Origin of the sequence: Pinibacter aurantiacus (assembly GCF_019130065.1) — a bacterium.
GTDB lineage: Bacteria > Bacteroidota > Bacteroidia > Chitinophagales > Chitinophagaceae > Pinibacter > Pinibacter aurantiacus.
This window is the reverse complement of the sequence record NZ_JAHSPG010000013.1, coordinates 403,701-461,371: the sequence shown is the minus strand read 5'-3', so window position 1 is coordinate 461,371 and position 57,671 is coordinate 403,701. Positions and strand designations below refer to the sequence as shown.

The window sequence follows — 57,671 nt, the reverse complement described above, 5'->3', positions numbered from 1 at the left end:
TGCTGCGTGCCAATGGCAGTATGCAGGCTTTCAAAGTGCCGAAGAGTGCCGTGGTTACTTCTACTGAACGCAAATATGTGCTGGTGCTGAAAAACGATATCATTTCCAAAGTAGACGTTACTACCGGAAATCAATCAGCCGATAGCGAAGAAGTGTTTGGGAACTTGCAAAAAGGTGATGTTGTCATCATCAACGCAAGCGATGAAATACCGGAGGGTGCAGTCGCAGGAAAGTAATGGCGCTGCTTAACGCTGAATGCCTAAACGCCTAACGCCTTTGTGTGCTGCACCTAAGCGTTAGGCGTTTTGCGTTGGGCGTTCAGCTTTTTGCATTTTATGGTCATTTATTTCCTCAATTAAAAAAAGTGCTCGACACATTAATTCACTCGTTTTACCGTTACTTCGGTGTGTGCCTTATTACTGGCACCATATTTGGCGCAAATATTATGATTGTTATAAAAGATAACAGTTATTTTAGTTTTTGAAACCTAATTTGATAGACGATTTATAGTCAAGTAAAACGAGACAAGCCCATGATAAATGTAAACCCCTCAACGAATGTTTTGATAGCCGAAGACGACGATGACGATTATCTGATTTTTTCCTTAGCAGTAGAAGAATTGTCTGTCCGGGTTATTTTAAGCAGGGCTGAAAACGGGGATGTCTTAATGAAAATGCTTAACGAAAAGCATCCGGATCTTTTGTTTCTTGATATATTAATGCCATGCAGAGACGGTCGTCAATGCATCAAGGAAATAAGAGCCGATTCGAAATTCGACTCTCTGCCGATTATCGTTTATTCCTCACTGAAAGACATGGAAACGATCGAATTTTGCTACCGCGCAGGTTCTAATTTGTATGCAGTGAAACCATCTTCCCTGAAAGATGTAAAGCAGGCACTTGAACGGATTTTTTCAGTTGACTGGAAAAAAATGCTCTATTATCCGCCTCTTTCGCAGTTTGTAATACGCGGGGAAGAGTAGCCAACCGCTACTGAAAATATTGAAGCACCAGTGATGGTGCTTTTTTAATAACTGAATGATTGAAGAATTGAATAGCTGAGCGGTTGATTTTCGATTTTGCTCTGCGACATTTGAACACTCAGTTACTCAGTTATTCAGTTATTATTTTTGAAATACCGAAAAAGTTGCTTTTTTTACAGATTAATTGGCGTCACCCCCTAACTTATATTTCATGAGAAAACTTGTTGCCTGCATAATCCTTTTTAGTTCTTTTGTTATGGTAGGATATAGCCAGGTTAAGGACGAAGACACGCTGCTAAACATTATGCAACAGCAGGCGATGAAAATGGCCCAGGCATTGCTGAAGGAAGACTACAGGGCATTTACAAAATTTACTTATCCGAAACTTGTTCAAATTTCCGGCGGGTACAACGAAATGGCAACATTGATAGAAAAGGAAATTTCGGGCATGAAAAAACAAGGATTTAAAATAGACGATATAAAAGTGGATTCTCCCTCGCATATTTTCCGCAACGGAAAAGAACTGCAATGCACGGTCCTCCAACACTTGTATATGACGGTTCAATCCAAAAAGGTTATGTCTACCTCCTCTCTCATTGCATTCTCATCTGACAACGGTTTGAACTGGACGTTTCTCGATGCCAACAACAAACCAATCGAAACGATCAAAAAAATAGCTCCCAACTTAAGTTCGCAAATTGTTATACCGAAACAAAGACCACCGGTGGAGTTGAATTAGTTGAGAATTGAGAATGGAGAGTTGAGAGTTGATCGTGCTTTCAACTCTCCATTCTCAATTCTCAACTAATGCAAATAAATAATGTTGCATTTCAAATTCCCCACTATATTTGCACCGCTATTTGGTTCTTTTATTCACAACAATGAATGAAGGATTAAAAGGGAATCCGGTGTAAATCCGGAGCTGTCCCGCAGCTGTAAGTTCTGTTACTGATGTCACTTCAAAGTCACTGTTACCAAGCGTTGTAACGGGAAGACCGACAAAAGGGAACGAGCCAGAAGACCTGCCTTTAGCATCATACTGATTCATTGCTTTCGGGGATAGAAGCGTGAATGATTAGCAAACAAAAATGCTTATTCATTAAGTTTTCCTTGCAGCTACATCTGTAATTAACCGTTGGGTTAGTTTAGTGTATTGCTATGTGTTTTGCGAAAAAAATGTTTCGCAAGATATGTAACAGTATAGATGTAAATCAGTGTGCCATCTTGTGTCAATTAAAATTTGAAACAAATAAAATGCACACTATGTACACCTTAAGGTCATTGGGCAAACGTATTGTCTTGCCTCTGTCGGTGATTATGTTTTCCATCGTTGCGTGTAACAAGAACAACGATTACAAACAGCCTTTGCCGCAGATCGTTGACAACAGTATCAAAGATGGTAAAGACACCATCACCATTGGTGGCAGTCTTTTGTTGTATCCAAAACTAAGCGACAGAACAACCACAAGTTATTCGTGGAAAGTAAATGGAACGCAAGCTGGCACTGATTCTACTTTGACCTTCAAGCCTGATGCCGCGGGTAAATACCTTATCAACTTTACGGCCAGCAATACCACCGGACAAGCGTCTGCAAACTATCAGATCTATGTTCTGGGTAAATATGAAAACGGTATTCTGATTGTGAATGAAGGTTGGTTCGGTCATGAAAACGGTGGTGTAAATTTTTACCGCTACGGCAGTGACACGATCGAACAGAATGTTTATGCGAAAGAAAATCCCGGAAAACAACTCGGCACTACCACTGAATTTGGCGCTGTTTTCAATGGCCGTTTCTATCTTGTTTCAAAGCAAGGACCATTCGTTGTTACCGACTCAAAGTCTTTGGTAGAAGTGGGTCGCATAGAATCATTGCCTGCCAATGGACGTGCATTTCTTGGCATCGACAGTACAACAGGATTGATTACTACACAAAGCGGCATCTATCCTTTGAACCTGCAAACATTGGCAATTGGTACAAAGCTTTCCAGTGTGAGCGGGCAGGTAGGCAACATCATCATGCAGGGCAACTATATTTTTGCACTTACGCAAACGGAAGGTGTTGTGGTACTCAACAAAAGCGATTACAGCGTTGCAAAGAAGATCGGTGGTTTGACTGAAGGCTTCACGACCGGCAGTGATGGAAGTGTGTGGGTTGCCGGAGGAACATCGCTTGTAAAAATCAATTCTTCAACACTTGATACCACAAAAGTTACATTGCCTTTCTCTGCTGCCAATACATGGGGTGCATGGACATCTGGCTCGCTTACTTTTTCGGCAACTGAGAATGCGATTTTCATAGCCAAAGAAAAATCATGGGGTTCAAGTGGCACAAGCTTTTACAAATATGTCATTGGAAACGCAGCTTCCCTGCAAAATCCATTTGCTACACTGCCAACCGGCAAAGAGTTATATGGATGCGCAACGCGCTACAATCCACTGACCAACCAGGTTGTGGTTACTGCAGTACAATCCGGTTACGGACAAAATTACAAATACAACAGCCTGTACTTCTACAATGCATCAACAGGGAATTTGGATAAGACAGTGTCTTATGAATATTTCTATTTCCCTGGTTTAATGTTATTCAACTAATAGTAATGTTCTTAATGAAAAACCATAAGGCTTTTGTGGCAAATGTGTTGTCAATGATATTGTTGTTCGCAACAAATCAGCGCAGCGCATTTGCGCAGAAGCAAAATGACTCCGCGCGACATTCGCAAGATTCGATAAAGATCCGTGTATTGGAAGAAGTAACGGTCAGGACCAAAATGCTGCTGCAAAACAAATCTGTTACACCCGTACAATCGTTGAAAGGAGAGGCCTTGCAGAACATGAACAGTCTTTCTGTTGCAGATGCGATCCGGTATTTTTCCGGTGTGCAGTTGAAGGATTATGGCGGTATTGGCGGGTTGAAAACTGTTGATACACGTAGCATGGGAAGCAACCACACGGGTGTTTTTTATGATGGTGTGCAATTGGGCAATGCGCAAAACGGACAGGTTGATCTTGGCAAATTTTCATTGGATAACATGGATGAAATTTCTTTGTACAATGCACAACGGAGCGAGATATTTCAACCGGCCAAAGCCTTTGCTTCAGCGGCTTCCATCTACTTGCAATCGCGCACGCCGGAATTTGGGAAAGAAAGATATCATTTAAAAACAGCGATTAAAACCGGGTCATTCGGGCTTTTCGATCCATCGGTATTGTGGGAGCAAAAGATCAGTAAGAATATTTCTTCTTCTTTTAGTGGAGAGTGGATCAACGCAGATGGTAAATATAAATTCCGCTACACCAACGGAACGTATGACACCACCGCGGTCCGCGAAAACGCCGACATCAACGCATGGCGAGCCGAAGCCGGATTATATGGAGTGCTTAAGGATAGCAGCAAGTGGCGCGTTAAAGCATATTTCTATGACGCTGCACGTGGCTTGCCTGGCGCAGTGGTTGCCAATAAGTTTTCACGCGGGCAAAGGCAATGGGACCGAAATTTTTTCCTGCAGGCGTCCTATGGCAACAACCTAAACAAGCGCTTCAACTACTTATTCAATGTTAAGTATGCCAATGATTACATGCGCTATCTCGATCCTGATTTTGTGACAACAACGGGCTATCTCGATAATCGCTACAAGCAACAGGAAATTTATTTTTCCTCTTCCAATCAGTACAAAATTGCTAAGTGGTGGAATGTAGCAGTGTCTGGCGATTTTCAGTGGAACAAATTAGATGCGAACCTGTATCGCTTTGCTTATCCGACGAGATTCCAGGGTTTGGTTTCCATGGCGAGTGACTTGCATTTTAGCAATGTTATTGTACAAGGTGGCGCTTTGCAAACAATGGTTTGGGATAAAGTGGAAGAATATGAGTCGGCCGGAAACAAGCAAAAACTGACGCCATTTTTATCAGCATCGTGGAAGCCTTTTGCAAAAAACAATTTGCGTGTTCGTGGATTTTACAAAAGCATATTCAGGCTTCCGACATTCAATGATCTGTATTACACTTTTATCGGCAACACATCGTTGCGGCCGGAGTATACAAAGCAGTACGATATGGGCTTTACATGGTCGAAGGCTGCGAACGCAAATCCTGTTTTTATACAGTTGCAGGTGGATGGCTATTACAACACGGTTACGGATAAAATTGTAGCGGTGCCCACCACTAATCTCTATCGCTGGATGATGTTGAATCTTGGCAAGGTAGAAGTGCATGGCATCGATGCAAGCCTCGAAACATCGTGGAAATGTTTTCAGCAACTGGTTGTTAACACTACCGTGAAATACACTTACCAGCATGCTGTTGACATAACACCAGGTGCGGACAATTATGATCAGCAAATTCCATACGTGCCTTTAAACAGTGGTTCTGCAATTGTAAGCATGCTATGGAAAACTTGGTGCTTCAATTACAGCTTTATCTATTCCGGTGAGCGCTATAGTCAGAAAATGAACATTCCTGTAAACTATGTACAGCCGTGGTATACGCATGATCTCTCACTTTCGAAAAAGGTTTCTTGTAAACATCTCAATGCCAAACTTCTTCTTGAAGTAAACAATGTATTCAATCAATACTATGATGTTGTGTTGAATTTTCCAATGCCGGGAAGGTACTGGAGGGTGGGCGCTGAATTAGGAATTAGGAATTAGGAGTTAGGAATTAGAGGGAATTGAAAATTGAAAGTTGAAAATTGAAAATGGTAGGGGCGAATCGCATTCGCCCTGATCGCTCAATTGAGTGGCGAATGGAGAGAGCGACCAATAGCCCCAGAGGGGCGACATGTTCGTAGACAAAAAAATGAAAAAAATGAAGAAAATATTGATCGTTTTATTGGTGGCAATTGGTTTTTCAAATTGCCGCAAAGATCCGTCGATTGTAAATCATGAGGAAGTAGAGGTGCAGCCGGATTCAATGTTGGGCAGCGGCTTTTATTTGTTGAATGAGGGCAATATGGGCATGAATAAGGCCTCGCTGGATTTTTATGATTTTAAGACAGGTGTTTACAAAAGAAATATCTACAACGAGATCAATCCTGCTGCTACAAAGGAATTGGGTGATGTGGGAAACGATATACAGATTTATGGCGCGAAGCTTTATGCAGTAATCAATATGTCCGACAAAGTGGAAGTATTGCAGGCATATACCGCAAAGAAAATCGGACAGATCAATATTCCCAATTGCCGTTACGTAACATTTGCCAACGGCAAAGCTTACGTTAGTTCTTATGCGGGAATTGTGGGTGATGCCAATGCTCCTGAAGGTTTTATTGCTGAGATTGATACAGCTTCATTGCAAATTATCCGCAAAGTAACAGTGGGCAGGCAGCCGGAAGAAATGGCTGTCGTAAACAATAAGTTGTATGTTGCCAACTCCGGCGGATATAGTCCACCCAATTACGAACGAACCGTTTCTGTTATTGATCTTGCTACGTTCAAAGAAGCAAAACGGATAGATGTGGCGATCAATTTGCATCACATTAAAAAGGATAACTACGGCAATTTGTTCGTTACATCACGCGGTGACTACTATGACATTCATTCCAATCTTTTTGTCATCGATACCAGAACAGATAAAGTAACGGACTCGTTTAACATAGCCGCTGAAAACATTTACATACAGGGAGATTCGGCCTATGTGTATAGTGTTGAGTGGAGCTATGTCACTAACGATAATGTCACGAGTTATGCATTGATCAATGTGCCTGAAAAACAGATCATTTCGAAAAATTTTATTGCAGATAGCCTACAAAAACAAATCAAAATTCCTTACGGCCTGGCCGTTAATGGAACCAATGGCGACATCTATGTGACGGATGCGAAAGATTACGTTACGCCGGGAACTGTTCATTGTTTCGACAGGGCGGGACGAAGAAGATGGAGTGTAACAGCGGGTGATATTCCCGCACACTTCGCGTTTTTACCATAACATTTTTAAACCTTAAAACACACATTCTGATGAATCAGAAACTCAATTGGCTTTTTGCCTTAGCCATTATTATTTTCTCAGTATACTCCTGTAAAAAAGATGACGCATCGCCCGTGCCGGTGATCTCATTGTCTGTTACAACGGACACACTCTCTGTTGCTTTTGGCGATAGCGTGATTATCAAAGCAACCGTTGGTAATAATGTGCAGGTAGAGCATTCTTGGAAATTGAATGATTCACTGTTTTCGAAAACTGCTGATTTTAGATACAAACCATCCAGGGCTGGAGACTACAAGCTTGTGTATGCCGGAGGTAATGCTGAAGGCCATTTCACGAAGAACATCGTGTTGCGCGTAGCAGCCCCGGTAAGACCAATTACCGCTGGCAGTGGCAGATACATCAGCGTCGTGTTTGATTATTTGCCTGCACCCGGACAGTTTGTAAACGAAGAAGGGTTGGGCGATAAGAATGCACCAAAGGGAATTATCGGTGGCACCGATGCCTTGTTGCATCTCGGTGCTTACGGTGGCTATGTTGTTTTTGGATTTGATCACTCCATTCTCAACAAGCCGGGGTATGACCTTGCTATTTACGGAAATCCTTTGCCGCCGCCAATGGAATGGTCAGAGCCGGGCATTGTAATGGTGAGCCAGGATAAAAACGGCAACGGTTTACCCGATGACGAATGGTACGAGCTGGCGGGAAGTGAATACAACGCCGCAACAACCAAAAAGAAATATACCATCACTTATTACAATCCCAAAGCGACTGCTGATGTTCAATGGAAAGATAATCTGGGCAACACTGGTGCCGTTGAGATCAATCCTTTTCACGACCACAGCTATTACCCATCGTTTGCGGCAAACCAGGATTCAATCTCATTTACAGGAACTCTATTGAAAAATACTTTCGGTTTAATGGACAATGGGTTTATTTATATCAACACCGGATTTTCATTTGGCTATGCTGACAACTATTCTTCCGGCGATGACTATGCAAAAAATCATTTCAATTCTTTCAATATCGATTCGGCAGTCGACGCCAACGGCCAGGCAATTCAATTGTCCTCCATTGATTTCGTAAAAGTGTACACCGGACAAAATGATAAAGGCAATACGTTGTTGGGAGAAATTTCGACGGAGATAAGTGGAGCGAAGGATCTGGGGTTTTAGACAATTAGGAATTAGGAATTAGGAATTAGAAATTAGGAGGGCGTCCAGTGAGCCCTTGTGTGCTTTATGTTTAACTATCTAAATACTAAACATAACAAACGATGACTGTTGTCGGGAATGTAACCCTTGAAGATTTCCTAATTTCTAATTCCTAATTCCTAGTTCCTCGGAATGCTCACCAAAAAAGTCGCTCCTTTCCCAATTCCTGCACTTTTCGCAGTTAACGTTCCCTTATGGCCATCGATGATTTTTCGGGAAAGGTATAGGCCAACTCCGGTGCTGGGTTCGCCGGCGGTACCGGTTTGACCTTTTGTAAGCCGTTCGAAAATTCTTTCGGAATGTGAAGGGTCAAAACCTACTCCGTCATCCGTAATAATTATGTCAATGCCATTTGTTTGCTGAATAATATTGACCTGTACAACAGATCCCGGGTACGAAAATTTGATTGAGTTTGTCAAAATGTTTTTTATCACCTGAGTAAAAAGAGCAGGAGATGCTTTGACTGAGTGCGATTTTGCCGAATTGAAAACGATATCGATGTTCTTTTTGCCCGCAGTGCTTTGCACACTATCGATCGAAGACTCAATCAAATGATTGATGTTGGTTATTTGCAAATGATCCGACAAAATATCCAAGCTGTCATAATCAAGAATTTCAATCACTTTCTCCAGCAGAACCTCCTGTTCATTGGCACATTTTGCGATCATCGAGGCTAGTTTTTTTGATTTCTCAGGGCTCATTGTTTCGCTGTCTGCCAGCTCGCTGCTGAATATTTTCAGATTCAAAAGGGGCAAACGCAAGTCATGGGAAATAAAACGGGTAAGGTCTTTTTTCTCTTCTATTCGCCTTTCCAATTCAGTTAGCGCCAAATAGATATTTTGCATTAAAATGCCCGCTTCATCTGTGTAATTAAGGGGAAGGGCAGGTAATGTTCTGTTATTCAAAAAATCTTCCAGCGTTTTTTTACTTTGCTTAAGCGGGTACAAAAGGCTGTTCAGAATATATAAAGTAACAGCTGTTGCCAGCAAGGTAAAAATGAGCGCAGTAACAAAAACATAGAGCGGAGGAATATTCTGTGAATGAAGGATGATTAAACCTATCAATCCCAAAAGCGGAATATGAATGCCCAGAAATGCGATAAACAAAAACTTAGAAGTGTAGCTGTTTCTGAGGAATTTAATGTTTGACAACGCAGAGTAAATACGGTTCATCGGTTTTATTTGGTCTACTTTAAATATAATCTTCTTTTTCCATGAAGTTAGCCTTAGCAGGTTCTATGACCCAGATTAACGTTGATATTGCAAACATGGGGCCGCGACAATAATTTTGTTGATCCGGAAATAAAATTGCTATTTCAATTTCATTAGGTAAAGGAAATTCGGCAACAGGTTAATGCCCTAAGGACAATAATATGCGGTTGTACGGCTTTCTATTGATATTGTTTCCCTACGGGAAAAGTCTTATTGCCCGTATGGCATTTATGTCAGTAGAACATGTCATAGAGAGACCTTCTTGTCCGTAGGACATTAACGTGACAATCAGTGGCATTGTTTAATTACATTGAACCCTTTAACGGCTGATTCTCAGAAGAAATTCTTAATTCTTAATTTCTAATTCTTAATTATCCCTGCTTTCTTATATTTGCTCCCGCTTGTAGCAAGCGTTTATTAAAACAATTGCATAGCAACAGGTTACAAGGAATTTTAAAAGCAAAATTTATGTCAGCACTACTCGACAAATTAAAAGAAACAGTTGCCTACATTCAAGGTCAATATTCAGCTAAACCATTGGCTGGTATTGTGTTAGGTAGCGGCCTTGGTAACCTGGTAAAAGAAATTGTGGTTGAAAAAGAAATCCCTTACGATAAAATTCCGCATTTCCCGGTATCAACAGTAGAAGGGCACCAGGGAAAACTAATTTTCGGTCAGCTTGCCGGAAAGCCCATTGTTGCTATGGCCGGACGTTTCCATTTTTACGAGGGTTACTCTGCACTGGATGTGACATTTCCAATCCGTGTAATGAGGCTTTTGGGCATCGAAACACTTTTCCTGAGCAATGCGGCGGGGGGCATGAACCTCGATTTTAAAGTGGGCGACCTGATGATCATCACAGATCATATCAGTATGTTCCAGGTGAATCCGCTGATCGGTAAAAACGAAGAGTCTTTGGGAACCCGTTTTCCGGACATGAGCGAACCATACAGCAAACAATTGATCGCTTCTGCAAAATCAATTGCTGCGGGTGCGGGCATAGACATAAAAAGCGGTGTGTACGTTGGCGTTACCGGTCCAACCTTTGAAACAAGGGCAGAGTATAAAATGCTGCACATCATAGGCGCAGATGCGGTGGGCATGAGCACTGTACAGGAAGTGATCGTGGCACAACACATGAAACTACCTGTATTTGCCATTAGCGTAATCACAGATCTTGGCATACGTGAGGAGGAAAATGTGATCACACATGAAGAGGTGCTGGAAGCAGCCCATGCGGCCGAGCCGAAATTAACAACTATTTTTAAAGGATTGATCGCCGGCCTGTAACATCTTTACATATTAAATGACATTTCCCGTTTTGGTGCAACAAAAGCTCTTGAAGCATTTCAGATATAGTATGACCATCATTGCAATGATCCTTATTGCAATGCAAGTTTCAGCGCAGAACCCTGTCCAAAACATGGGAAACCGCTTCAAGGGAATGGGCGGTGGTGGTACCGGCGGTGGCAATGACAGTCTTCGCCATAGAACAGGTTTGGAAGATTCTCTGACTATTTCATATCGTTTTCTGGATACAACACGTCAAAGCAAAATGGATTCTTCCATTAATGATTTTACAAAGCGTTTTCCTATACCCGCCCATTACATGACGCTGGGTAATAATGGGGCCGCTGCCAAGTCTTTGCTCTTTGCTCCAAATATGAAGGATGGCTGGGACCCGGGCTTTCATGCTTATGATATATACAGGTTTACAATAGAAGATACCCGTTTCTACACCACAACAAAACCATATTCTGAACTTGGGTATTTGCTTGGAAGTAAAAAAGAGCAGATCATCGGATTTACCCATACACAAAACATGACGCCCAACTGGAATGCAGGGTTTCAGTTCAGACTGATCAACTCTCCGGGCTGGTTTAAAAATCAGAATACCAACCACAGCAGTATTCGCTTCAACACAGCCTATCAGTCAAAGAATAAAAGATACCACCTGCAGTTTATAGCATTGTCAAACAAACTACAGGGTTCCGAAAATGGCGGTATACAGAATGAAGCAGATCTGCAGAACACCGTTACTTACAAAGACAGGGTGACCATACCCGTACAGCTGGGAAACTATATTGCGCCCGGTTTTGCCGTGTTCAATAGTAAAATTTCAACCGGTACAAAGGATAAGAATTCGGCTATCTTGCTGAGACAGCAATATGACTTCGGACAAAAGGATTCTACTGTAACGGACTCCACTGTAATACATTTATTTTATCCTCGCCTGAGAGTTGAATACACTATCCAGTACAACAAGTTTGATTACGCGTTTGTCGATCAGTCGCCAGATTCCTTTTACGTCAATAAATATGATTTCTTTGCGCCTCCGCCGACGAATTTCATAGTAGAAGAAAAATGGACACAGCTTATTAACGACTTTTCATTTTATACATTCCCCGATTCTCATAACTCGCAGCAGTACCTGAAGTTGGGTGCTTCCATTGAAAACCTCAAAGGTACATTTACTTCCAATGGAAGGCAGTTGTACAACACGATCCTGCACGGAGAATACCGTAATAAGACACGTAATAAAAAATGGGATTTTGAAGCAGCCGGTAATTTGTATCCAACCGGATATAATGCGGGAGACTTCAGTGTTTACGGCCATCTTCAGCGTTATTTGGGAAGAAGATTTGGTACGCTCCAGGTGGGAACGCAAATTACCAACAGAACGCCTTCTTACATTTTTACAGGAGAGGGTAGTTTCGGGTTTACTAAGAACTCATTTAATAAAGAAAATATCTTAAAGTTCTTTGGCAACGTTGATGTGCCGTATTTAAAATTGAGGCTATCCGGCGCATACTTCCTTGCAACCAACTTTACTTATTTCAACGGCTACTATCATCCCGAACAGGCCACTTCGCCATTTAACCTGTTACAGGTAAATGCAGACAAGGATTTCAAACTGACAAGGCACCTGATCTGGCATGCTCAGGTTGCATTACAGCAAAGAGTTGGCGACGGTCCTGTAAATGTGCCATTGTTCTATACCAGAAACAGGATTGGTTACGAAGGAAGTCTTGGCTTTAAAAACCTGGTATTGAATACAGGGTTAGAAATAAAATACAATTCTCCATACAAGGCTGATGGTTATTCTCCGATGTTCGGACAGTTTTATTTTCAAGACGATCGTGTAGTTAATTTAAAGGCTCCTGAAGTTGACGCGTATTTACACTTCCGTATTCGTTCCTTCGTGTCGTATGTGCGTCTCGAAAATCTAAACTCCATCAGTTTCAAAAACGGGTTCTCTTTTACCAACAACAATCTTGCAACAGCAAATTATCCGTATCCCGGCGTGCAGCTGAGGGTGGGGATTTACTGGACTTTCGTGAACTAAGAGGGCTCAACGCTAAATGCCCAACGCTGAACGCCGCTGCGAAATACTTTGCGACTTTTCGTCGCGTTAAGCGTTAAGCATTAAGCTTTTAGCTTCGTGCATTTTGTTAATTTTTCGCCTATCCCTCCAAAATCATTCTGAAGTAGCCTCTTCTCGCTTATTTTTGTATGACTTCATGAAGAAATTATTCACCATAGCATTGGCGTTTCTTTACCTGGCGATCACTAGTGGCCTGGTGCTTGAAATGCATTATTGCATGGGGAAACTGGCTTTCTCTGAGTTTGCCATTGCAAAACATGAACACGCCAAAACCTGCAGCAAATGTGGTATGGAGAATGGCAAGAACAAATGCTGTAAGGATGAAGTGAAGGTGATAAAGCTTCAAGATGCTCACAAACAAGTTTCCCTTAATTTTGAAATAAACGTTCCGGTTGCAATTTTGCCGTATCATACGTGGCAGTTTGATTATTACGCACCGGCGATCAGCGACAAAAATTATGCATACAAATCACATGCGCCACCTCTAATATGTGGCGTTTCTAAATGTGTGCTCAACAGCGTTTTCAGAATTTAATACTTGCTCCCCGTTACGTTTCGTAACCTGATGGCACTTATGCCGTCGTTTCAATTTAATCATTATTTTTAGTGTGAATAAAAGATGCACGGCAAATTTGTAAGCCGAAACATCGCCATCAAAAAATCAACAATGCCGCACCGCGGTACAAAAAATATTATCATGAAAACGCTTCAATTATTTTCATTTATCGCATTCTTATTTATTTCGGTTACTTCATTTGCGCAAACACAAAAGCAAACAGTAAAAGTGTGGGGTGAATGTGGAATGTGTAAAAAAACAATCGAAAAGGCAGCTAAACAAGCAGGTGCCGCTTCCGCAGATTGGAATGTGGAATCCAAGATTTTGACAGTTTCCTACGACGCGAAACAAACCGATCTCAAAGGCATTGAGAAATCAATCGCTGCAGCTGGTTACGATACGAAGAATTTCACAGCCAGTGATGAAGCCTATAAAAAATTGCACACCTGCTGCCAGTACGAAAGAAAGACGATGACAACGACTACTGAAAATGCAGCTAAATGTTGCAGCGACGCAAACTGCTGCAAAGACATGAAGGATTGCACAGACAAAGACTGCTGCAAAGGAAAAGACGGCGCGAAAGGCTGCACAGACAGTACTACTTGCTGCAAACACTAATTTGTTTTAACAATAAACAGGCGGGAGGCTCTTGCAACATGAAAAATGCGGCAATAGTTTCCCGCTTTTTACGTTACCTTCTTGGCGCCGTGGCGCTCAAATCGATACTATGAAAAGTAAGTTCCTGTTCATTATTATATTAATACTTGCCGGCGTTGTCTCCCATGCGCAGCCCAGGCAGGGGAAACCGGCACCGGAAATCTCTTTGCCGGATGTAAACGGCAACAATGTTTCCTTGTCCTCATTAAAAGGAAAAATAGTGCTGATAGACTTCTGGGCATCCTGGTGCGGCCCTTGTCGCCAGTCGAATAAACATCTGGTAAAGCTGTATGAAAAGTACAAAGACAAAGGGTTTGAAATATACGGCATTAGTGTAGACGATAGTAAAGATGCCTGGAAAAAAGCCATTAAATACGACAAAATAAACTGGGTACAGGTAAACGAAAGCAACAGCAACGACGGCAAAGTGGCAAACGCGTGGTATATCCAAAGAATTCCGACTTCCTTTTTAATGAACAAAGAAGGAGTGCTGATTGAAATGAATCCGGATGATAAGCAGCTGGAGAAGTATTTGAAGGAAAACCTTTAGGGAATTGAAAATTGAAAGTTGAAAATGGAACGCAGTTTTTGACCTTCTAATTTTCAACTTTCAACTTTCAATTTTCAATTATTCGCCAGTTCATCCACCTTGCTCTCCACTCCATAAAACCCCGCCAGTCTTCTAATCACTTTTTCTACAAGGGCGTCCGGGCAGGATGCACCACTGGTAACTAAAACCTTCAATGGTTCTTTTGCGGGTAAATAATCGTGAGAAAGAAGTTCTTGTTTTGTATGAAAATTGTAGTGCAATATTTCTTTCGGTGAAAGAATTTTCTCATCGCTGTTTACAAAATAGGTGGGTAGTTTTTCTTCGCATAACTCAACGAGGTGCGTTGTGTTGGAAGAGTTGTAGCCGCCTACTACCACTGCAATATCCGCGGGTGTTGAAAGCATACCTGTGACAGCCGTTTGATTGTCGTTGGTAGCATAGCAAAGTGTATCTCTCGTATCGGCAAAACGCTCACCGATGTTTGTATCATTTAACTGATAATGTTCCTGCATTACCTTTTTCAAATACTCGGCGATGGCTTGTGTATCAGTTGCCAGTTGGGTGGTTTGGTTAACCACACCAAACCGCTGCAGGTCCTTTGTAATGTCAAACCCCTCACTGTACCTGCCTTTAAAAGCCTGGTAAAATTCATCAGCCGATTTTTCTCCTGTAATGTATTTCGCAAGATCAATTGTTTCCTGCATGTCGTTCACGATCACTGTTGGTGTGTATGAAGCTGCATGTGAAAAAGTAGCCCTTGTTTCTTCGTGTTTTGGTTTTCCGTGCACAACGATCGAGTAGCTTTTTTTAGCGATCTGCTCGCTGCGGTTCCAAACCTTCTCCACGAACGGACAAGTGGTATTATATTTTTCGGTGTGGATACCGATCTTATTCAATTTTTCTTCAATGTCCAGCGTCGTTCCAAACGCGGGAATCAAAACGATGTCATCTGCCGTCAAGTCTTCAAAAGGAATGATCTGTTTACCGTAGGTGTCCTGCAAAAACTTAATTCCGCGTTCCTGCAAATCCGCGTTTACCTGCGGATTGTGGATCATTTCACTCAATAGAAAAATTCTCTTTCCGGGATTTTCATCAACCGTTGTAAAAGCAATTTCAATGGCATTTTCCACACCATAACAAAACCCGAAATGTCGCGCAAGATAAATGTGTAGAGAGCCGAGATCCAGCAGTGTAGGCGTGAAATCCTTTTTCAATTTGTCATCCTGCTTACGCCTGTTTTTGATAGCGGTAATGAGCGGGCTACGGTATATGTTTGGAACGTTGAACTGCTTCATGGGGCAAAAGTAAGAAATAGTGGAGAGTTGAGAGTGGAGAGTGGAGAATTGAAAATCGAAAATTGAAAGTTGGGGCGACAATTCGACATAGGCAAATGTTTGATATTGAGCTGAAATTTGAATTTCAAATCTCAAATTTCAAATTAACTCTCAACTCTCCATTCTCCACTCTCAACTCTGAAAAATTCCTATTTTTATTGCATGGATAGAATCTTTCAGCCCGTTTCATGGATACATTCGACGAATATATACGAGGTGAATTTCCGGCAATATACTCCCGAAGGCACTTTCAATGCTTTTAAGGCGCATTTGCCGCGTTTAAGGAGCATGGGCGTGGAATTGCTATACTTTATGCCGGTTACGCCCATAAGTTTCGCCAAAAGAAAAGGATCGCTGGGCAGTTACTATGCCTGTAGCGATTACACTTCCATTAATCCGGAATTTGGTACAATGGAAGACTTTAAAGCATTGGTCAAAGAAGTGCAGGGGCTGGGTATGAAAGTGATGATCGATATCGTGGCCAACCACACGGGCTGGGATCACCGCTGGACCCGCGAGCATCCCGAATACTATCGCAAAAATCTGGATGGTGAATTCTTCGATGCACATGGATGGGATGATGTCATTGACCTGAACTACGACAATCCGGATCTTCGAAAGGCCATGATCGATATGATGCTTTTCTGGGTCAGGGAATGTGATATAGACGCCTTTCGCTGCGACATGGCCATGCTGGTGCCGGTTGATTTCTGGAAAGAAGCCAGAACCGCCTGCGATGGTCAGAAAAAACTGTTCTGGTTCGCCGAATGCGAGGATATTGCATATCATGAAGTTTTTGATGCCACGTACACCTGGAAATTTCTTCACTCGATGGAGGCTTTCTGGAGAAAATCAATTGACATAAATGGACTGCAAGGCGTTCTTAAAACATACAACGAAATGTTTCCGCCGCATGCTTTCAGGGCGTATTTCACCAGCAATCACGATGAAAATTCTCACAGCGGAAGCGAGTATGATCGCATGGGAGAAGCTGCCAAAGCCTTTGCCGTTCTTTGTTTTACGTGGAATGGCATTCCGTTTATTTATTCCGGGCAGGAAATACCCAGTCGCAAAACGATTGCATTCTTTGAACGTGATCCGATTGAGTGGACGGGTACATTTGAATTGAACGATTTCTACAAAACCTTACTGGAACTGAAGAAACGAAGCGCAGCTTTACGTGCAGTCGATTCTTCCTCGTTCATGATCCAGACAAATGCCGCCAGTTATGTATTCTCCTACCTCCGGAAAAATGGTGATGAAGAAGTGCTGGTATTTTTGAATCTTTCGGAACATCCGGTAACTGTTTCCACCTCACATCCTTACATCCGCGGAAGTTTTAAAGATATTTTCACCAATACTACATACGATTTCTATCAAACAAAATCCATTGTGATAGAGCAGTGGGGATATGTGGTGCTGGAGAAATCAATTTGAAAATTTGAGGATTTGAAAATTTGAAAATGCATTGTGTGCGAATGTCTTTTGGATTTCCGGACGCTTTGTTGTTCACCAATTGATCATTCGTTATTTGCTACAAAAAAGCCTGTTACACATAAACCATTTTCAAATTTTCAAATTTTCAAATTCTCAAATTGTCTCCCTATCTTCGGGCATTATGGCGAAAATCAGGTTAAGAAAAATCGTTCCGGATGCATTAGTATTGGCTGCAAAAAAAGGCGCATACAGGCTTTACAATTTTACCGATAAATTTTTTACCGGTCCTTTTGATGTTTACGATTTTCAAACCACGAAAGTCATTAATAAGGTATTGAGCCGAAACTCAAATTTTATCGATATCGGTGCCCATAAGGGGCATATACTTCGCGAATTGATCAAAGCGGCGCCGGATGGAAAAGGATTCGCTTTTGAACCCATTCCGCCACTGTTTGAAAAAATCAAAAAACAATACGGTAAAAAGGTAGCGATGTACAATCTTGCTTTATCTGACGCAAAAGGCGAAGCTGAGTTCTCCTACGTTGTAGACAGACCTGCCATCAGTGGCTTGAAAGAGCGCACTGTTCAGGGTGAAGATTACCATACAAAGCAGATCAAGGTGACAATTGAAATGCTGGATAATATTATTCCTGCCGATATTCATATAGATCTGATAAAAATTGATGTGGAAGGAGCTGAGCTTGGTGTTTTGAAAGGTGGCATTAAAACGATCAAACGTTGCAAGCCATACATTCTTTTCGAATTTGGATTGGGTTCTGCTGATCTGTACAACACCACTCCCGAAATGATGTATGATCTGTTTGAAGAGTGTGGCTTGTCCGTTTCCACGCTTGATCACTTCCTGAAAGGCAGAGCGCCATTTGACAGAAATGAATTCATAGGTCAGTACAACAAAGCATATAATTACTTCTTCATCGCGTATGATGTAAAGCGTGAATCGTGAATCGTCAATCGTGAGTGGCGCACTGTCTGGGACCTTCATTCACGTTTCACTATTCACGTAAAATTTTATTCTCATGAAAGTTCGATCCACACAGCTTAATAGCAAATTCGTTCATCCCTTTACCATTTCGAAAGGAACAAAAACGCATCAGCCTTCGCTTGTTGTCGAGCTGAACTTCAATGGCATCAAAGGTTATGGCGAAGCACCGGCAATTGCATACTACAATATTCCGGTCGAAAAAATGTCCGCGGATCTCGAACAAAAGAAAATGTTCGTAGAGAAATTTTCGTTCACAGAGCCTGGAAGATACTGGCACTACTTACATCATTTACTGCCGCAAAATAATTTTCTCGTATGCGCATTGGATATTGCAACCTGGGATATTTATGGAAAATGGAGAGGTGCGCCGCTGTATAAAATGTGGGAAGGAGATGTTGCCAAAGCGCCTGTAACCGACTACACCATTGGTATTGATGATATTGACAAGATGGTGCAGAAGATGAAAGACAAGCCATGGCCGGTATATAAAATAAAATTGGGCACAGATAACGATATCGCGATAGTTGAGGCTTTGAGAAAACATACAGATGCCCTTTTTCGCATTGACGCAAATGCTGCGTGGACAAAGGAAGATGCATTGGAAAAAATAAATGCTTTCAAAGATTTGAATGTGGAGTTTATTGAGCAACCGTTGGCGAAAGATGATTGGGAAGGAATGAAATGGTTGTATGATAAATCTGCCTTGCCATTGATCGCCGATGAAAGCTGCGTTTCAGAACATGATGTGCAAAAATGTGCCGGACATTTCCACGGCATCAACATAAAACTTACAAAATGCTCCGGCATTACGCCTGCACTGCGCATGATTGAAAATGCGCGTAAGCTCGATATGAAAGTAATGATTGGCAGCATGAATGAAACAAGTATTGGAAGCGCCGCCATTGCGCATCTTGCGCCACTGGCGGATTACATTGACATGGATGGTCCGCTGCTGCTGGAAGAAGATACGGCAACAGGCGTAGCGTTTGACAATGGAAAAATCTTGTACAACGAAAATCCGGGATTGGGGATAGTCGTAAAGGGAGAGGTATTGGAGATGTTGAGGTGACACTAAAATCCCCTGATTTGAAAATTTGAAGATTTGAAAATTTGAAAATGCTTTGAGCGCATGTTTCGTTATGAATTCTTTTCCGATCGCATGGAAAGATGAATAAATTTGAATGGAGAGATGCACATGGAGCATTTTCAAATTACCACACTTTCAAATTTTCAAATTTGCCTTACAGCCTCACAATATTCATAATCATCACTGGTGGTTCAAACGAAGTGTTATCTTCTTTGCTGTTGTAAACTTTTCTCACTACATCCATTCCTTTTACTACTTTCCCAAATGCTGAATAGCCCTGGCCATCGGCATTGTTAGCTCCTCCATAATCAAAGCCCGGTTGATCGCCGATGCAAATAAAGAACTCCGAAGTAGCAGTTCCCGGCTCATTCCTGGCCATAGAAATGGTACCATCTTTATGCAGAATATGTGTTTGCTGCGTAGTTTCATGCGGAACAAAAGCAGGATGAAATTTTGCCGAAGGCGTTTTATAAATACCTCCCTGGATAAGTTCTGCCTTGGGCGCATCAGAAGACTGGTTGTCGGTGTTTAACACGCGATAAAAAGAACATCTTTTATAGTAGCCGGAGTCAATATGTGATAAAAATGAAGCCACTGTCTTAGGTGCCTGTTCCGGGTACAACTCCAGTTCAATATCGCCCAGTTCGGTTTGAATTTCCACGTGTGGATTTTTGTATTTGTGTGAGCAGGAAAAAACAAAAAAGGAGATCAAAAGCAAATAGAGGTAACGCATAATTAAGATGTAATTATGCAAATATAGACGAAAGGAAAAAGAGGGATTCCCATTAAAAGAATAAGGTTTAATGGTTAATGGTATATCCCTCAAGGTTTAACGTTAATGTACCCAACCAGGGTTAAGGGGTGAAAGAAGAAGCTCAAAAGGATAGGTTAATGGTCAACAGGTACAAAAAAAGATCAGGTTTAACGATCAATGATACTCGAGTAACGGGTTGTTTAGTTAATGACACTTGATTGCTTTTAAGGAAATAAGGTTAACGATCAATGGTATAAGACCAGTACGCGGAATTAGTCGCAGGAAAAACAAGAAGGGTAACAGGAAATTCGAACTTTTTTTAAAAAAATTAAAACAGTGACGTTCAATTTGAAAATTTGAGGATTTGAAAATGCTTTGGGTGTGTCTTTTTGAATTTTTTATTTGCTCACCGAATATTGGAGCGTAATGGAACCTGCCGGGAAAGAATTTTCAAATTCTCAAATAAGTAAGGCAGACTTTGAATCCCAGACAATTCCTAATTCCTAATTCTTAATTCCTAATTGTTTGTCTACTTTTGCCCAATGGTTAATATTGGCGAATACAACACATTGAAAGTTATTAGAATGGTGGATTTTGGCGTTTACCTGGACGATGGTAATGAAGGCATTTTACTACCGAAAAGATTTGTTCCCGAGAATACACAGATCGGCGACGATCTAAAGGTGTTCGTTTACCACGATTCTGAAAACCGTGTGATCGCTACAACCCAGCACCCTAAAGGCGTGGTGGGCGACATTGTGCTCCTGAAGGCTGTTACGGTAACCCGCCAGGGCGCTTTTCTTGATTGGGGGCTGATGAAAGATATTTTTGTGCCCACCTCAAAGCAATTATCCGGCATGCGCACCGAGGGTGAGTACCTCGTGAAAATATATATTGACGAACAAACAGGACGGGTAGCCGCCACTGAAAAAATTGAATACTTCCTGAGTAATGACGACCTCACAGTAAAGGAAAAAGAGGAAGTCAGGCTGATCGTTTATCGTCGCACTGACATCGGTTATGTGGTGATTATCAATAACAAACACACCGGAGTATTGCATTTCAACGAGATATATCGCAACATTCGCGTGGGGGATAGTTTTAAGGGTTTTATCAAAGCGATTCGCGAGGACAACAAAATAGACGTAGCAGCCGGCACTTCCGGTTATAAAAGAGTAGAAGACGAGGGCGATAAAATACTTCGCCTGTTGCAGGAAAACAACGGTTATCTCCCTTACCACGACAAATCCGATCCCGAAGAAATCTACAGCTTCTTTGGCATGAGCAAAAAGACCTTCAAAATGACTACGGGCACTCTTTATAAACAGAGGAAAATTGAGTTTACGAAGACAGGAATTAAGTCAGTTGAGAGTTGAGAGTTGAGGAAATTTACACCTTCTAAGATAGGTGTTTCTTGCAAAAAATAGGAGCACTGTCTGTTTAGAACGAACTCTCAATTCTCCATTCTCAACTCTCAACTTAGCACTGGCACAGCTTTTTTGCCATTTTCAAAAAAAAGCTATGAGTCTGGCCAAATACAAACAGAAGCGATCGTTCAATCAAACGCCGGAGCCGGAAGGTGGGAGGGCGAAAAAAGGTGAATTGCGTTTTGTAATTCAGAAGCATGACGCGTCCCATCTGCATTATGATTTCAGGTTGGAAATGGATGGAGTTTTAAAAAGTTGGGCCGTACCGAAAGGGCCATCAACCGATCCCGAGGTGAAGCGACTGGCGATGATGGTGGAAGATCACCCTTACGATTACCGCAATTTTGAAGGTATTATACCGAAAGGAAACTATGGAGCAGGAACAGTCATCGTTTGGGATCAGGGAACTTATTTACCAGACGAGGATGTTCCTGCCGATAAAAAGTCCCAGGAGAAAAGCTTACTCAAACAACTGAATGCCGGTACAATTAAATTCACTTTAAAAGGAAAAAAACTAAAGGGTAGTTATGCATTGGTAAAAATGTATGGCAAAGGAGAGAATACCTGGTTATTGATAAAACATAAAGACAAATACGCTTCTACAGCCGACATTACAGAGAAAGACAAATCTGTTATCTCCAATAAAACAATAGAAAAGATAGCCGCTACCAGCGAAAATATCTGGCACTCAAACAAGACGGCAGCAACCAAAAAAACAGCCACAAAAAAATCATCGGATAAGAAGTCTGCCCCAACAAAAACAGCTGCTAAAAAAAATGTTGAAGAAGATGTAGAAGTGATCGGCGATGCTTCGGTAAATGAAATGCTTGAAAAAGGGAAAAAGCAGGCATTTCCAAAAGATATTAAACCGATGCTGGCAACAAGGGTAGAAGAAGCATTTGATAACAAAGACTGGTTGTATGAAATAAAGTGGGATGGCTATCGGGCGCTGGCTTACATGAATAAAGGAAAAGTGGAATTGCGATCACGCAACAATCTTTCATTTACTCAAAAGTTTGCCACAATTGCTGATGCGCTGAAGGACGAATGGCAAGGTGATGCCGTAATTGATGGCGAGATCGTCGCTTTGAATGATGAAGGCTTGCCCGATTTTCAAAACCTGCAGAGCTTTGTAAAGAATGGCAAAACGGCGAGACTTGCCTTTTACGTGTTTGATATTTTGTGGTACAGCGGAAAGCTGCTTACAGCATTGCCTCTTATCGAACGCAAGACAATTCTGCAAAATCTTGTTCCGCAAAGCGATGTGATTATTTTCAGTGACCATATCATTGGCGACGGGAAAGCATTTTTCAAACTAGCTTTAAAGAAAGGTCTGGAAGGCGTGATGGCAAAGGACATGCAAAGCGAGTATTACGTTGATCACCGAAGCAAGAGTTGGCTGAAGATAAAGAACACACAAAAACTCGAAGCGATCATTTGTGGCTTTACAGAGCCGCGCAAGAGCCGAAAACATTTTGGTGCAATTATCCTGGGAAAATACAATGGGAACAAACTTGAATATATTGGCCACAGTGGTTCCGGATTCACAGAAAAAACATTAAAGGATCTTCACCAAAAACTGCAGCCCCTGGTGGCAAAGAAGCCACCATTTGATACCGTTCCAAAAACAAACATGCCCGTAACATGGGTAAAGCCTCAACTAGTGTGTGAAGTAACCTACACCGAATGGACACAGGATCGTGTTCTGCGACATCCAATTTTTCTTGGACTAAGAGAAGACAAGAAAGCTGCGACGGAAAAGAATGAAAAAGTAGTGGCTGCACCGAAGAAAAAGCCGCGAAAAATTGTTGCTAATTAAGTGATTTTCATGATTTATCTGCGGATTTAACATCTATAAACGGTTTATAAAAAAGACATTTTATTTATGAAATAAGCCGGAGTCGTTGCTTCAGTGATTCATTTAATGAGATACGACTGTTTTCGACGATTACTTGACATAATATTAAAATATGTCTTTTAACACCGTGATACTTTTGCATAGTCTTTTAATCCCATAATCTATGAAAAGTATGCAAAGAGAAGAAAGTCGTTATAGTGACCAGGACTGCATTCTTAAGCTGCCGTATGTTGCATTCTTTAAGAGGCTGAAAACGCTAGGCCGCAAGAAAATAGTGCTACTGCAAATCTTCGCATTTACGCTATTATGCCCCTCTTTTCTTTTTGCACAAACTGCTGGGGACTACCGGTCGGTAACAAGCGGTAACTGGTTGGACCCTGCAAGTTGGGAACTGCTGGAAGAAGCTCCTGGTATTTGGTCACCTGCTACTGAACCTCCAAATCTGGAAACTCCATCAATCACTATTCGTTCAGGACATACCATTACCGCAGATTTGCCGGCTAATGGTAATAATATAATGGTAGAACAGAATGGCCGTCTCATAATAGCTGTCGCTCCCAATACTAATTTATTTCAGTTTAGTGGAAACAATATAAACTACGGGGATATTACATGGATTGATGGGGTTATTGGTTTTACATCAGCGGCAGTAAGCATTACCAATCATGGTTATTTTAATGTTGATGATATGCAGGGAAATGCCAACATGATTAGTCATGGTACGTTTACCAACGCATCTGATGGAACTTTTTCTGTTACTACTTCTTCCGATTTAATTGTTAATTCAGACTTTTTTAATCACGGAACTTTTATTGGTACAGGCTCTGTTACATTTAACAACAAATTTCAAAATGGTGGGGTCATTTCTCCGGCTGGGCCTGATAAAGTTGGCACGCTTCGAATTGAAAGTTCTTCAACTTTGCTGGCGGCTGGTAGCATCATAAACCTGGATATTATAGATAATAGCGGTGAAGGTGTTGGAAATGATTTGTTGTTTCTCAACACTGCGTCCTCGTTTAATTTGGGGAACACGGTCCTGCATGTAAATGACCACTCGACGGCACCTGTGATGAGATATACACTGATTCGTACCAACGACTATAGCAACAATTTTTTTGGACAGTTTAGTTCTTATGATATTCCACAGGCATATTCTGCACCACATATTGATCCGACAAATGTGTGGATTGATAAGTTGATGACAACACTTCCCATAAAGTGGGGCGATTTTTCTGTAGTGCCCAATAATAATCAGGTGAGGCTTTACTGGACAACCTTGCAGGAGACTAACACAGCATATTTCGAAGTTGAGCGCTCATCCGATGGTAGCAATTTCGTTCCAATTGGACGTGTAGTGGCCAACGGCAACTCGTCTGCTACCAGCTACTATAATTTTTATGACAACAATAAATTGTCTTTACCAATCTATTATTATCGGTTAAAACAAGTAGATGTGGATGGGCTTTACACTTATTCTAAAATCCGTTCGTTCAAGAAATCTCAGGTGGACGAGCAAGTAAGAATTTTGAACAATGCGGTCGTCGATAACCTGAAGATTGTAGCAGAAAAAAACATCAAAGCTGTTATTGTAGACATGAACGGAAGAGTTGTGATGTCATTGAATCTGACCCCGGGACTTCATCAGATAAATCTGTCAAACCTTCCCTCCGGGGTTTACAATGCAGGGTTTAGCAATCAGGAGGGACATCTAATTGTAAAACGATTTGTGAAAATGTAATACGGTTAGCATAGGGAAGAACACAGATTTTCATGATTTTTAATGATTTTTTGATTTGAAATTTCAAATGTCAAATCCTTCAAATCATGACAATCATGAAAATCTGCGTTCTTTCTCTTATCACAAACTCAGGCCAAATTCCTTCAATACTTCCCTGGTGGTGTTATGGTCCTCGTGCACAATTCCTTTGATATCCAGTCCTTCTGCCACTGAAACGAACATAGGTCTGTCTTCGATATAAAGTACTTCCTCAGGAGCCACCTGTGCAATGTTTAGCGCCAGTTTAAAAATATCAGCATCGGGTTTGCGCATGTGCACATAGCAAGACGAGATAAAGAAATCGACAAAAGAATTCAATTTGAATTTACTTATTCTAAACTCGTTAAATTCTTTGCCCTCATTATTTACAACGGCGATCTTTAGATTGTATTTCTTTTTGAGCTGACAGATCATGTCGATCATCTCGTTATAAGGCTGCGATTGCGATTGTATAAAATTGATAAAAGCTTCCCTTGTAAATGATCTTGGTTCGTAGAAAACAATTCTTGTAAGATATTCTTCCAGCGAAAGTTTTCCTTCCTCGTATGTATCAAAGGTCAGGTGATGCCTTTCTTCAAGCTCAGGCAGATCAAGGTTGAATTGTTGAGAAGCCTGTTTGCGTGCATTGCGGTCCCAGCCGTTGGTAAGCAACACACCGCCGATATCGAGGAACAATGTTGTAGGAGTGGTGTTCATGGTAGTTGATTATGACACAATTTAACAATAATAGCTTAACGCTAAACGCCTAATGCTAAACGCAAGGCTAACCGCCTTAAGCGTTAGGCGTTTAGCGTTAAGCATTAGTTATTCCACTCCAGCGGTACATTGATTTTAAGCGAAAAATTCCTTCCCATGTTTCGTATCCCGTGGTTTGGATTCGTGTCTGTATCTGAGTACAGGAAGTATTTCAGCCTGTTCAAGTGGTCCCAATAGGCAACGTCAAAAATGTTGTTCGCCATCAGGTATACATTGAACATTGTTTTACCTTTTTTGCTGGTGAAACCCGCACCAACACCGGCATTAACCAAGGCATAGCCAGGTGTAGCGCTTTCTGTATTGTCGGTGAGATAAACGCGGTCCTGTTTTGCATAGTAAGCCAATTGTACTTTCGCGAAACCGTCAACAATGTGATGGGCCTTCGCATCAAAGTCATAACGCAATTCAGAAATGCCATGTAACGGTGGGATGAACGGAAGATATCTGTTGCTGTCAGTCTTCACGGCACCACTTACATCTTTATTATCGCCATACACAACAGACACACTATTCTCGAAGTGCAATGGTTTTATCGGATGGAAGTCAACACTCAATTCACCGCCATATAAATTCGCTTTTCCCTGCTGAAATTTATAAACAGTGTTGCCGTTGAGAAGAGAGTCTCCGCCACCAGTAGCACCAAGTTTCTGATTAAAAATGTAATTGGAAATAGTGTTGTTAAACACACTGAAATTAATGATAACATATTTTGAAGTATAGGAGAGACCAAGATCTTCCTGCAAAGAGAATTCCGGTTTAAACTCATCGTTGCCCACTTGATAAATATTCGTTCCGGGGTGAACGCCATTGGCAGAAATTTCAGAAATGTTTGGTGCACGATAACCGCGTGAAATATTTCCTTTCAATGCAAATTTTTCCGAAACATTATAGGTGGCACCTACGCTTCCTGAGAAGCCGGAGTACGTATGTTTGTAATCGTGAAACGGATTTTCTGCGCCCACCGTATCTGCGCCAAACACAGGTTTCTCAAAACCAGAAACAGGATCGATGCCGGTGTACAATGCACTGTTGTTAAAAGATCTGCTGTCGTAGCGCACGCCGCCTGCAATGTCCAGCCTACCGAATGTTTTCTTTATCAAAGCAAAAGGTCCCACATCAAACTGATGATAAGAAGGAATCACAAACTCTGTTCCTTTTGTTACATTATTTTCCTGGTACATTCCATTCACTCCTGTAGTAAAGTTCCAACCATTTATTTCGGGCAGGTAATATTTTACATCGTACGAATAAGTATTCATCTGTAAGTACAACCCAGCAACGTCCTGGTAAGGCGCTTCAGGATGGCTGAACTCTCTTCTTACACTGCGCTGAAAGCCAAGGTTAACGCCCAATCTGCCATTGTTGCCCAAAATGAAATTGTTGTTAAGATAGCCCCTGTAATGTTGCACATGTTGATGTAATGGAGTGATAGCATACGACTTTAATTCATCATCACTTACGATCGGCCTGTACACATCATCTTCGGTAATTTGTTTCGTGAATTTTCCTGTTGTTGAGTCTCTGCTGCCGTCTGGAATTTCCTGCAGGTCATCAAACATAGAAAGGTTCAAATGCGTGTAGCCCCAGTTGCCATGCAGACCCATTGCAACGGTCGCATCTGTTTCTTTAAATCCTGTATTAAAAACCCTTCCGTCAATCTTATTTCTGTAGTTGGTGGCTTCTTTGTGCGAAACACGTCCCATCCATTCGAAACCGTTTTTATTGCCAGAAAGCATTGCCGTTCCTCCAAACATTCCATTGTTGGTTTGATATTCTGCCTGCACTTCACCTTTTATTTTGCCATCCTGTGGTTGAGGAGTAGGAATGAGGTTTACGACGCCTGCCAATGCATCGGAGCCATAACTCAAGCTGGCCGGGCCTTTGATTACTTCAATCCTGTCAACTCCATATTGGTCCACTTCAATGCCGTGCTCATCGCCCCATTGCTGGCCTTCCTGCCGAACACCATCGAACAAGGTTAGAATTCTATTGTAACCCAACCCGCGAATAAAAGGCTTGGAAACATTAGGTCCTGTTGTAAGCGCAGTTACACCGGGCACTTTCGCAATGGCATCTATAATATTTGAACTCAGGTTTGTGGTAAGGTATGTGTGGTTGACCGCCACGATGGGAACGGGACTACGTTTGATTTGCGTGGCTTTCGACGTACCGGTGATCACCACCGTTCCTTCTTCCACCACTTCGTCAGTTAAGGCAAAGTCCTGTTTGCGAATAGCGCCGTTTACAGTTATGTTTCTTGTTTGGGCTTTATATCCTATATAGTGTACCTCAACGAGATACGTGCCTTGCGGAAGTGTTTTAAAGGAGTAATGTCCGCTATCATCTGCCACAGTTCCCATTTGAAGATCAGGAATATAGATTGTTGCCTTAGGCAAAGGACTGCTGGTTTTCTTCTCAAAAATATTGCCGGATAACGATCCCGGCGATTTGCTGGTCTTATTCTGCGCAGAAATTAACTGGTAAGTATGTATAGAAACAAAGAGTATAATAAGTCGTATAAAAATTGATTTCATGCCAAATGGATATTTAGTGAAATGCACCAATGCGTGTGAAGCATGAGAGCGTTTTCACAAGGGAGTTATGAATGAAGGATGATGAATTAGGAAAGGGACAGACTGTGTCATTTCTAATTCATAATTTCTAATTCCTGATTTCTATACCATTGGCGGGCCTTTCAGCGAGCAGAATAGCTTTTCTGCAGATGAAAAGGGAGGATTATAAACAGAGAAGATTGTTGTGAATTTCTGTGTGGGAACATGCAGGGAAAAGACAGGCGCTTCATCAAGCGGCATTAAAAAGTCGTCGATACAATCGCACTTGAAAGATTTGTCTTCGTTGGAAGAAAGAGGGTCCTTCTTTTCATTTGCCAGCTCAGTGTGATACCAGTTGTGTAGCCACAAACGCAATCCCATCTTTTGGGTAAACACCAAAAGCATTAAAATCGTAATGAATCTTATGAAGGATTTGCGCATCTGGGCACAAAGCTAGAAAAATGCAACAGTATTTCAAAAATTGAATAGTGTTAATTTATTATGAAGGCAAAAGTGAAAATTCAAAATTCAAAAGGTAAAAGTCAAAAGTGCATTTCTCTCATTTACCACTATGGCACTAAGGGCACTAAGTTGCACTAAGGGTTTTCTTAGTGAGGCTTAGTGCCCTTAGTGTCTTAGTGGTAAGCATTCGAGACCACAAATTGGACGGCTGTTAGCTTTTAGTAAGATAAATGACCGAATCCATAACAGTTAGTTTGGAACGGCTGCTACATTTACATTTCTGAAAAACAATTATGAAATGTTTATTTTTATTATTGCCCGTGCATGGTGCGGAACAGCGAAAGCTGCCGAACGCTTTACATAATTGTGTGCGTCAGACACCTAAACACGGGTTTTTTCTTTCATCTGAAAAACACTTTTATGGTCAAATTTTTTGACAACAAACTCGTCATTGAGATTACAACCCCTTCGCCAAATGAAACCTTGCATGATCTTCAACACAGTCTTTTGCACCTGCTCTTGTTGAAAGACTCTCAACAAGTCACCGACGGTGTCGCGGAGTGGAATGCTATTCACTTATTGACAGAACTGCTGTTGCCATTAAAAGCTTATCCGGACGTATTGCATTAAGAAAAAGAAGGCTCGAGTTCAACACCCTCATTTACCACTAAGGCACTAAGGACACTAAGCCTCACTAAGAAAACCCTTAGTGCAACTTAGTGTCCTTAGTGTCTTAGTGGTAAGTATTCGTGACTATAAATTATAAACATTGCCCCAAAAAAAAGCGTCCCGAGAAACCGGAGACGCTTTTTGACTTTTTATTTTTGAATTTTTACTTTTTAAAATCCTTTCTTCTTCTCAGCAGCCTGCATTGGGTTGCCGCCGGTTGATTGACCGCGGGCTTGCTCAGCAGCTTTGAAAACCTGGAAGCGGCTAGGAGTAGATACATTCGGCCAGCTGTTGTTGCTTTCATCTATATCTGCAGTTTCACGCATTGGGTCAAGTTTAATGCTTGCCACCTCTTTGTTCTTTACAAATATTTTAGAAAGTTTGGTTTCGCTTTTGCGCCAAACCTGGGCCGGAATTCTTTCAACTTCTTTAGTGCCGTCTTTGTACGTCCACTCAATAATAATTGGCATTACAAGACCGCCTTTGTTGGTGAAGTATAATTGATAGAAATTTTGATCGGCGATTGCTTTTTTCTCTTCATCTGTTAAAGTAGCCGCAGTTGTATTGTTCGGAATGGCAACACTTGTAGAGTCGTACGGCTCAATACCGCGATCATATTTCCAGTAGAAATCGCGAAGCGTGGTATCCGCATCCGTTAAGAACTGAATGTTTTTATCATCACGGTTGCGCACTTTAGAAATGTCTTCAAATGCATTCACCTGTGGACCTGCCAATTTTTTATAAACAACTGCAGGGCCATTAGATTTAGTGATGAACTCTGGTTTAAATCCTTTCACGCTATCCAAAGCGATGTCGCAAGGATCTGTGCCAAAGAACCAACCTCTCCAGAACCAGTCAAGATCTTCTGCACTAGCATCTTCCATGGTGCGGAAGAAATCCGCAGGCGTTGGATGCTTGAATGCCCAGCGTCTTGCATATTCTTTAAAAGCGTAATCAAACAATTCGCGACCCATGATGGTTTCGCGCAAAATGTTTAAACCTGTTGCTGGCTTAGAATACGCATTTGGTCCAAACTGCACGATGTTTTCAGAGTTCGTCATGATCGGTTCCAGCTGATCTTTCGGCAATTTCATGTAATCAGTAATGGTGAAAGCCGGTCCGCGACGAGAAGGAAATTTGTTGTCGTACAATTCTTCTGTCAGGTATTCTACAAACGTGTTCAAACCTTCATCCATCCATGTCCATTGACGCTCATCGCTGTTAACGATCATAGGGAAGAAGTTGTGTCCCACTTCGTGAATTACTACGCCAAGCATGCCATATTTAGTAGCCTCGCTGTATGTGCCGTCTTTTTCTGTACGGCCGTAGTTGAAGCATATCATTGGATATTCCATACCGTTCGAAGCCTCTACGCTTTGAGCAACAGGGTATGGATAAGGAATGGTAAATTTAGAATATGTTTTAATGGTATGAGCAACCGCTTTTGTAGAGAACTTACGGTAAAGGTTATACGCTTCTTTGCCGTAGAAGCTCATGCACATTACTTTTTTACCTTCAACATAGGCAGGCATTGCATCCCACACAAACTTAGGGCTGCTTCCCCATGCAAAGTCCCGAACGTTGTCTGCTTTGAAGATCCAAGTTTTGGTCTTTGCAGTTTTATCCAGCTCAGATTTTTTTGCTTCATCAAGCGTAACTACTTCGACTGGCTCTTTGGTAGTTTGCGCTTTTTGCCAGCGTGCAAACTGTGCCGGAGACAGTACTTGCTGATAGTTTTGACATTCGCCGGTTCCGCCCACCACGTGATCAGCAGGAACGGTCATTTGCACTTTGAAATTTCCGAAGGTCAAAGCGAATTCGCCACGACCAGTGAACTGGTGGTTTTGCCAGCCCTGGAAATCGCTGTAGACGCAAAGACGAGGGTACCACTGAGTGATCGTGAAAAGATAGTTTCCGTCTTCAGGGAAAAATTCGTAACCACCACGACCGCCTTCTTTCATACGGTTGCTGATAAAATAGTTCCAATCAACCTTCAAAACGATCTGTTTGCCCGGTTTCAATGGAGTAGGCAATTCAACACGCATCATTGTTTTATTGATCGTGTATTTCATTGCAGCGCCAAGGCCGTCTGTTAATTTGGTGATGTTTACACCGCCATTGTTGGGTGCGTTTTGAGCGGCATAGCGGCTTACCTGCTGACTACTTGTAGTGTCAGGCATAGAGCTTCCATCCTGATAGTTTGCATTATTTTTAGAACTGTGCTCATTTTCGTCGAGTTGTAGCCACAGATAAGTGAGTACGTCGGGAGAGTTGTTCCAGTAAGTGATGGTTTCACTACCCGTGAGCTTCAACTTGCTTTCGTCCAGGTCACATTTAATGTCGTAATCGGCGCGCTGCTGCCAATATTTGGGGCCTGGCGCTCCACTTGCGGTACGGTACTCATTTGGCGTAGGCAGAATGCCACCCAATTGCTCAAACTTGTTTCCGTGGTTGGAACCCGGATTGTTTTGAGTGTTTTGAGCGTTCGATTTTCCTACAACAAAAAGTAGAAATCCAAAAGGAATCAAGAACTTTTTCATCATGTTTATTTAGTTTCAGTCTGAAAAAAGGTTAAACGTTTTATGCAGTTTTCAAATATAATTCAGGCAACCGTTCAAATGCCATTTTACAGGAAAAAATCAATATTATTATAGAAATTACCTGCAGCCATCGTTGAGCGGGCAGCTTAGCGATGTTCACTACTACATGCGAAAGTGCCAAAACAATTGCTACTACCAGTAATTGAGCAACTTCTATTCCAAGATTAAAAGCAAACAAATGCGCCACAAGCCCTTCCGTACCTTCCAATGAAAGCAATGTGGTAGCGTAAGCCATACCGTGTATCATACCAAAGAATAGTGCAAAAAAATAAATGAGCGGCAGCTTTTTATTGGCAGTACCGGGTTTTTGAAGCAGATTATTGATTGCTGTGCAAATGATGGTTATTGGAATCAAAAATTCGATCCATTTTGTGTTGATGGTGAGAATGCCTAAAGTGCTCAGTGCCAAAGTGATGGAGTGCCCGATGGTAAAGGCTGTAACCAAAACCGCCACTTTTCGCCAATCTTTCCATGTGTAGCGGAGGCATAATGCGGCAACAAACAAAATATGATCCATCGCCTCCCATGTAAGAATATGGTCAATGCCTAATTTGAAGTAAAGATTAAAATCCAGCATAAGATTTGAAAATAATCAAGACTTTTGTTACCCTGTAAATTAGTTTTTAAATGGCGAATAGATTTTATAAATGGCAGCTCTTATTGTGTTTATTTGTTATTTGTTCGGTGACGGGCAATGACTTGCTTGCTGCTGGCCACAAGAACAAAGAGGTTCTAGAAAGCTCCGGAAAGCCAGCAACAAACCATCCGTTTTATATAAGCGTTACAGAAATCAACCACAACGCAAAGGACAAAACACTTGAAATTAGTTGTAAAATGTTCCTGGATGATTTCGAAAAAACATTACGGGATGTGACCAAAACACAAGTAGATCTTAACAATGTAAAAGATAAGGCAAAAGTAGATAAGCTGATCAGCGATTACCTGAACAGTCACCTTCAATTAAAGGTGGATGGCAAACCGGTGTCACTACAATTTGTAGGTTTTGAAAAAGAGAGTGAAGCGGCGTGGTGCTATTTGCAGGTAAACAACGTGCCTTCTGTAAAACAATTGGAAATAAAAAATACGTTGCTGTTTGAAGAATTCGATTCCCAAATCAGCCTTATGCACGTAACAGTGAATGGTGCGAGAAAAAGCACCAGGTTGAATAAACCGGAGAGTGTGGCGAAGTTTGAGTTTTAGGGACTGAGTAACTGAATAACTGAGTAACTGAATAATTGATCGTTGCATTTCTGAATAATTGAATTACGGAGGAAAGTTGCGCAAAGGACCTTCAGTTATTCAGTTACTCAGTTATTCAATTATTATTTAGTAAGTTTAAACATCACAAAAGCCTTTTTATGAAATACATACTGATTGCTGCGAGCCTGATGGCTGCATTTTCTGTACATGCACAACATTCCCTTTCAAAATTATGGCAAACAGATAGCGTACTTCCCATACCAGAGTCCGTGAAGCTTGATCCGGTTAGCCAGATACTTTACGTTTCCCTTATTGATGGCGATGGTAGTAAAAAAGATGGAAAAGGTGGCGTGGCCAAATTGGGGACTGGCGGAACTGTCATCAATGAGAACTGGATCACCGGTTTGAATGCGCCTAAAGGCATTGGTCAATACGGCGATCTCCTGTATGTGGCGGATGTGGATGAGGTAGTTGTGATCAGGATTTCGGAGAATAAGGTGATTAATAAAATACCCATTGAAGGTGCACAATTTTTAAATGATGTTACAGTAGATAAAAATGGAGTAGTGTATGTTTCTGATTCAAGGAAGAATACCGTGCACCAGATAATCAGGGACAAGCCAACTTTATTTGCTGATAATCTGCCAAATGCAAATGGCGTGCTTGCTGTAGGCAGTAGCCTGTATGTACTTGCCTCAGGTGATTTGTGGAGGATTGACAGTAAAAAGGAGAAAACAAAAATTGCCGGTGACATGGAAAAAAGCACCGACGGCCTTGAAATGGTGGCACCAGATGAATTCATAGTAAGCTGCTGGTCCGGTGTAATCTACTACGTGAAAGACGGAAAAGCGGAACAAATGCTTGACACAAGGCCAGAAAAAAGCAACACTGCCGACATTGGTTATGACAGCAAAAATCGTATCGTTTACGTACCAACTTTTTTTAAGAAAAGTGTAGTGGCGTATCAACTGAAGTAGTTGAGAGTTGAGAGTTGAGAGTTGAGAGTTGAGAGTTGAGAGTTGAGAGTTGAGAGTTGAAAAACTTAAGTCCAACAAAATACAAATTGTTTCGAAGTTATAGAAAGTCTGCAGGCTATGCCTTGCAGGCTTTTTGCGTAAAGCGCAACAACTCTGAACTCTCCATTCTCAACTCTCAACTAATAAACCCAAGGTATCAACCTATAAGTCTTCTTCGCATACTTCGTATATTCCTCTCCGAATTGATTTTGAAGAACAGTTTCCTCAACGCGGATGCGCTTCATGAAAGCGGTAAAAACGGCAATGGTGACTACAAAGAGGCTGATCCAGTTGTTTAGCGAGATGCCAAATCCAACAAAAGATAAAATAGAACCGGCATAAGACGGGTGACGAACGATTTTGTAAAAACCGTCTTTCTTAAGTTGATGATCCTTCCGGATAGTAACTTCTACCGTAAAGAATTTGCCTAAAGAATTCACTGCAATGAATCTGACGACAATGCCAATTCCGATTACAATCAATCCGAGATATTCGTAACTCTCATTTCGAAAAATAGGCGCACGGAAATAAGTGGCGATGAAAACGCTCAGCGGAATGACCATAAAAATGGTGATCCAAATAGTGGCGAGGGAACTTTTGTCTTCGCTCTTTTTGTCGGAAGGCGCCGATTGTCGCAGCCTGTTCAATACGATTTCCGAGACAAACCAGATAAGGTAAGTAAGTGTGAAAATATTTGACATAGTAAGGTTGTTTGCCTGCCAATGCACATAGCAATGACCATCAATAATGTTGTTTAAAACGGCAGGCAATGTAGGGGCGAATCGCATTCGCCCTCCTTCACAAATAGCGAATCGCCAATTGTGAAGGTTGGGCGATTGGAAATCGCGTGGCCCGAAGATAAAAATTTATTCAGGTAAGAAAAAGGTGTGGAGCAATTTGCTTTTTTCTTTTCGCTGATACCAGTCATTGCAAACCAGCTCTATTTCGCTGATGCGGCATTTGCCGAAATCCATGTTTCGAAAAGTTTTCAATTTATTAATAAGCGCATGGTGATCGGCAATTTTTTTTCTAAAGCGAACGACCGTTGAATGAGCAGTAATAATAGAATATCTTTTGTCGATCGATTCCTGCAAACCAGCGTTATTAAACAGTTCGCGCAAACGGCAGCGGATTATATGAAGTTCATCGTTTTGTGGAAATCCTTGTAATAAGATACATGAAGGAGAGGCTGTGATACCGTGAAAATGAACGTCGAATGCTTTTCTATTGTGCAAGCCCGCCTCAACTACATTAATATAATCTTGTGGATTGATGTTCTTTAATGAAAAGCCATCATAAGCCGAAATGATGGACAGCACTGTAATGTGGATTTCGGAAGAAGGATAAAAATATTGGTCCGGCTCAAGTTTGCGCAACTCTTCAAACATATGTTGCACTTTTCTTTTTACTTCCTCCGACGGCCTTGCAATAAGCGAAATGCCGAATCTTTTATCACTGTCGGAGTCAATCAGATGGTCATATTCAAAAGCGCCCTGTTTAAATTTTCCAAGTGCTTTGTACCACAGGTTTTCATAATGTTTCTTCAAATCCATATTTACAAAACAGAGGGTTGGTTGATCAAAAAAACTCTCTGCAAATCTAATCAACTTTCAAGGGAGTTGTTGCTGTTTGCTTAAACAAAGGCTTCGACAAGCTCGGTCCCGATAATACGATCGGGACTGAGCTTGTCGAAGCCTCTCCGCCATAATGACTGCTATATTAAAATAAAAAAGACCCCGTTTTTAGCGGGGTCCTTTTGTCCTAGAACCTTCTGTCATCACGTTTGTCATTACCTCTTCGACCATTGTCATGCCCCTGGTTTCCATTGCCTCTCTGGTCATTATCACGATCCCATTTTCCATTGCCTCTGCGGCCGTTATCGCGCCAGTTTTCGTTTCCCCTGTTGTGATCTGCATTTCCATAAACATCTCTGCGTACAGGGTATGGATTATTGTATTTGCCATAATCCGCTCTGCCTGGGTAATCGCGCCACATTGGCTGAGGTTGGTTCCAGTTTCTATAGTTAGCATACCTGGTACGATAGTATGTGTTGTTCATGTAAGGTCTTGGTTCATTCACCACAACCTTGTATGAGTGGTAAAGGTCAAAGTTCCTGCATGCATAAGGAAGACTGCTGTTGAATACCCATTGATTGTTTTGGAAGTAAACAAACTGTTGGGTTGGTACGTAGTAGTACATGTCCACATCTGGCAGGTAGTAATAATCTACGTGGTCGTAACCGGAAGGTCCCCACATAGGTTGGTTGCCGATGTTTATGCTTGCGCTTATTGTTACTTGTGCATTTGCTTTAAATATGATGGCAGTACTGATTAAAATGGCTGTAAGTAGAATCTTTTTCATAATGGTAAATTTTCTATAAATAGGATTCCACATTTGTTTGCAGGTTTAAAAAATAGGGTAGTGGTAATTGTTAAACTATAGCCAAAGAGAAATAACTGAATAACTGAATGACTGAATAACTGATGGCGCGTAATTGACTTTCATCATTTACTGAATAATTCAATGATTCAATCATTCAATTATTCAGTTATTCAGATTACTTTGCAGCCTCTGCGGAACAGGCGAGCGACGGATGAAAATGCGAAATGACTCTACCTAGGAAATTTTCAAATTTTCCCCGCCTGAATGACCGGTCGGGCAGGAATTTTTCAAATTTTCAAATTGAATAAATGAGCTTATTAAACAGGTTTTCGAAGATTACAACATTTGTGCTGGATGTAGACGGTGTTTTAACGGATGGAAGTATTCTGCTGCTTGAAGATGGACAAATGGCACGAGCCATGAACACAAAGGATGGTTATGCGATGCAACTTGCAATTAAGAAAGGATACAAAATTGTGATCATTTCCGGTGGCGCCTCGGAGGCGGTGACCATTCGCCTGACAAAGCTTGGTATAAAAGATGTTTTTCTTAAAGTGGAAAACAAAATTGAAATTTTGCATGATTACATGAATCGCAACGGTATCAAGAAAGAAGAAATTTTATACATGGGGGATGATATTCCAGACTATGAGGTAATGAAAGAGTCCGGAATAGCGTGCGCGCCTTCAGATGCCGTTGGGGAAATAAAACATATTGCCGCATATATATCACCGTTGGCAGGCGGTCGTGGCTGCGTTCGTGATGTAATTGAAAAAGTAATGAAATTGCGCGGCGATTGGCATATTGATGTGTCATTACAAAGCCGGTAGGGGCGAATCGCATTCGCCCTGCTTCATAAACGGTGAGTCGCTATTTATCGGCCAGTTTAATTTAAAAACATTACACGCAGTCTTATAGCTGGTTGACTGAGGGTCGACCAGGAGCGAATGCAATTCGCCCGTACGATTCGCGAATGTATAATATCCAAAAAAGAAATTAAATTTACCCTAAACAAATACTATCCTTGAAGCTAATTGGAGCCTTTTTTCGACTCATTCGCTGGCCAAACCTGGTTTTTATCGTTGTCACTCAAGTGTTGTTTTATTATTGCATTGTCTTGCCCATATTTAAAAGTCCTGCCGATGTTGATCTTAATAAAATTTCAACATTCCTATTCTGGCTGATTGTTGCATCTTCCGTTACCATTGCAGCGGCGGGATATATCATTAACGATTATTTCGATCTTAACATAGACCAGGTTAACAAGCCGAACGCCATCGTTATTCAAAAAGTTATAAAAAGACGATGGGCCATCGTGTGGCATTTATTGTTATCTGCCATCGGTGTCATCATTGCATTTTATGTAGGATTTAAAATTGGCAACATTCTATTGGGCTTTGCAAATCTTGCCTGTGTGTTGTTGTTGCTGACTTATTCCACCACCTTCAAAAAAAAGCTGCTCATAGGCAATGTCATCATATCTGTGCTAACGGCATGGGTGGTACTTGTTTTATATTTCGGAGAAGTGAGAGTGATGTACTGGAACTGGTCGCCGGAATTTAAAATATTGTACCAGACAAAAATTACCCGTTTATTTAAGTTTGCTACCATTTACGCAGGATTTGCTTTTATCATTTCATTAATAAGGGAAGTTGTGAAGGACATGGAAGACATGGAAGGAGATGAAAAATATGGTTGCAAAACCATGCCGATAGTTTGGGGCATTCCTGCATCAAAAGTCTTCGTGGCGGTCTGGCTTATTGTTTTAACTTTTTCTACCGGCATCGTGCAAGTATATGGATTGATGAAAGGCTGGTGGCTTGGCGCGGTATATTGTTTTATATTTATAGTATTGCCTTTGTTATACCTGTTTAAACATTTATATAGAGCAGTAAATTCAAAAGATTATCACAAAGTGAGCAGCTACATCAAATTGGTGATGCTCACCGGCATTTTGTCCATTTTATTTTTTAAACTGTATATGTAATGGAAAGAATTGTTTTGGCCTCACAATCTCCGCGCAGAAAGCAATTGCTCGAATGGGCAGAAATTCCTTTTGACGTGATTGTAAAAGATACCGACGAATCTTATCCGGATGGTTTACACACGGAAGATATACCTGTGTTCATTGCAAGAAACAAAGCACTGGCTGTTAAAAACGAACTAAGTCACGATCGCGTCATTCTTGCTGCAGATACAGTAGTTGTACTCGATGATGAAATTATTGGCAAGCCGGAAGACCGCGAAGATGCCATTGAAATTCTTACCCGCCTTGAAGGAAGAGTACACCAGGTTATTACCGGTGTAGTTATTTTAAAAGACGACAAAGAAATTGTCTTTTCCAACACAACTGAAGTAACATTTAATCCGCTTTCATACGACGACATCAGATATTACATTGACAAATATCAACCTTACGACAAAGCGGGCGCTTATGCTATCCAGGAGTGGATCGGCGTGGTAGGAATCGGTTCCATTCACGGTGATTTTTACAACGTCATGGGATTGCCGGTGAGCAGGGTTGTGCAGGAGCTGCACAAACTAATTTGAAAATGTAATGATTTGAAAATTTGAAAATTCATTCTGTGCCTCATTGGCCATTTTAAACTATTATTGCTTTAAGGTTAGTTCAACTTAATAAGGAAAGGTGCGCTGAAACAATTTTCAAATTTTCAAATCGGCACATTTTCAAATTGAAGTAATCTTTCCCAAAATTTCAACCGGACTGAATATCTACCGCCATAATCAAAATTTTTATGACGGAAAGATTACTTCAATTCATCTGGCAGTTTCAGTATTTTAATAGAAGTCAATTGCAGATAGAGCAGGGTGAAACCCTCACTGTTATTGGACCGGGTATTTATAATACAAACCAGGGTGCAGATTTTTTGCAGGCAAAACTTAAGATTGGCAATGTGCTTTGGGCTGGCAATATAGAGTTGCATATTAAAGCCTCTGACTGGAACAAGCATGCTCACAACAACGATCCCAATTATAAAAATGTTATTCTTCATGTTGTTTGGGAAAACGATCTCGAAGCTTCAGATATGCCTGTGTTGGTCCTGCAGCATCGCGTTTCTTCCATATTGTTAAACAGGTATGAGCATTTAATGCAGCAGCAGGACTTTGTTCCCTGTGCGAATAATCTTCAGCACGTAAAAGATATCATTTGGCTCACGTGGAAAGACAGACTTTTTGTGGAACGAATGAAACGAAAAACGGATCACATTCTCAAATTGTTGGAGGAATCAAATAATCATTGGGAAGAAGTTTGTTGGTGGCTCATTGCCCGCAATTTTGGAATTAAGGTAAATGCAGAAGCTTTTGAAATTGTCGCCAGGTCGGTATCCATTAATATTTTGGCGAAGCAAAAGAACAGCATTCAACAACTTGAAGCACTTTTGTTGGGGCAGGCCGGCTTCCTCGAAAATGATTTTGATGAAGCTTATCCCCAAATGCTTAAAAAAGAGTACCGGTATTTAAGTAAAAAATACACCCTGCAGAGGCCACAGGTTCAGATTCACTTCCTTCGCATGAGGCCACCTTCATTTCCTACGGTACGACTGGCACAACTGGCTGCATTTATACAAAGTTCAAATCATTTGTTCTCCCAACTGCTTGATGCCGAAACAATTGAGGACCTTTTAATGTTATTTAATGTAACGGCGAATGATTATTGGCACTATCACTACAAGTTAGATGAACTTGCTAGGTACCAACCGAAAAAGCTTGGCAAGGGCACAATTATTAATATTATTATCAATACAGTGGGGCCTCTACTGTTTGCGTATGATAATTTTCATTCGCTGGAAATACATAAAGAAAGAGTGTTGAAATGGATGCAGGAATTACCTGCTGAAAACAATGCAATTATGGAAAAATTTGAAGAACGTGGTGTGAAAAATAGTTGTGCATTTGACAGTCAAAGCTTACTTGAGCTTAAAATGCAGTACTGTGAAAGCAGGCGCTGCCTGAGCTGTTCAATTGGGAATGTTTTGTTAAAATTCACTGAATGTTAACATCTGTGCGATTTTAAAATGATCTAAAAGCGTTATTTTCTAGGAACATAAATTTTTGCATCGTACCTTTGCAAATAGTGCCTGATTGTACAGTTAATTTTTAACCTTTCTTAACGCAACTTTTGGCAAACATATGCTGTCATACATATGTTATAACAATATAATAATACAATAGATAGATATGAGGCAACTTAAAATTGCTACGCAGATTACAAACCGGGATTCTCAGGCGGTCGAAAAATATCTCCAGGAAATTTCTAAGATCTCAATGATTACTCCCGAAGAGGAAACTGTGCTGGCGCAGAGAATTAAAATGGGCGATCAGAGGGCTTTGGACAAATTGGTGCAAGCTAACCTTCGTTTCGTGGTTTCTGTGGCTAAACAATATCAACACCAGGGTCTTTCTTTAAGTGATCTTATCAATGAAGGTAACCTGGGTCTTATTAAGGCTGCTCAGCGTTTTGATGAAACAAAGGGTTTCAAATTCATTTCTTACGCAGTTTGGTGGATCCGTCAATCTATTTTGCAGGCTTTGGCAGAACAGGGTCGTTTGGTTCGCTTACCGCAAAATAAAATTGGTACATATAATAAAGCAAATAAAGCTTACATGGCGTTCGAACAGGAGCACGAGCGTGAGCCTTCTACAGAAGAGCTTGCCGAGATCCTGGAAATGAGCGAAACCGAGATCAACAACATTTTCCAAAGCAATACCCGTCACACTTCATTGGACGCTCCGGTTCACGAAGCAGAAGATGTAGCTATGGGTGATTTGCTTGAAGGTAGCGATGACACTGATGATGACGTAATGCAGGATTCATTGAGAAATGAAATCCGCCGCATTTTGAAATCATTGAGCCCACGCGAAGCTGAAATAGTAAACGCATACTTTGGCCTTGATGGCGAAAATGGTGTTACTATCGAGCAGATCGGTCAAAAATATGATCTTACAAAAGAGCGTATCCGTCAGATTAAAGAAAGAGCTATCAAGCGCTTGCAAAAAGCACGCTATAGCAATGCTTTAAAAGCTTATCTGGGATAAGAAATCTTTTAAAAATAATGAACCCGGCAAGCTTTGCCGGGTTTTTTGTATAACGAAAACTGCGTTTTGCACAGTCTATTCACGTGATTGCAAACTAATTGCGCAAGTTCATCTTTCACTCTTACCTTTGCCTGCCTAATTGAAGTAAAAAGTAAAAAAAATATAAAGTCAAAAAAGGGTTGACTTGAGTAATCTCAGCGATTTTTGAATTTTTACTTTTGAAATTTATTTTTTTAAAACCCGAAGATTAATGGAAAAAGTACATTGTTTAATTATAGGCTCAGGCCCGGCAGGCTATACTGCAGCTATTTATGCATCAAGAGCAAATTTGAAACCTGTTTTGTACCAGGGAATTCAGCCGGGTGGTCAGTTGACCATTACTACAGAAGTAGAAAACTATCCCGGTTATCCTGAAGGTATTCAGGGTCCGGAAATGATGGTTGATTTTGAAAAACAGGCAGCAAGAATGGGCGCCGATATCCGCTACGGTTTGGCGACTAAAGTTGATTTTTCAAAACAACCTTATAAAGTTTGGATCGACGAAGAAAAAGAGATCGAAGCTGATTCAATCATCATCGCAACCGGAGCCTCTGCGAAATGGCTTGGTTTGCCAAGTGAAGAGCGCCTGAACGGTTTCGGTGTGAGTGCTTGTGCAGTTTGTGACGGATTTTTCTTCAGAACGAAAGAAGTTGCGATTGTTGGCGCAGGCGATACCGCTTGTGAAGAGGCGATTTATTTGTCAAAACTTTGTTCAACAGTTCACATGATCGTTCGTAAGGACGAAAATGGCATGAAAGCTTCCAAAGTAATGCAAGACAGAGTAAAAGCAACTCCAAATATTAAGATCTACTGGAACTCTGTAACAGAAGAGATTGTTGGTGAAAATAAAGTGGAGGCAATGCGCATTAAAAACATAGTAACCAATGAGATACAGGAAGTTCCTGTACAAGGTTTCTTTGTTGCGATCGGTCACCAGCCAAATTCGGATATCTTCAAAGGTTGGTTAACAATGGATGAAGCAGGCTATATCCAAACGATCCCCGGCACTTCCAAAACAAATGTTGAAGGCGTTTTTGCTGCAGGTGATGTTCAGGATAAAATCTACCGCCAGGCTGTTACTGCCGCAGGAAGTGGTTGTATGGCGGCGCTGGATGCGGAGAGATATTTGTCAGCAAAGGAGCATGTTTAATCAATTAAGAATTAGGAATTAGGAATTAAGAGGTGTTGCATGGTGTGTTTTTTATGACACCCCTTACATTCAGAATATTGAAACCCGGCGATTGCCGGGTTTTTTATTTGGGTGCATGCTCTCCGAAGCTTCCGGCTTCGAAGGTTTACTCTATCGCCTCTGGCGATGATAATTAAGTTGCCGAAGGCAACAGAGTACAGTTCCGAAGCTGGAAGCTTCGGAGAGCTGCTTGGTTCAACAACTCTCCACTCTCAACTCTCCACTCTCCACTCTCCACTCTCAATTATCCACTTCCTTCACTCTTTCTTCTCAAACTCGTAATGATCTTTAATCATTTTATTAGCAAACGTTCCTTTGGATTCCGCTTGCATCAGTTCGTTGAATATATGTTCGGGAACGTCGAAATAATCATACACGTCGCCGGAGAAGTATTCAATCTCGAGTACTTTCTTTTCGGCGTTGTAACCGATGGAAGAGATCGCAGAAGATTTTACCGGTGACCGTTTTATGAACATTTGCTTTGTTTTTTATGAATGTTCTTTGTGTTGAATCTGAAGCGGCGGGGTTGCACGTCTCGGTGTTGCACCCAACTTATGACCGAAAGACTTTAAGTCATCGAATAAGATGCTCAATATACATACCACTGTTGAAGTGTGCGACGCAACGATGTTAGATAGTAGTACAACGGCTGGGTCAATAATTATGAGCATCACATTTAGCTATGCTTACATTTTTATTTCGCATTGTAATTTGTTGCCAGAGGCAACAGCATAATCCTCCGAAGCTGGAAGCTTTGGAGAGCATGCCGCAAAGGCTTCAACTAACAATTACCCTCAGAAATAATATTCCCGTTCCAACATTAATGGCTAATTTGCGCCCATTCTATTACGAATTGATTAGTAGTTATGTTGACAGTACATCTTGAAGATTTGGTTTTTCATGCGCATCATGGCGTTTATAGCGGCGAATCTGCCGTAGGCAATAGTTTCCAGGTGAGTTTAAGTGTTTCTTACGACGAAGAGAATATCAAATTGAACGACCTTCAAAACGTGATCAATTACGAGGAACTGTATAACATTGTAAAAAAGAGAATGGCGATCCCCATGCCATTGCTGGAAGAAGTAGCGGAAAGCATCATCCGTAAAATAAGACACGAATACGCCAAGATCAAAAAGGTTTCTATTACCATTTTAAAATTGAATGCACCGATTGAAGGCATTCACGGAAAGGTTGGCATTACTCTTACCAAGAAGTTTGATTAATCATTTAGAAGGGAAGAAACTATTCTTATATTGCAGATAGAGAGCAATTAATAATTAATAATTAGTAATTAATAGTTGATCTCTTTGTGATGTTAAGATTCATTTGAATTCCTTAGAACTAAGCCGCGTTTTTTAACGACTGTACCCCTATTAATTATTAATTCTTAATTATTAATTGGAACTGCATGATTGCCATTGGATTAATCAAAGAAGGGAAAATTCCCGAAGACAATAGGGTGGCGTTGACGCCCGAGCAATGCAAATGGGTGCAGGATAATTACAAAAATGTAAAGATCGTTGTGCAAAGCAGCAAGACACGTTGTTTTAGCGACAACGAATACAAGAGAGCCGGCATTGAGATCGCTGAAAGCGTGAGCAATTGCGACATCCTGCTTGGTATCAAGGAAGTGCCGGTAAATGACCTGATTGAAAACAAGACCTATCTTTTCTTCTCTCACACGCGAAAGAAACAGCCGCATAATCAAAAATTGTTGCATGCTATTCTTGAAAAAAAAATAACGCTGGTTGACTACGAATGTCTCGAGCACGAGGATGGGCAGCGCATCATCGGTTTTGGTTTTTTTGCAGGCGTTGTTGGTGCGCACAATGGCATTATGGCTTACGGAAATAAAACGGGTTTGTTTAAGCTACAGCGCGTTTACAAACAATCGAATCTTCGCGAACTCATTCATACTTATTTTGGTTTAAAACTGCCGAACATAAAAGTGGCTGTAACCGGCTCCGGACGCGTGTCCAGCGGGGTGCTTGAGGTGATGAACCTGCTGGGCATTATTGAGGTAGAGCCTTATGAATTTTTAGAGAAAAAATTTTCCTACCCGGTGTATGTGCATTTGAAAGGGCAGGACCTTTACAAACATCACAAGACTGGTTTGTATAATCGTGATCACTTTCATGCTTATCCGCAAGAGTATGTCTGCAATTTTTTGCCTTATACCAAAACAGCGGATGTATTGCTGAACGGTATTTACTGGGAAGAACATATCCCCCGGTTGTTTAGTAAAAGTGATGTGCAGGCAAATGATTTCTCCATCAAGGTGATTGCTGATATTACTGATGATCAAAATGGTTCCGTTCCCATTAATCTCGGCGATCAAACCATTGAAGATCCTGTGTATGGCGTAGATAAAACAACGCTTCAAAAGACGATAGCGTACCACCCCAATACTGTCGACATTATGGCTGTTGGCAACTTGCCGAACGAATTGCCAAAGGATGCTTCAAGATATTTTGGCGAGCAGCTGATCAAATATATTTTGGACGATCTGTTGAAAGACGGTTCTGATATAATAACAAGAGCCACGATTGTAGAGAAGGGAAAATTGACGAAGCATTTTGAGTATTTAGGCGAGTATGCAGCACGATGATGCTGCGGTAGAGACAAGGCATTGCCTTGTCTGTACTGCACTATGCGTTTGTTAAAGTAACTTCCTGCAATTTCTTTTCGATGAAATTCTTTTCTGCCACTGTTTTCGAAAGATTCAAGGCCTTCTTAAGATGCGTTACCGTTTTACCGTTGTCAATGCCAGTATAAAGATTTGCGAGTAGTAGATGGTACCAGTGATTGTCGTCAAGGCCCAGTTTTTCTGCTTCAACGATCGCTTCTGCTTTGCCATTGGCTTTTGAAAGCGCGTATGTTCTGTTGAGCGCAGCAATAGGGGAATATTCGATTTGCAATAAGCGATTGTACAATTGTAAAATGCTTTCCCACTTATCGTGCGTATCGGCCTGGTTGGTATGGTAGAAAGCAATCGCGGCTTCGATGTGATACTTACTCACTTTGTTTTTGTCGCAATGTGAAGATTGCTCGAGGTAATATTTTCCTTTGTTGATTAATTCTTCACTCCAAAGTGATGCATCCTGATCTTCATACAGAATAATTTCGCCGTTGCTATCTATGCGTGCTTCGAAACGTGAGGCATGAAAACACATGATAGACATTAATGCATTTACAGCGGGCGTATTGGTACTTTCGTTTTCGATTAATGAGTAGGTGAGCCGCATTGCTTCGAGGCAAAGTTCCTTACGCAGTGTGACATTTTGCGAAGCTGAATAATACCCTTCGTTAAAGAGCAGGTACATCGTTCTTAAAACAACATCAAGTCTGTTATCAATTTCTGTTTGAGATGGCAATTCGAGTGGAACGTTGTTCTCTTTCAGTTTTTCCTTTGCCCTTGCCAGGCGCTTGTAAATTGTTTCTTTGTTAGACAAGAATGCATCTGCAATTTCTTCGGCACCAAATCCGCACAAAATATTCAACGCAAGACCGATCTGCGCCTCGGCTGAAATAGACGGGTGGCATATGGCAAATATCATTTGCAACTGGCTATCCGTAATGTTTTTCTCAGAAAGATCAATGTGTAGTTCGCTGTTGTCAACCTCTTCTTTTGGAAGTGCTAGTTTTACTTTTTTGTCGAAAATATTTTGGCGACGCAGAATATCCCTGCTTTTATTTTTCGCAACAATGTAGAGCCATGCAACCGGATTTTTTGGTAAGCCTTTTTGTCCCCACGTTTCTACTGCCAGCAGAAATGTATCACTCACAACATCCTCTGCAATGCTGATGTGTTCAATACCAAACGCTTTACACAGTACAGCAACCATCTTGCTGTACTCGGTTCGAAATAAGTGTGGTATGAGTTCGTTGTTTTCCATATAAAAAATCAAAAGTAAAAAATCAAAAGTCAAAAACCGTTAGGTCCGGGACTTTGATATGTGATCTTACAGTCACTGTTTTGAATTTTGAATTTTTACTTTTGAATTATTGTTAGTCCATGCCTACAAGACCGCGCACTTCCACATTGCCTCCGATATTCAATACAGGGCATCCTTTCGCCAGTTCTGCCGCTTCATCAAGATCATTTGCTTTGACAACAATATAGCCGCCAACTGCTTCTTTAATTTCAACGTAAGGCCCATCGGTTACTATTTTATCGGATTTTACAACTCGTCCGTCTGAAGCAAGCCTATTGCCTGAACTTGCTAATTTGTTTTGTGCAGCAAGGCTACCCATCCAGTCCTGCCAGGGCTTCATCATGTTTTGTATTTGCTCCGGAGAAGGTTGTTCTTCTTTTGTGATGAAATCTCTTCTGAAAATTAAAAGGAACTCTTTCATAAAAATATTTTTTAAGTGTGATTATACTATTGAAACGAATGAGTTTTTGAAAATGGACATGTTAGAGTTAGAAATTAGGAATTAGGAATTAGAAATTAGAAATAGAAATTCGCCAATCAATTTCCGCGTTTAAAGGTCAAGAAAATATTGATAATGAACAGATAAAAATATTTTCAAAACAATATTGATTACGGTTTGTATTTTATAGTTATGAAAGATGTATCCGTTTTTATACAAAATCTATATCAACTTTTCAATGATAGAAAAATTGAAGAGATAGTTGCCCACATGGACGAAGACGTTAAATGGGCCAATGCCATGGATGGCAACTTTGTGTACGGACCCGAAGCTGTTCGAGAATATTGGACAAAACAGTTTGAGGTGATTTCATCGAAAGTTAAACCTTTAACAATAGAAGTAGAAAACGGCGTGGTCAAAGTACATGTTCACCAGGTGGTGCATGACGTAAATGGTGCGTTGCTGGCCGATCAGGTAAGGGATCATTACTTCCGGTTAAAGAATGATAAAATAATTGAGTTTGGTATTCGCGAGAATGAGATCGATGATGCCGGCTGGACATTTTAAATTGTTCAGGTGGGTTTTGGTGGCTTGCGCCCACTATTCATGCTTCGTATTGCATGCATCACTCATACAATTCTTAATTCCTAATTCTTAATTGGCGGTTGAACGTTTTAACAAAGTAAATTGAACTTTTTAGCAAACTATGAAGGCCCTCTGTTGACTGAACTTTGTGTGACAATTTTAAATCATTGTTCACAAAATTAGTTGAAAATGAAAACGATAGACAAAATCTACATCAACGGAGCCTTTGTTACTCCCCACGGAACTGAACTTTTTGACCTTGTAAATCCCACCACAAATGAGCCTCTTGGTAAAGTAGTACTGGGCGATGAAGAAGATACGCGAAAGGCAATTGCGAGTGCCAAAGCCGCCTTTGTACATTTGTCCAAAACAACAAAAGAAGAACGCATTGCCTACCTGCAAAAAATGTATGAGGCTGTTGCCAAAAGAAAAGACGAGCTAACAGCGATCATGGTGCAGGAATATGGCGGCACATTGCAATTTTCCAGAGCAAGCACACAGCATGCATTGAATGGTATACAAAGCACCATCGAGACGCTTACAAACTTTGATTTCGTACGAAGCATTGGAAAGTCAAAAGTAAGATTAGAGTCTCTTGGCGTTGTGGGCATTATTACTCCCTGGAACGCAAGCAACAGTTTTATCTGCAACAAACTCGCGACTGCAATCGCAGCTGGTTGTACGGCAGTTATCAAGCCAAGCGAAATGAGTGCATTGCAAACACAGGTGTTGCTGGAATGCTTGCACGAAGTGGGTTTGCCTGCGGGTGTTTTCAATGTAGTGAATGGTTTGGGCAATGTTGTAGGCGCAGAAATTACACGTCACCCTGATATTGCTAAAATATCATTTACCGGTTCTACCGTAGTTGGCAAAACAATCGCACGCGGTGCAGTGGATACCATGAAAAGAGTTACGCTTGAACTTGGTGGCAAATCCCCTAACATTATTTTAGATGATGCTGATCTGCAAAAAGCAATACCAACAGCGGTTGCAGCGGCTTTCATGAATAGCGGGCAAGCATGTATTGCAGGCACACGTTTGCTGGTTCCGGAAAATCGGTTGGATGAAATTAGAATACTTGTAAAGGAAACTGTTGAAAAAGTGAAAGTCGGTGATCCGAAAAATGAAGACACTGCAGTGGGACCAATGGTGAGCAGAAAACAGTTTGCACGTGTTCAACAATACATTGATCTCGGTGTGCAGGAAGGTGCCGAAATCCTTACCGGTGGGGCAGGACAGCCCGATGGACTGGAGGCGGGAAACTTTGTAAAGCCAACTGTATTTGTTAACGTCAACAACAACATGCGCATCGCAAGAGAAGAAATTTTTGGACCAGTGTTATCGATTATCACCTATAAGAACGAAGAAGATGCCATTCGCATTGCAAATGATACTGACTACGGTTTGCAGGCTTATGTTAGCTCATCGGATTCAACACGTGCAAATCGTGTGGCGGCACAAATCAACGCTGGCCGTGTATTGATCAATGGTCTGAACCACGATCCCATGGCACCTTTCGGCGGCTTCAAACAATCTGGTATTGGCAGGGAGTTTGGTGTGTATGGGTTGGAGGCGTATGTGGAAGCGAAAGCAGTTATTGAGTAATTAATAATTAATAATTAAAAATTAATACGGCGGTTTGCTGAATAGATTTCGGTTTTCGTATCGGCGCATTAGTAGCGCTTTTGCCCAGCCATTATTCGCCTTTGAGTGTTGCTCGTTTTAATTATTAATTATTAATTATTAATTGCAGCTCCCCAACTATATTTGAAATAAGAAAACCAAATGACCACACGACCATCCATACAATATTCCTGTTACTTTACACGAAGCAGAACGGGCGAGCAGTTTGTACCGGAACATGCGATTGGATATATCGTTTCAGGAGCCTTCGAGGTGAATGATGGCACTGCCAGCAAAATCTTCAATAAAGGTGAGCTTTATTTTTGCAGGAGAAATCAACTGGCAAAATACGCGAAGTATCCTGAAGAAGGCGGAGAGTTCAGGTCGGTTTCTATTTTCTTTGAACAGGAAATGCTGAGAGATTTTAGCATAGAGTTTGGGTATAAATCTGATAAGGCCATTGCAACGCCGGCATTTCAGCAACTACAGTCAAGCTCAGTGTTGGCGCACTATATGGAATCGCTGAAGCCTTATGAAGATGTGTTTAAAAACAAGGGAACCAATGAATTACTTTCCGTAAAACAAAAAGAAGCTTTGTTGTTGTTGCTCCAAATACAACCTGCATTGAAGAATGTTCTTTTTGATTTTTCGGAGCCCGGCAAAATAGATCTTGAGGGGTTCATGAATCGAAATTTTCATTTCAATGTTGATCTTAAAAGATTTGCTTATTTAACCGGCAGAAGTCTTTCAACATTCAAACGCGATTTTGAAAAAATATTTCACATCACGCCGAGCCGCTGGTTATTACAAAGACGTTTGCAGGAAGCGTATTATCTGCTCAAAGAAAAAAGGCAGGCGGCTTCTGATATTTATCTCGATCTTGGTTTTGAAGATCTGTCACATTTTTCCTTTGCATTCAAAAAGCAATATGGCGTTGCGCCGTCCATGTTATAATGAAGAATTTGCTGAATACTAAAAGGCTTCGATAAATATTATCGAAGCCTTTTTAAATCGTTTTATGGCAAACGATAGTTTTACTCCTCTTCAACTACGGCAGAAGGCGCATTGTTTTTTACAGATTCAATACCGCTATCCCTTCCGGACGAACCTTCATACATTTGGCTTGTTCCGATCACTTGTCCATTGGACGCCTTGAGATTGAAGTAATATTTGCCACTGCTCGAAGTAAGTTTTTCATACTTGCTATCATCTTTTGCATTGGCTTTTACCGAATCAACACCATTTTGACAAGCAGCCTTGGTGGTATAAGTTTCACTGGTAAGAATCACTTGCCCGTTGTCTGCTTTCAAATTAAAACGGTAGCCGGCATTTGCGGTTTGCCCGATTACAAATTTTCCCATACGATTGTATTTATTAAATGAATTGTGTAACAACTTTAAAAGGGCTTTGTTCTAAAAAATATTCACAATCGCTAATCATTTCAACTAAACAATAAGCAATTGTGTTATAAAACGCTGAAACCTTATCGCACACACGATGTCAGGGAAAATAGTTCTCACCCTTGAAAGTAGAAGCAACACTTTTTCATAAGTCAAAAAACTCTACGGATGAGAAACTTACTATTACTTGCATTTTTATCGCTGTTATGCAACACTTTATCTGCACAGTATTACGGAATGGACAGTGTTAGCCTCGGTAGTTCCAATATTAAAGCAGTGATTTACCCGGCAGCAGCGAAGAGAATCCCTGGCAAGAAATATCCATTAATGATTCACTACGAAGGTTCAGACCAGGTGGGAAGCGTGCTTGCGTCCGTGTTTGGTGCGGGTTTCCCCAGGCAGGTGATGAACAATAGAGTACAGGGCACTGTGGCGGATAGCATCATCCACGTTTGTCCGCTGGCTACATCTTCCGGTTCTTTAAAATATCCTGCCATGTTTAACCAGGTGATGGATTATTGTCTCGCCAATTTGCCTGTAGATACTGCAAAGAACGATCGCGGTATGTACAAGCTCGTATGCGTAGACGGCATCGGGCAGGGTGCGAGCGACGCCTGGGATAACCTCGCCTGGTACACCACAGGCAATGGCGATTTAAAGTATATCGGAAAAATAGGACATGCTGCTTTCATGTCCACTCCTAATTTATATCCGGCATCAGATGCCTTTGCCAATTATCAGTACACCAATACGAAATTCCTGCACGAGCAGAATACAAATTCCTGTTGCCAGTATGGCCCCGCACAATCCATGAGCAGTACTCTTGCTAAAACAACTGGCGCCATTAGTACGTTTACGCTGTACACTATGTCGAACAATGGTTTTAACAACTTTACATGGGATAGCATGTACTCTCCATTTGGCGGCGACACTGTTACAAATATTTACCGATGGTTGTTAAATAGTGCATCGCCGCCGGCACCCACGCCGGCTCCATATTACGGAATGGACAGCGTAACATTTGGTACTTCAAATATCAAGGCTGTGATCTATCCTGCAGCTGCAAAGCGAATACCTGGTAAGTTGTATCCGTTGATGATCCACTATGAAGGTACTGACCAGGTTGGAAGTATCCTTGCATCTGTGTTTGGTGCCGGTTTTCCAAGGCAGGTGATGAACAATAAAATCCAGGGAACCGTTGCGGATAGCATCATTCATATTTGCCCGTTGTCAACAAGTGTCGGTTCATTGAAATATCCTTCCATGTTTAACCAGGTGATGGACTATTGCCTTGCTAACTTACCTGTCGATTCAAGCAAGGATGGTCACGGAATGTATAAACTGATTTCTGTAGACGGAATAGGACAGGGGGCCAGTGACGCGTGGGACAATCTTGCATGGTACACAACCAACAATGGAGAGTTAAAGTATATCGGAAAAATAAGTCACGCTACTTTTATGTCCACTCCTAATTTATATCCTGCACCGGAAGCTTTTGCAAATTATCAATACACCAATACGAAATTCCTGCACGAGCAAAATACAAATTCCTGTTGCCAGTATGGCCCGGCACAATCTATGAGCAGCACGCTTGCCAAAACGACCGGCGCCATTAGTTCGTTTACCCTTTATACAATGGCAAATAATGGCTTTAACAATTTCACGTGGGACAGCATGTATTCTCCTTTCGGAGCAGACACCGTTACAAACATTTACAGGTGGTTGCTGAATAGTGCTAAAGTTATAACGCCGCCAACTTTTACTCCTGTAAAATTAAAAGTCTATGAAAGCAGTTTGTATGATTTGTCCGGTCGCATCAACCATAAAGACAGGCCTTTTAATTTTTTTGATGCCTTTGAAACAATCGATCCCAAAAATGGCAACATAGATTTTGAGGCACAAACTGTTTTGGATGAGTTAGGAAAACCTAAGCTGGTGCGAGGCGACACGACAAATGCCATACCGGGGTCGGGAAGAGACGGTGCCTATTTTTATGGAGCGAGTGATCGTACGCTTGCTTTCGGCGGTTATTATTTTCCAGGTAAAAGAGGACGATGCATAATTGTAGATCTTGCCAATGATCCTTCTATAAAACATGCATTGATAACACACGGAAAGAAATTTAACATCACGGATGTTTATGGATGGGAAAGAAATTTTGAGCAGGGCGACAGCTTATTCTTTTACAACTTCGATAAAGTAATTGAAGAAACCGATGTAAGAAAGATTCCTTACATGATCAGCCGGCCCGATAGTTTGCTGAAACCTTTTGCTGTATTGGTTACGCAAGGCGGCACATCATCCACTGGCATGTGGCGAAATGTATCCGATATTACCGACAGTATGCGATACATCATGATCCGCAACACTCTTCAGCAGCGAAGTGGTTATACTTCTACCGCTTATTTCAATGAAGTTGTTTTTTATGGATCACCAAGAGGAGACAGCACTCAGAAGCCTGTTGGTTACTCAGGTCCCCTGCCTGTACAGAAAACTTTGTTCGATAAATCCGGCGTCAATACTGGAGTGCAGATAGATACGAATGTGATGAGCATCGTGAAGAATATTCGCCAGTATGTAAATGTAGACTGGTACGATACAGACACTGATCCTGCCACCAAATACAAACAGCTTTTCAATGCCGATTATTTTCCCGGTTACTTAAATTGGAACCTATATTGGACCCCGCATAATCATAATCATTGGCTCGCAGTTTTTGGAGCATCCAAGAGGGCAGGAGATGAAATGAAGCAAAGTGTAAGAAACAATATTGACACACCTTATGCCGAGCCGGGCGATTGGTTGCATTATGTTTCCCATGGCCGTCTATTTTATCAGCTGGCATACAAGTGGGGCAACAACAAATCGCTGGATGGCACTAAATACAGGTGGTTCAACGATGCGACGCTTTCCGGTTACGCACAAAACTGGCATCCATTTTTAGAATTAGGAAATGAAGACGACACATACGAACCTCCGGCTGTCTCTGCTGCAAAGCTGATCATGGCCGTCAATGGAAACAATAGATACCTGGGCGACACACTGGGTATCCGAAATGCAGATCCGGGAACAAAGATTGTTTATGCAGGTCAAACATATCCTGATACTTTTCGTATTCGCACCGTAATGCTGCTCGCATATACAATGATGAAAGATACGACTACCAAGCTTTTTGACGTGTTTAGTTATCATGATTACAGCAGACTGATCGATACTGTGTCAGGCATAGTTGGCCCTACTTATGAAGAACAAGTGGGAAACGGGGGCATGATACCTGAACGAAACAATTGGTACAATGAGAGCAGCGACATCGCAAAATTCATTTGGAAAATAACAGGCGACACAAGCATTAAAACATGGAACACGGAATACGGGTTTGATAATTTTTCTGTTCGACCGGGCACGACAGATCAACTCGGTGTAAACTGGACGACAACTGCAGTTCCGCGAATTACGGGATACGATTCTGTAGAATCCAAAAGCATTGTCATGATGCGCATGGAACTTATCATGGGCGCAAGTCAGCTCGATGGCTTTACAGAATTTAATGCGCACAATTCAAATCTTGATGCCACTAACAACGTAAGCACCAATTTTTATACAACCGGATGGGGTGGCGGAAATTATGGTTTGTCGACAAAGTTTACTAACTATTATGCGAAGAAGTGGATGTACGGAAGAATGGGTGACTATGCAGTTGATAGCGTTATAAGCAGTGACGGTACAGGCTTGTGGCTCATCAAGTGGCGAAAGCAAACAGACCGCGACTCTGTGATGTTCTCTATTTGGAAAGGAAGTGAGAATGCCACTAAATTAGATTACGAGGATGTAAAGATTGAAGGCGTTACTTCTGGTACTACAAAGGAAGTTTATAATTTCTCTACCAAAACTGCAGACGTGACAGCTATCAAGAAGAATGATTCTTACACTTTCAGTGTAACAGAAATGCCGGCCTTTATCTTCTGCAGAGAAGCTGCAGGAAATAAAGCAAGAATTAGATTTAAAGACAAGAAGGATCATAAAGGAGATTAGCAACAGCGAGAGAAAGCAGCAGCGCAAGCATATAGCCTTAGTGAAACTTAGTGTTCTTAGTGCCTTAGTGGTAAAAAAGACTGCCTACATGCTTTGAGGCTAACAGTTATTAATGCAAAGTTCAAAATATTTACCACTAAGGCACTAAGGCCATCGAGGTTCACTAAGAAGAAATCTGTGTAAATCAGTCAAATCAGTGTTATCAGTGTGCTAACTCTTCAAACAAATACTCATCCCTGATGGTTATTTTGTAAATTGAAAAAATAGTTTGGATGAGAAGTTTATTAATGCTTGGTGTTTTAGTGTTACTATGCAACACATTATTGGCTCAGTATTATGGAATGGACAGCGTTACAATAGGCGGGTCGCAAATTAAAGCCCTGATCTATCCCGCCGCAGAAAAAAGAGTACCCGGAAAAAAGTATGCGTTAATGATACATTACGGAGGTGTAGCCCAGGTGGGTGATCAGCTCTCTTCGTTGTTTGGTGCAGGCTTTCCGCGGCAGGTCATGAACGATCGCATCCTGGGGACCATCGCTGATAGTATTATACATGTTTGTCCGCTGGCAACATCTGCTGGCGCTTTAAAATATCCTTCAATGTTTAACCAGGTGATGGATTATTGCCTGGGAAGTTTACCCATCGATGATGTTAAGAATGAAGATGGCGCTTACAAGTATGTGTGCATAGACGGCATAGGTCAAGGTGCCAGCGATGCATGGGATAATCTGGCATGGTACACGGGTGGGCATGGTGATTTAAAATACAGAGGTAAAATCAGTCACGCTATTTTTATTTCCATTTCTAACTTGTATCCCGGGCCACAGGCATTTGCCAATTACAAGCATACAAATACCAAATTTTTTCACGAACAGAACACCGATAAATGTTGCCAGTATGAACCGGCACAGGCAATGAGCAATAAGCTGGCTGAGTCTGTGGGCAACAGCACTTTTATCATGTACAACATGGCAAACAACGGATTCAATAATGTGACGTGGGATAGTGTGTTTTCGCCGCTTGGCAGTGATACGGTTACAAACATTTACAGGTGGTTGCTGAATCGCAATGGAGCAAGACCGCAATCAGCTGTTCTTTCTGCAAAGATCAAAGTGTTTGAAAGCAGCTTGTATGATCTTTCCGGTCGTATTAATCACAAAGACAGACCTTTCAATTATTTCGATGGATTTGAAACGGTTGATCCGAAAAACGGTGATCAAAAATTCAAGGCACAGAAAGTATTTGATGAACTTGGAAAACCAAAGATGGTAAGGGCCGACACAACAAATCCTGTTCCTGCATCGGGCAGAGACGCGAGTTATTTTTATGGCGCTGATAATGGTGATCTGGCATTTGGCGGATATTATTTTCCGGGCAAAAGAGGACGATGCATTGTTGTAGATCTTGCGAATGATCCTTTGATAAAACATGCATTGATAACCCACGGAAAGAAATTCAATATAACAGATGTTTACGGCTTTGAGAAAAATTTTGAACCCGGTGATAGTTTGTATTTCTACAATTTTGATAAAGTAATAGAAGAGTCCGATGTAAGAAAGATACCCTACATGGTCAGCAGGCCGGATAGTATGTTGCAACCCTTTGCTGTTTTGGTAACGCGGGGTGGCACTTCTGCAAAAGGTGCATGGATAAATGTTTCAAACATTACAGACAGTATGCGGTATATTATGATTCGCAACACACTTCAAAAAAGAAACGGCTATATTTCCACCGCCTATATCAATGAACTTGTTTTTTATGGCGCACCGAGAAATGAAAAAACGATTGAGCCTGCAGGCTATAAAGGACCGTTGCCCGCGCAAAAAACTTTGTTTGAGAAAGCGGGCATCAACACTGGAGTGCAGATAGATACAAATGTTTTAGGCATTGTAAAAAATATACGCCAATATGTAAATGTTGACTGGTACGACACTGACACAAATGCCGCTACAAAGAACCGTCAACTTTTTAATGCAGATTATTTTCCTGGTTATTTAAAATGGAACCAATACTGGACACCACATGGTTACAATCACTGGCTGGCAGTACTTGGAGCTTCCAAAAGAGCAGGAAAGGAGATGGGTAAAAGCGTAAGAAATAATATAGACAAGCCATATGCAGAGCCCGGAGATTGGTTAAATTATATTTCGCACGGCAGATTATTTTATCAGCTTGCTTACAAATGGGGCAACAACAAAAAACTGAGTGGCTCAAAATACAGATGGTTCAACGACAAAACGCTGTCCGGGTATGCTCAGAATTGGCATCAATACATAGAGCTTGGAAATGAAGATGATACTTACGAACCGCCTGCTGTATCAGCTGCAAAGCTTGTCATGGCGGTGAATGGAAACAACAAATATTTGGGCGATACACTTGGTATTCGCAATGCAGACCCTGGAACAAAGATCATTTATGCAGGACAAACATATGCCGATACGTTTCGCATCAGAACCGTAATGTTGCTCGCCTACACAATGATGAAAGACACCACAACAAAGCTTTTCGATGTGTTCAGTTATCATGATTACAGCAGGTCGCTAGATACTGTCTGTAATATACTTGGCCCTACTTACGAAGAAC

At 41.3% G+C, this 57,671-nt stretch carries 49 protein-coding genes and 1 riboswitch (2 of these 50 cut by a window edge); of the genes, 34 read left to right on the top strand and 15 right to left on the bottom strand.

Annotated features, from left to right (window positions below; all coding sequences use genetic code 11):
• The 7 genes from KTO63_RS17630 to KTO63_RS17600 all read left to right on the top strand — a co-directional run.
• A protein-coding gene (locus KTO63_RS17630) for an efflux RND transporter periplasmic adaptor subunit (RefSeq protein WP_217792799.1) crosses the window boundary here: on the top strand, window positions 1-236 show its final stretch. 844 nt of this gene lie to the left of the window's left edge; only the last 236 of its 1,080 coding nucleotides appear in the window; its start codon lies off the left edge, out of view; its stop codon occupies window positions 234-236.
• A 296-nt stretch (window positions 237-532) separates the two neighbouring features.
• Window positions 533-982: a response regulator gene (locus tag KTO63_RS17625; protein ID WP_217792798.1), complete on the top strand. Its 450-nt coding sequence runs from the start codon at window positions 533-535 to the stop codon at window positions 980-982.
• 211 nt (window positions 983-1,193) lie between these two features.
• Window positions 1,194-1,721, top strand: coding sequence for a hypothetical protein (locus KTO63_RS17620; protein WP_217792797.1), 528 nt, complete (start codon window positions 1,194-1,196; stop codon window positions 1,719-1,721).
• A 104-nt stretch (window positions 1,722-1,825) separates the two neighbouring features.
• Window positions 1,826-2,026: riboswitch (cobalamin riboswitch) on the top strand.
• A gap of 219 nt (window positions 2,027-2,245) precedes the next feature.
• Window positions 2,246-3,574, top strand: coding sequence for a DUF5074 domain-containing protein (locus KTO63_RS17615; protein WP_217792796.1), 1,329 nt, complete (start codon window positions 2,246-2,248; stop codon window positions 3,572-3,574).
• A 14-nt stretch (window positions 3,575-3,588) separates the two neighbouring features.
• On the top strand, window positions 3,589-5,628 hold the full coding sequence (locus tag KTO63_RS17610; protein WP_217792795.1) for a TonB-dependent receptor: 2,040 nt from the start codon (window positions 3,589-3,591) through the stop codon (window positions 5,626-5,628).
• A 157-nt stretch (window positions 5,629-5,785) separates the two neighbouring features.
• On the top strand, window positions 5,786-6,904 hold the full coding sequence (locus tag KTO63_RS17605; protein WP_232373226.1) for a YncE family protein: 1,119 nt from the start codon (window positions 5,786-5,788) through the stop codon (window positions 6,902-6,904).
• Between the two features lie 29 nt (window positions 6,905-6,933).
• Window positions 6,934-8,076 (top strand): PKD-like domain-containing protein, encoded by a 1,143-nt coding sequence (locus KTO63_RS17600; RefSeq protein ID WP_217792793.1) that lies wholly within the window; start codon window positions 6,934-6,936, stop codon window positions 8,074-8,076.
• 158 nt (window positions 8,077-8,234) lie between these two features.
• Here the strand turns inward: KTO63_RS17600 and KTO63_RS17595 are convergent, their stop codons facing one another.
• Window positions 8,235-9,287, bottom strand: a complete 1,053-nt coding sequence (locus KTO63_RS17595) for a sensor histidine kinase (protein WP_217792792.1) — start codon at window positions 9,285-9,287, stop codon at window positions 8,235-8,237.
• A gap of 507 nt (window positions 9,288-9,794) precedes the next feature.
• On the opposite strand from KTO63_RS17595, the gene KTO63_RS17590 reads away from it, so the two are divergent.
• The 5 genes from KTO63_RS17590 (at window position 9,795) to KTO63_RS17570 (ending at window position 14,474) form a co-directional block, all read left to right on the top strand.
• Window positions 9,795-10,616, top strand: coding sequence for a purine-nucleoside phosphorylase (locus KTO63_RS17590; RefSeq protein WP_217792791.1), 822 nt, complete (start codon window positions 9,795-9,797; stop codon window positions 10,614-10,616).
• A gap of 16 nt (window positions 10,617-10,632) precedes the next feature.
• Window positions 10,633-12,672 (top strand): putative porin, encoded by a 2,040-nt coding sequence (locus KTO63_RS17585; RefSeq protein WP_217792790.1) that lies wholly within the window; start codon window positions 10,633-10,635, stop codon window positions 12,670-12,672.
• 175 nt (window positions 12,673-12,847) lie between these two features.
• On the top strand, window positions 12,848-13,246 hold the full coding sequence (locus KTO63_RS17580; protein ID WP_217792789.1) for an HYC_CC_PP family protein: 399 nt from the start codon (window positions 12,848-12,850) through the stop codon (window positions 13,244-13,246).
• Between the two features lie 162 nt (window positions 13,247-13,408).
• A complete protein-coding gene (locus KTO63_RS17575) occupies window positions 13,409-13,885 on the top strand; it encodes a heavy-metal-associated domain-containing protein (protein WP_217792787.1) in 477 nt (158 codons plus the stop codon).
• Between the two features lie 109 nt (window positions 13,886-13,994).
• Window positions 13,995-14,474: a TlpA family protein disulfide reductase gene (locus KTO63_RS17570; protein WP_217792783.1), complete on the top strand. Its 480-nt coding sequence runs from the start codon at window positions 13,995-13,997 to the stop codon at window positions 14,472-14,474.
• A gap of 74 nt (window positions 14,475-14,548) precedes the next feature.
• Here the strand turns inward: KTO63_RS17570 and KTO63_RS17565 are convergent, their stop codons facing one another.
• On the bottom strand, window positions 14,549-15,769 hold the full coding sequence (locus tag KTO63_RS17565) for a 4-hydroxy-3-methylbut-2-enyl diphosphate reductase (RefSeq protein WP_217792782.1): 1,221 nt from the start codon (window positions 15,767-15,769) through the stop codon (window positions 14,549-14,551).
• 201 nt (window positions 15,770-15,970) lie between these two features.
• Between KTO63_RS17565 and KTO63_RS17560 the strand changes: the two genes are divergently transcribed.
• The 3 genes from KTO63_RS17560 to KTO63_RS17550 all read left to right on the top strand — a co-directional run bounded on the left by KTO63_RS17560 (window position 15,971) and on the right by KTO63_RS17550 (window position 19,317).
• Window positions 15,971-17,245 (top strand): alpha-amylase family glycosyl hydrolase, encoded by a 1,275-nt coding sequence (locus KTO63_RS17560; RefSeq protein ID WP_217792780.1) that lies wholly within the window; start codon window positions 15,971-15,973, stop codon window positions 17,243-17,245.
• Window positions 17,246-17,426: 181 nt separating this feature from the next.
• On the top strand, window positions 17,427-18,209 hold the full coding sequence (locus KTO63_RS17555; RefSeq protein WP_217792778.1) for an FkbM family methyltransferase: 783 nt from the start codon (window positions 17,427-17,429) through the stop codon (window positions 18,207-18,209).
• A 73-nt stretch (window positions 18,210-18,282) separates the two neighbouring features.
• Entirely contained in the window at window positions 18,283-19,317 is a 1,035-nt protein-coding gene (locus tag KTO63_RS17550; RefSeq protein ID WP_217792776.1) for a dipeptide epimerase, read from the top strand.
• Window positions 19,318-19,489: 172 nt separating this feature from the next.
• Here KTO63_RS17550 and KTO63_RS17545 read toward each other — a convergent pair whose 3' ends face one another.
• Window positions 19,490-19,996, bottom strand: a complete 507-nt coding sequence (locus KTO63_RS17545) for a peptidylprolyl isomerase (RefSeq protein WP_317195782.1) — start codon at window positions 19,994-19,996, stop codon at window positions 19,490-19,492.
• A gap of 635 nt (window positions 19,997-20,631) precedes the next feature.
• Here KTO63_RS17545 and KTO63_RS17540 point away from each other — a divergent pair.
• The 3 genes from KTO63_RS17540 to KTO63_RS17530 all read left to right on the top strand — a co-directional run bounded on the left by KTO63_RS17540 (window position 20,632) and on the right by KTO63_RS17530 (window position 25,112).
• The gene (locus KTO63_RS17540; RefSeq protein WP_217792772.1) at window positions 20,632-21,465 is read left to right on the top strand and encodes a CvfB family protein; all 834 of its coding nucleotides are present in this window, start codon (window positions 20,632-20,634) and stop codon (window positions 21,463-21,465) included.
• Between the two features lie 145 nt (window positions 21,466-21,610).
• Window positions 21,611-23,335: a non-homologous end-joining DNA ligase gene (gene ligD, locus KTO63_RS17535; protein WP_217792770.1), complete on the top strand. Its 1,725-nt coding sequence runs from the start codon at window positions 21,611-21,613 to the stop codon at window positions 23,333-23,335.
• A gap of 202 nt (window positions 23,336-23,537) precedes the next feature.
• Window positions 23,538-25,112 carry a T9SS type A sorting domain-containing protein gene (locus tag KTO63_RS17530; protein WP_217792769.1) on the top strand — a complete coding sequence of 525 codons (1,575 nt, stop codon included), beginning with the start codon at window positions 23,538-23,540 and terminating at the stop codon, window positions 25,110-25,112.
• 120 nt (window positions 25,113-25,232) lie between these two features.
• Here KTO63_RS17530 and KTO63_RS17525 read toward each other — a convergent pair whose 3' ends face one another.
• The 3 genes from KTO63_RS17525 to KTO63_RS17515 form a co-directional block, all read right to left on the bottom strand.
• Complete coding sequence (locus tag KTO63_RS17525; protein WP_217792768.1) at window positions 25,233-25,847, bottom strand: HAD family hydrolase; 615 nt, start codon at window positions 25,845-25,847, stop codon at window positions 25,233-25,235.
• A gap of 104 nt (window positions 25,848-25,951) precedes the next feature.
• Window positions 25,952-28,441: a TonB-dependent receptor gene (locus KTO63_RS17520; RefSeq protein WP_217792767.1), complete on the bottom strand. Its 2,490-nt coding sequence runs from the start codon at window positions 28,439-28,441 to the stop codon at window positions 25,952-25,954.
• 141 nt (window positions 28,442-28,582) lie between these two features.
• Window positions 28,583-28,900: a hypothetical protein gene (locus tag KTO63_RS17515; protein WP_217792765.1), complete on the bottom strand. Its 318-nt coding sequence runs from the start codon at window positions 28,898-28,900 to the stop codon at window positions 28,583-28,585.
• Window positions 28,901-29,341: 441 nt separating this feature from the next.
• Here KTO63_RS17515 and KTO63_RS17510 point away from each other — a divergent pair, with 441 nt between their 5' ends.
• Window positions 29,342-29,551, top strand: coding sequence for a hypothetical protein (locus tag KTO63_RS17510; RefSeq protein ID WP_217792763.1), 210 nt, complete (start codon window positions 29,342-29,344; stop codon window positions 29,549-29,551).
• Between the two features lie 209 nt (window positions 29,552-29,760).
• Here the strand turns inward: KTO63_RS17510 and KTO63_RS17505 are convergent, their stop codons facing one another.
• Both KTO63_RS17505 and KTO63_RS17500 read right to left on the bottom strand, forming a co-directional pair.
• On the bottom strand, window positions 29,761-32,130 hold the full coding sequence (locus tag KTO63_RS17505; RefSeq protein WP_217792822.1) for a M1 family metallopeptidase: 2,370 nt from the start codon (window positions 32,128-32,130) through the stop codon (window positions 29,761-29,763).
• Between the two features lie 40 nt (window positions 32,131-32,170).
• Window positions 32,171-32,767, bottom strand: a complete 597-nt coding sequence (locus KTO63_RS17500; protein ID WP_217792760.1) for a HupE/UreJ family protein — start codon at window positions 32,765-32,767, stop codon at window positions 32,171-32,173.
• 50 nt (window positions 32,768-32,817) lie between these two features.
• Here KTO63_RS17500 and KTO63_RS17495 point away from each other — a divergent pair, with 50 nt between their 5' ends.
• Both KTO63_RS17495 and KTO63_RS17490 read left to right on the top strand, forming a co-directional pair.
• Window positions 32,818-33,390, top strand: a complete 573-nt coding sequence (locus KTO63_RS17495; RefSeq protein ID WP_217792759.1) for a DUF6702 family protein — start codon at window positions 32,818-32,820, stop codon at window positions 33,388-33,390.
• A gap of 158 nt (window positions 33,391-33,548) precedes the next feature.
• A complete protein-coding gene (locus tag KTO63_RS17490; protein WP_217792758.1) occupies window positions 33,549-34,367 on the top strand; it encodes an NHL repeat-containing protein in 819 nt (272 codons plus the stop codon).
• A gap of 179 nt (window positions 34,368-34,546) precedes the next feature.
• On the opposite strand, the gene KTO63_RS17485 is transcribed toward KTO63_RS17490, so the two are convergent.
• From KTO63_RS17485 to KTO63_RS17475, 3 genes are all read right to left on the bottom strand, one after another.
• Window positions 34,547-35,107 (bottom strand): methyltransferase family protein, encoded by a 561-nt coding sequence (locus tag KTO63_RS17485; protein WP_217792755.1) that lies wholly within the window; start codon window positions 35,105-35,107, stop codon window positions 34,547-34,549.
• Between the two features lie 165 nt (window positions 35,108-35,272).
• Window positions 35,273-35,959 (bottom strand): 2'-5' RNA ligase family protein, encoded by a 687-nt coding sequence (locus tag KTO63_RS17480; RefSeq protein WP_217792753.1) that lies wholly within the window; start codon window positions 35,957-35,959, stop codon window positions 35,273-35,275.
• Between the two features lie 208 nt (window positions 35,960-36,167).
• Window positions 36,168-36,767, bottom strand: a complete 600-nt coding sequence (locus KTO63_RS17475) for a hypothetical protein (RefSeq protein ID WP_217792751.1) — start codon at window positions 36,765-36,767, stop codon at window positions 36,168-36,170.
• Between the two features lie 329 nt (window positions 36,768-37,096).
• Here KTO63_RS17475 and KTO63_RS17470 point away from each other — a divergent pair, with 329 nt between their 5' ends.
• The 6 genes from KTO63_RS17470 (at window position 37,097) to trxB (ending at window position 43,035) form a co-directional block, all read left to right on the top strand.
• Window positions 37,097-37,618, top strand: coding sequence for a KdsC family phosphatase (locus KTO63_RS17470; RefSeq protein WP_217792749.1), 522 nt, complete (start codon window positions 37,097-37,099; stop codon window positions 37,616-37,618).
• Window positions 37,619-37,812: 194 nt separating this feature from the next.
• Window positions 37,813-38,775 carry a geranylgeranylglycerol-phosphate geranylgeranyltransferase gene (locus tag KTO63_RS17465; RefSeq protein WP_217792747.1) on the top strand — a complete coding sequence of 321 codons (963 nt, stop codon included), beginning with the start codon at window positions 37,813-37,815 and terminating at the stop codon, window positions 38,773-38,775.
• Window positions 38,775-39,338: a Maf family nucleotide pyrophosphatase gene (locus KTO63_RS17460; protein WP_217792744.1), complete on the top strand. Its 564-nt coding sequence runs from the start codon at window positions 38,775-38,777 to the stop codon at window positions 39,336-39,338. The genes KTO63_RS17465 and KTO63_RS17460 overlap by 1 nt, the downstream gene beginning before the upstream one ends.
• Before the next feature lie 206 nt (window positions 39,339-39,544).
• Window positions 39,545-40,807, top strand: a complete 1,263-nt coding sequence (locus tag KTO63_RS17455; RefSeq protein ID WP_217792742.1) for a DUF2851 family protein — start codon at window positions 39,545-39,547, stop codon at window positions 40,805-40,807.
• A 181-nt stretch (window positions 40,808-40,988) separates the two neighbouring features.
• Window positions 40,989-41,846 (top strand): sigma-70 family RNA polymerase sigma factor, encoded by an 858-nt coding sequence (locus KTO63_RS17450; RefSeq protein WP_217792739.1) that lies wholly within the window; start codon window positions 40,989-40,991, stop codon window positions 41,844-41,846.
• Window positions 41,847-42,096: 250 nt separating this feature from the next.
• Window positions 42,097-43,035, top strand: coding sequence for a thioredoxin-disulfide reductase (gene trxB / locus KTO63_RS17445; RefSeq protein WP_217792736.1), 939 nt, complete (start codon window positions 42,097-42,099; stop codon window positions 43,033-43,035).
• A 296-nt stretch (window positions 43,036-43,331) separates the two neighbouring features.
• On the opposite strand, the gene KTO63_RS17440 is transcribed toward trxB, so the two are convergent.
• On the bottom strand, window positions 43,332-43,550 hold the full coding sequence (locus tag KTO63_RS17440; RefSeq protein ID WP_217792734.1) for a KTSC domain-containing protein: 219 nt from the start codon (window positions 43,548-43,550) through the stop codon (window positions 43,332-43,334).
• Between the two features lie 390 nt (window positions 43,551-43,940).
• On the opposite strand from KTO63_RS17440, the gene folB reads away from it, so the two are divergent.
• Together folB and KTO63_RS17430 are read left to right on the top strand one after the other, a co-directional pair.
• Window positions 43,941-44,297: a dihydroneopterin aldolase gene (gene folB, locus KTO63_RS17435; RefSeq protein ID WP_217792733.1), complete on the top strand. Its 357-nt coding sequence runs from the start codon at window positions 43,941-43,943 to the stop codon at window positions 44,295-44,297.
• Between the two features lie 185 nt (window positions 44,298-44,482).
• Window positions 44,483-45,682, top strand: a complete 1,200-nt coding sequence (locus KTO63_RS17430) for an NAD(P)-dependent oxidoreductase (protein ID WP_217792730.1) — start codon at window positions 44,483-44,485, stop codon at window positions 45,680-45,682.
• A 40-nt stretch (window positions 45,683-45,722) separates the two neighbouring features.
• Here the strand turns inward: KTO63_RS17430 and KTO63_RS17425 are convergent, their stop codons facing one another.
• Window positions 45,723-46,970, bottom strand: coding sequence for an RNA polymerase sigma factor (locus tag KTO63_RS17425; RefSeq protein ID WP_217792728.1), 1,248 nt, complete (start codon window positions 46,968-46,970; stop codon window positions 45,723-45,725).
• A 112-nt stretch (window positions 46,971-47,082) separates the two neighbouring features.
• Window positions 47,083-47,430: a YciI family protein gene (locus KTO63_RS17420; protein ID WP_217792727.1), complete on the bottom strand. Its 348-nt coding sequence runs from the start codon at window positions 47,428-47,430 to the stop codon at window positions 47,083-47,085.
• 210 nt (window positions 47,431-47,640) lie between these two features.
• Here KTO63_RS17420 and KTO63_RS17415 point away from each other — a divergent pair, with 210 nt between their 5' ends.
• The 3 genes from KTO63_RS17415 (at window position 47,641) to KTO63_RS17405 (ending at window position 50,610) form a co-directional block, all read left to right on the top strand.
• A complete protein-coding gene (locus tag KTO63_RS17415; RefSeq protein ID WP_217792724.1) occupies window positions 47,641-48,015 on the top strand; it encodes a nuclear transport factor 2 family protein in 375 nt (124 codons plus the stop codon).
• 207 nt (window positions 48,016-48,222) lie between these two features.
• Window positions 48,223-49,638 carry an aldehyde dehydrogenase family protein gene (locus KTO63_RS17410; RefSeq protein ID WP_217792718.1) on the top strand — a complete coding sequence of 472 codons (1,416 nt, stop codon included), beginning with the start codon at window positions 48,223-48,225 and terminating at the stop codon, window positions 49,636-49,638.
• Window positions 49,639-49,818: 180 nt separating this feature from the next.
• Window positions 49,819-50,610, top strand: a complete 792-nt coding sequence (locus KTO63_RS17405) for an AraC family transcriptional regulator (RefSeq protein ID WP_217792716.1) — start codon at window positions 49,819-49,821, stop codon at window positions 50,608-50,610.
• An 80-nt stretch (window positions 50,611-50,690) separates the two neighbouring features.
• Here the strand turns inward: KTO63_RS17405 and KTO63_RS17400 are convergent, their stop codons facing one another.
• Window positions 50,691-51,017, bottom strand: a complete 327-nt coding sequence (locus KTO63_RS17400; RefSeq protein WP_217792714.1) for a YegP family protein — start codon at window positions 51,015-51,017, stop codon at window positions 50,691-50,693.
• Between the two features lie 207 nt (window positions 51,018-51,224).
• On the opposite strand from KTO63_RS17400, the gene KTO63_RS17395 reads away from it, so the two are divergent.
• Together KTO63_RS17395 and KTO63_RS17390 are read left to right on the top strand one after the other, a co-directional pair.
• A complete protein-coding gene (locus KTO63_RS17395; RefSeq protein ID WP_217792712.1) occupies window positions 51,225-55,088 on the top strand; it encodes a hypothetical protein in 3,864 nt (1,287 codons plus the stop codon).
• A 272-nt stretch (window positions 55,089-55,360) separates the two neighbouring features.
• A protein-coding gene (locus KTO63_RS17390; protein ID WP_217792711.1) for a hypothetical protein crosses the window boundary here: on the top strand, window positions 55,361-57,671 show its 5' portion. The gene runs 761 nt beyond the window's last position; the window shows 2,311 of its 3,072 coding nt (coding positions 1-2,311); its start codon is at window positions 55,361-55,363; its stop codon lies beyond the right edge, outside the window.

Excerpts from the sequence above, each read along its gene's own strand:
- KTO63_RS17625 (WP_217792798.1), top strand. The coding sequence starts at position 533 with ATGATAAATGTAAACCCCTCAACGAATGTTTTGATAGCCGAAGACGAC.
- KTO63_RS17620 (WP_217792797.1), top strand. The coding sequence starts at position 1,194 with ATGAGAAAACTTGTTGCCTGCATAATCCTTTTTAGTTCTTTTGTTATG.
- KTO63_RS17615 (WP_217792796.1), top strand. The coding sequence starts at position 2,246 with ATGTACACCTTAAGGTCATTGGGCAAACGTATTGTCTTGCCTCTGTCG.
- KTO63_RS17610 (WP_217792795.1), top strand. The coding sequence starts at position 3,589 with ATGAAAAACCATAAGGCTTTTGTGGCAAATGTGTTGTCAATGATATTG.
- KTO63_RS17605 (WP_232373226.1), top strand. The coding sequence starts at position 5,786 with ATGAAGAAAATATTGATCGTTTTATTGGTGGCAATTGGTTTTTCAAAT.
- KTO63_RS17600 (WP_217792793.1), top strand. The coding sequence starts at position 6,934 with ATGAATCAGAAACTCAATTGGCTTTTTGCCTTAGCCATTATTATTTTC.
- KTO63_RS17595 (WP_217792792.1), bottom strand. The coding sequence starts at position 9,287 with ATGAACCGTATTTACTCTGCGTTGTCAAACATTAAATTCCTCAGAAAC.
- KTO63_RS17590 (WP_217792791.1), top strand. The coding sequence starts at position 9,795 with ATGTCAGCACTACTCGACAAATTAAAAGAAACAGTTGCCTACATTCAA.
- KTO63_RS17585 (WP_217792790.1), top strand. The coding sequence starts at position 10,633 with ATGACATTTCCCGTTTTGGTGCAACAAAAGCTCTTGAAGCATTTCAGA.
- KTO63_RS17580 (WP_217792789.1), top strand. The coding sequence starts at position 12,848 with ATGAAGAAATTATTCACCATAGCATTGGCGTTTCTTTACCTGGCGATC.
- KTO63_RS17575 (WP_217792787.1), top strand. The coding sequence starts at position 13,409 with ATGAAAACGCTTCAATTATTTTCATTTATCGCATTCTTATTTATTTCG.
- KTO63_RS17570 (WP_217792783.1), top strand. The coding sequence starts at position 13,995 with ATGAAAAGTAAGTTCCTGTTCATTATTATATTAATACTTGCCGGCGTT.
- KTO63_RS17565 (WP_217792782.1), bottom strand. The coding sequence starts at position 15,769 with ATGAAGCAGTTCAACGTTCCAAACATATACCGTAGCCCGCTCATTACC.
- KTO63_RS17560 (WP_217792780.1), top strand. The coding sequence starts at position 15,971 with ATGGATAGAATCTTTCAGCCCGTTTCATGGATACATTCGACGAATATA.
- KTO63_RS17555 (WP_217792778.1), top strand. The coding sequence starts at position 17,427 with ATGGCGAAAATCAGGTTAAGAAAAATCGTTCCGGATGCATTAGTATTG.
- KTO63_RS17550 (WP_217792776.1), top strand. The coding sequence starts at position 18,283 with ATGAAAGTTCGATCCACACAGCTTAATAGCAAATTCGTTCATCCCTTT.
- KTO63_RS17540 (WP_217792772.1), top strand. The coding sequence starts at position 20,632 with ATGGTTAATATTGGCGAATACAACACATTGAAAGTTATTAGAATGGTG.
- ligD (WP_217792770.1), top strand. The coding sequence starts at position 21,611 with ATGAGTCTGGCCAAATACAAACAGAAGCGATCGTTCAATCAAACGCCG.
- KTO63_RS17530 (WP_217792769.1), top strand. The coding sequence starts at position 23,538 with ATGAAAAGTATGCAAAGAGAAGAAAGTCGTTATAGTGACCAGGACTGC.
- KTO63_RS17525 (WP_217792768.1), bottom strand. The coding sequence starts at position 25,847 with ATGAACACCACTCCTACAACATTGTTCCTCGATATCGGCGGTGTGTTG.
- KTO63_RS17520 (WP_217792767.1), bottom strand. The coding sequence starts at position 28,441 with ATGAAATCAATTTTTATACGACTTATTATACTCTTTGTTTCTATACAT.
- KTO63_RS17515 (WP_217792765.1), bottom strand. The coding sequence starts at position 28,900 with ATGCGCAAATCCTTCATAAGATTCATTACGATTTTAATGCTTTTGGTG.
- KTO63_RS17510 (WP_217792763.1), top strand. The coding sequence starts at position 29,342 with ATGGTCAAATTTTTTGACAACAAACTCGTCATTGAGATTACAACCCCT.
- KTO63_RS17505 (WP_217792822.1), bottom strand. The coding sequence starts at position 32,130 with ATGAAAAAGTTCTTGATTCCTTTTGGATTTCTACTTTTTGTTGTAGGA.
- KTO63_RS17500 (WP_217792760.1), bottom strand. The coding sequence starts at position 32,767 with ATGCTGGATTTTAATCTTTACTTCAAATTAGGCATTGACCATATTCTT.
- KTO63_RS17495 (WP_217792759.1), top strand. The coding sequence starts at position 32,818 with ATGGCGAATAGATTTTATAAATGGCAGCTCTTATTGTGTTTATTTGTT.
- KTO63_RS17490 (WP_217792758.1), top strand. The coding sequence starts at position 33,549 with ATGAAATACATACTGATTGCTGCGAGCCTGATGGCTGCATTTTCTGTA.
- KTO63_RS17485 (WP_217792755.1), bottom strand. The coding sequence starts at position 35,107 with ATGTCAAATATTTTCACACTTACTTACCTTATCTGGTTTGTCTCGGAA.
- KTO63_RS17480 (WP_217792753.1), bottom strand. The coding sequence starts at position 35,959 with ATGGATTTGAAGAAACATTATGAAAACCTGTGGTACAAAGCACTTGGA.
- KTO63_RS17475 (WP_217792751.1), bottom strand. The coding sequence starts at position 36,767 with ATGAAAAAGATTCTACTTACAGCCATTTTAATCAGTACTGCCATCATA.
- KTO63_RS17470 (WP_217792749.1), top strand. The coding sequence starts at position 37,097 with ATGAGCTTATTAAACAGGTTTTCGAAGATTACAACATTTGTGCTGGAT.
- KTO63_RS17460 (WP_217792744.1), top strand. The coding sequence starts at position 38,775 with ATGGAAAGAATTGTTTTGGCCTCACAATCTCCGCGCAGAAAGCAATTG.
- KTO63_RS17455 (WP_217792742.1), top strand. The coding sequence starts at position 39,545 with ATGACGGAAAGATTACTTCAATTCATCTGGCAGTTTCAGTATTTTAAT.
- KTO63_RS17450 (WP_217792739.1), top strand. The coding sequence starts at position 40,989 with ATGAGGCAACTTAAAATTGCTACGCAGATTACAAACCGGGATTCTCAG.
- trxB (WP_217792736.1), top strand. The coding sequence starts at position 42,097 with ATGGAAAAAGTACATTGTTTAATTATAGGCTCAGGCCCGGCAGGCTAT.
- KTO63_RS17440 (WP_217792734.1), bottom strand. The coding sequence starts at position 43,550 with ATGTTCATAAAACGGTCACCGGTAAAATCTTCTGCGATCTCTTCCATC.
- folB (WP_217792733.1), top strand. The coding sequence starts at position 43,941 with ATGTTGACAGTACATCTTGAAGATTTGGTTTTTCATGCGCATCATGGC.
- KTO63_RS17430 (WP_217792730.1), top strand. The coding sequence starts at position 44,483 with ATGATTGCCATTGGATTAATCAAAGAAGGGAAAATTCCCGAAGACAAT.
- KTO63_RS17425 (WP_217792728.1), bottom strand. The coding sequence starts at position 46,970 with ATGGAAAACAACGAACTCATACCACACTTATTTCGAACCGAGTACAGC.
- KTO63_RS17420 (WP_217792727.1), bottom strand. The coding sequence starts at position 47,430 with ATGAAAGAGTTCCTTTTAATTTTCAGAAGAGATTTCATCACAAAAGAA.
- KTO63_RS17415 (WP_217792724.1), top strand. The coding sequence starts at position 47,641 with ATGAAAGATGTATCCGTTTTTATACAAAATCTATATCAACTTTTCAAT.
- KTO63_RS17410 (WP_217792718.1), top strand. The coding sequence starts at position 48,223 with ATGAAAACGATAGACAAAATCTACATCAACGGAGCCTTTGTTACTCCC.
- KTO63_RS17405 (WP_217792716.1), top strand. The coding sequence starts at position 49,819 with ATGACCACACGACCATCCATACAATATTCCTGTTACTTTACACGAAGC.
- KTO63_RS17400 (WP_217792714.1), bottom strand. The coding sequence starts at position 51,017 with ATGGGAAAATTTGTAATCGGGCAAACCGCAAATGCCGGCTACCGTTTT.
- KTO63_RS17395 (WP_217792712.1), top strand. The coding sequence starts at position 51,225 with ATGAGAAACTTACTATTACTTGCATTTTTATCGCTGTTATGCAACACT.